We start from the raw sequence: 57671 nt of genomic DNA, 5'->3' as shown, positions 1-57671 counted from the left end.
GACTTAGCTGAAACGGTGGTTTCCGCTTGTCTGAAAAGTAGATGATCGGCCTGGCAGCCTGAATTCCTGCAAAAGTGCAGGTTTTTTCTGGGGAAATGGCTTATTTTTGGGAAAAGCCTGCGATAATGCAGGAATTTTCGACCGTTAAGGGGCCGAGCTGGGGTTTGGGCGGAAAAAGCCTGCAGATTTGCAGGAATTTATCGAGGCAGGAGCGTCAAGGCGCAAAAAAATGTATTTTTGCAGGTTTTTTGCGTGGGAGGTTAGTCGGCGGGGTGTTAGCGGGAGAGTTTTCTGTGTTTTGAGAGACGTAAAGGCGTATGCAGTATGTAGTTGACTTAGTAGCTGAAACGGTGGATTCCGCTGTCTGAAAAGTAGATAATTGGCCTGCAGCTTGAATTCCTGCAAAAGTGCAGGTTTTTTCAGTGAAAATGGCTTGTTTTTAGGAAAAGCCTGCGATAATGCAGGAATTTTCGACCGTTAAGGGGCTGATCCTAGGGTTTGGGCGGAAATGCCTGCAGATTTGCAGGCATTTATCGAGGCAGGTGCGTCAAGGCGCAAAAAGATGTATTTTTGCAGTTTTTTTGCGTGGGAGGTTAGTCGGCGGGGTGTTAGCGGGAGAGTTTTCCGTGTTTTGAGAAGACGTAAAGGCGTATGCAGTATGTAGCTGACTTAGCTGAAACGGTGGTTTCCGCTTGTCTGAAAAGTAGATAATCGGCCTGGCAGCTTGAATTCCTGCAAAAGTGCAGGTTTTTTCTGTGAAAATGGCTTGTTTTTGGGAAAAGCCTGCGATAATGCAGGAATTTTCGACCGTTAAGGGGCTGAGCTGGGGTTTGGACGGAAAAAGCCTGCAGATTTGCAGGAATTTATCGAGGCGGGTGCATTGAGGCGCAAAAAGATGTATTTTTGCAGTTTTTTTGCGTGGGAGGTTGGTCGGTGGGGCGTTAGCGGGGCGGGGAAGTAAGTAGGGACGACGCCATATCCACGTAACGACAAAGACGCCCTCCTCCGACAACTTCATTAAGCTGCCGAAGAGTGGGCGTGCTGTGTCGAAGAGGGCGGACTGAACCGGAGGCGGCGTGCTAAGCCCTAAGGGCGCGCCGAGCCGGGGAATGGCGCGCTACGCCGAAGAGGGCGTGCTAAGCTTCCCGGCCCTGCACCCAGACGCGCTGCAGCTCGAGCTCGGGGCTGACCAGGAGCAGGTCAGCCTGCTTGCCCGGCGCGATCGAGCCGAGCCGGTCGTCCTGGCGCAGCAGCCGCGCCGGGTTGCCGCTCGCGTAGCGGCTCGCTTCCGGGACGCTGACTCCGACCTCGCGCACCATGTAGCGCAGCGCGTCGATCATCGTCAGCGTGCTGCCGGCGAGGCTGCCGCCTTCCGTCAGCCGGGCCACGCCCGCCTGCACGGTCACGGCTTGCCCGCCGAGCTCGTACTGGCCGTCGCCGAGCCCGGCGGCGGACATCGCGTCCGTGATCAGCAGCAGGCCGTGCGGCTGCTTGACCATCGTCAGCAGGCGAATCGCTGCCGGATGCACATGATGCCCATCGGCGATCACTTCGCCGCTGATGCGCGCGTCGGTGAGTACCGCACCGACGGTGCCGGGTTCGCGATGATGGAGTCCCGTCATCGCGTTGAAGGTGTGGACCGCATGCGAGAGCCCCTCGCGAACGGCCGACTGGACGTCGGCATAGCTCGCGTCGGTGTGTCCGCATGCGGCCACGATGCCGTGATCGCGCAGCCACGCGATCATCACGAGCGCCCCCTCGCGTTCGGGGGCGAGGGTCAACTGCCGCACGAGCCCCGGGTAGCGCTCGTGCCAGTCTTCGAGCCACTCGCGCTGCGGCAGCGCGATGTGGCTCGGGTTTTGCGCGCCCGGCCATTTGGGCGAGATGAACGGCCCTTCCAGATGCACGCCGAGCAGTTGGGCGTAAGGCATCGGAGCGCTCATGTAGCTGCTGACTTCGCTCAGCACGCGTTCGATGGCCGCATGCGGCGCCGTCATCGTCGTAGCTAGCATGGAAGTCGTGCCGTGGGCCGCGTGAAAACGGGTGATCGTATCCAGCGTCTGGGGATCCGAATCCATAAAATCCGCACCATAGCCGCCGTGCACGTGAACGTCGATAAATCCGGGAAGCAGCCAGCTTCCCGCCGCATCGATCCGCTCCCCGCCGGGAGCCGGCGCTGCCGCAGAACTGCCGTTATGTTCATGGACGGCAGCGATGAGTCCGTCGATTACACAAACGGTGCCGCGCTCGATTACGCCTTCTTCAGTCACGATGTTCGCATTCGTAATGACCAGTTCGCTCATTGCATATACCTCCCGGCTTCCGCATCGAGCAGGACGACCAGGTGCGGATGCGTCTGCAGCAGAGTGGCCGGTATTTCCGTCGTAATCGGACCGGTCAGGGCACGGCGGACGATGTCCGCTTTATCCGCGCCGCGCACGATGAGCAGCACGGTTTTGGCTTTCAAAATGGTGCCGACCCCCATCGTCAACGCGTGGGTAGGCACTTCTTCCAAAGAATGAAAAAAGCGGGCGTTCGCTTCGCGCGTCTCGGGCTTCAGCTCAACCAGGTGCGTGCCGCTGATCAGCGAATGATCCGGCTCGTTAAAGCCGATATGGCCGTTGTGGCCAAGCCCGAGAATTTGCAGATCGATCTGCTTCGCTTTCTCCAGCTCTTCGTTATACCGGACGCATTCCGCCTCCGGATCCGGCGCATTGCCGTTCGGGATGTGGGCTTGCTCCGGAGGAAGGTCGATATGATCGTACAAATGCCGATTCATGTAAGTGCGGTAGCTTTCCGGGTGGTCCGCCGGCAGCCCGACATATTCGTCGAGATTAAAAGCGGTCACGCCTTTAAAGCTGACCCGTCCTTTTTGATAAGCTTTGACCAGTTCTTCATAGATGCCGACAGGGGTCCCGCCGGTCGCCAGACCGAGGGCGGCTCTGGGCTGCATTTGTACGAGACTGGCGATGATGCCGGCTCCGGCTTCATTCAGCTCCTGCTGGTTTTGAAAAATATGAATGTTCATGACCCGATGCCTCGTTTCCTAAAAAATTTTATGATTTTGACTTCATTTTGATTGAAAAATTCATTTTGTATTCAAATAATTTTCAATTCAATCATAACTGAATTGCGAATGATCGGCAATATGCATTTTTCCAATTATGCTCATTGACTTGTTTGGATATCTTTGACATCCTTATTGAAGAGGATAGCCTGTACTTATGAAGATTTTTTGCCGATCGCAGGAGAGGGAGTTGGAACGATGAATAAAGAGAAACAACCCGAAGCTATGCTGTTTGACCTTGACGGAACGCTGTTTCAAACGGAAACGCTGCTGCTTCCGGCTTATCACGCCACTTTTGACGAACTGAGAAAGCAAGGGCTTCATGAAGGCGAAACGCCGCCGGAGGAGCTGATCCTTGGAGCGCTCGGCATGCTGCTGGAGCATATTTGGCAGCGCGTCATGCCGGAAGCGTCCGCAGAAGCGCGGCGGCAAGCCGACGAACTGCTGCTTCATTACCAGATGGAGGGCCTGAAGCGGGGGGAAGGGCTCTTGTATGAAGGCGTCGCCGAAACGCTGCAGCAGCTTCGCGACCGCGGCATTCGCTTGTTCGTTGCCAGCAACGGACTGGAAGGGTATGTAAAAGGCGTCGTGCAAGCCAAAGGCATCGGGGATTTGTTCGAAGGCCTTTACAGCGCGGGGCAGTACAAGACGAAGTCGAAAGTCGATTTGGTCAAGCTGCTGCTGCAGACGCATGGCGTCAAGTCGGCCTGGATGGTAGGCGACCGTTCCTCGGATGTGGAAGCGGGACTGGGCAACGGGCTGACCGTAGCGGCGTGCGATTATGCCGGATTCCGCGAAAAAGGCGAGCTGGACGGGGCGCATATCCGGATTCAAAGCTTTGCGGAGCTGCTGAACTATTTGTAGAGCGGGGATAAACCGCGAAATAAAATTTACGACCGCACGAATTAGGCACGGCGGCATACACTATTATCATATTGAGAATAAGGTGCTGATAGGGAATGCCTTCTTTTTTAGGAGTGCTGAACATTAACCGGAACGAAGGAACCTTGATTAACGGGGACACCGCTATTGTTTCTCCGACGACCGCGAGCAAATCGTTTGCCGGCGGCGGGGGCGGGATAACCGGGGATTTCGTCATATCCAATACCACTTTTAGCGCAACGATTACCTTTGATCCCCATGTCGCGGAAGCCGGCGTGAACAGGGTAGGGACAGCAGGCTAAGCCAGCATGAAGACCGATTCGAACCGCGGAGGTTCGGGTCGGCAATGTTTTTATCCGAAAAGGTCATCCCCAGGAATGAATTTCCATTTCGAGGGATTGGCCTGTTTTTGCGTGGAAACCTGTTAATTTTGTAGTAGTGATGTTAAATAATTTTCATAGTCTGGACACAGGACGGGTATTAAAATTTAACTTGTAGGCAGGTTAATAAGACAAATATTTTTCGAGGGCTTTCGACTGTATGCGACCGTGATGTAGAGTGAGGCCGAGCCTACCGGAATGCGGTTTCGCGTTTCGCGCTTTTTGGAACCAGAATGTTTGCGACAAGAACAAGGGAGGCTACCAGGTACATGAAACGTAAATTGAAAAGCTTGACGGCATTGACTGTAAGCGCAATCATCACAGGAGGCTTGCTGGCGGGCTGCGGCGGTACGAATGCAGGCGATAAAGGAGGAGCGGCGGCAAGCCCTTCCGACACGAACGCGAAACCGTTCGCAGGCAAAAGAATTACGGCCTATATGGGAAACACCGGCACGACGGATATCATCAAAGCGCAGCTGCCCGAGTTTGAAGCGAAGACCGGCATGAAGGTCGAAATCCAGAGCTTTGCCAATGAACAGCTCAGCCAAAAGCTGACCGTTCAAATGACGGCCGGAAGCGCGGAGCCGGATGTGGCGATGGTTCGCCCCGCCGAGGAAGTGAAGCTGTTCAACCGCAACGGTTGGATGAAGCCGCTCGATGAATACGTGAAGAAGGACCCGAGCTATCAGTTCGAAGATTTCACGAAAGCGGCTCTGGACGCCACGACGGCGGACGGCAAATTGGTAGCGCTGCCGATGGTTACCGAACAGCAGGTTTTGTATTACCGCAAAGATCTGCTGCAAAAAGCCGGTCTGTCGGTGCCCAAAACGCTCGACGAGCTGGAAGCGGCGGTCAAAAAGCTGCACGACCCGAATAACGGCGTGTACGGTTTCGTAGCAAGGGGACAGAAGGGGCCGTTAGTAACGCAGCTTTCGTCGTTCCTGTATTCCGAAGGCGCCGATTTCCAAAGCGGAGACAAGGCGACGGTCAATACGCCCGAAGCGCTCAAAGGCATTACCCGCTATGTCAACCTGCTCAAAAACTACGGTCCTCCGGGAGTGCTCAACATGGGTTGGCCGCAGGCGCAGGGCGTTTTCTCTCAAGGAAAAGCGGCGTTCTTTACGGATACCAGCTCGATTTTGCCGAGCGTCATCGATAAGGAAAAATCGACGATCGTCGATCAAATCGGATTCGCCCAGTTCCCGGCGGGAGCGGCAGGCTCCAAACCGTACAATAATACGGCGTGGGCGATGATGATGAATGCGTCGACCGCGAACAAAGATGCGGCATGGGCTTTCATGCAATGGGCGACGAGCAAGGACATTATGCTCAAAGCGCAGCAAAAAGGGGTACCGGGCGCGCGCGATTCCATCTGGAACGATCCGAACGGCAATACCGGATTCCCGAAAGAATTCATTAGCGTCATCCAGGATTCGCTTAAAGTAGCCGTCGGTCACGACCGTCCTACGATCATCAATGTCGGTCAGGCGCGGGATATTATCGGAGATATCGTGGTCAAAGGCTTGATGAACGAGGATATCAAAGCTTCCGCCGATAAAGCGAACAAAGATTTTCAGGATCTGATCGACAAAGAAAAGACGAAGTAGACAGATAAACCGTTAAGGAGAGAGTGGAGAGTATGCGTACAGGTTGGCTGGATAAAAATATCAAATGGGCATTCACTTTGCCTGCGGTATTGTTCGTGCTGATCATGATGGCGTTTCCGATTTTTTACACGTTTCGGATCAGCTTCTACGACTGGAGTATGTCGGCCGCCAATCCTTCTACGTGGGTGGGCTTGGACAATTATAAGCATTTGTTGTCGGAGCAGAGGTTTTGGAGCGCTGTCGGGTCGACCTTTTATTTCACAGGCTTGTCGCTGGCGGTTGAAACTGTGCTGGGCACGGCCATCGCGCTCGTCTTGTACAAAGAGTTCAGAGGCAAAAATTTGGCGAAAACGTTGTTCCTGCTGCCGATGGTAGCGACTCCCGTAGCAATGGGACTCGTATGGCTGCTCATTTACGAGCCGTCCATCGGCGGCGCCAACGCCGTCCTGCGGCTTTTTGGCTTACCTGCCGTGGACTGGCTGGGCAGCGCGAGGCAGGTTATTCCGTCCTTGTCGATCATCGACATTTGGCAGTGGACGCCGATGATCAGCTTGATCGTCATGGCGGGACTGTCGACGCTGCCGCACGAGCCTTACGAAGCAGCGGATGTCGACGGCGCTTCGTCCCTGCAGAAGCTGCTTTTCATTACTTTGCCCTTGCTGCGCCCAACCATCATGGTGGCTGTCATGCTCAGGCTGATCGATGTGCTCAAGACGTTCGACATTATTTATGCAACGACGCAGGGGGGGCCCGGGAACGCCTCGGAAACGCTGAACATTTATTCGTACGTCCAGGGCTTCCAGTACTTCAAGCTCGGCATGGCGTCCTCGCTGCTCGTCATATTTTTCTCGATCGTCCTCGGCCTGACCTTGATTTTCATCTGGATGCGCAAACGATTGGGGGTGCAGTAAGCGGTGGAGCAAACAAAGCCGAAACTTGGCGTTACGATAGCGGCATGGCTGATCGTGTTGGTGTTTTTGACGCCGTTTATTTGGATGATTCTGGCGTCGTTCAAGACGCAGGCGCAAATGATGTCGCCCGCGCAAACGTTCATTTTCAAGCCGACCGTGAAAAATTACTCGGCCGTGTTCGAGCAGTACAATTTTATCAAATATATCGTCAACAGCCTGATCGTCGCTGTCGGCTCGACGCTCGGCTCGCTGCTGCTGGGCCTTCCGGCGGCATACGCGATAGCGCGCTACCGGCTGCAGGGACTCGGGCTGCTGCTGCTGGTGGCGAGAATTATTCCGGCCATCACCTTTTTGATTCCGTGGTTCATTTTGTTCACGCAGGTGAAGTTGATCGATACGTATTTGGCGCTTATTTTGAGCCACATGCTCGTCGGCATGCCGTTTATCGCCTGGATCATGATTTCTTTCTTCGAGGCGCTTCCGATTGAGATCGAAGAGGCGGCGATGATCGACGGCTGCAGCAAAGTCAAAGTGTTTCTGAACATCGTGCTTCCGGTTTCCGGAGCGGGCATTATTACTTCTTCCTTGATGTCGATCATTTTCTCATGGAACAATTTTATGTTTTCGCTTATTCTTGCCGGAGAAAAGACGAAGACGCTGCCTGTCGCCGTATTCAACTTTATTTCCTATTCCGATGTGAACTGGGGAGGGCTGATGGCCGCAGCTTGCATCATCACGCTTCCGGTGCTCATCATCGCGCTGGTCGCCCAACGCTATATCGTCAGCGGTTTGGCCGCGGGCGCGGTTAAAGGATAAGACGGCAAACGATATCGGTATACTTCCGGGCTCCGCAAGCGGTATGATGGACCATATACAACATTGTGCAGCAGAGGAGATCCGGAGTTATGGCGATCATTCGTAAAGTTAATACGTTCGGCAAAGTGCTTTTGCTTGTGTGCTTGCTGCTCGCGCCCATTATTATTTTGTACGCCTACTCGCACCAGGTGAGCGTGAATGTAGTCAGGGAAAATATCGAGAACGAGAACCGCAACCGGCTCTCTTTCTTTATTTCCCAGATGGAATCGGCCGTCGAGCAGTTGACCAAGTTCTCGGTCGTCGTCAGCAGAGATTCGGGCGTCAAGGAATTTCTCGCCAACCGGCAAACGATGCAGCCGCTCGAACGGCTCCAGAAGCAAACCCGGATTCTGGAAATGCTGAATCTGCAAATTTTGACAAGCGGCTGGAATAACCAGATCGTGCTGCATTTGCGGGATACGAAGGAAGTCATTTCTACGGATTATTCCGTCGCATACGATGAGAATTACTTGCAAAACGCCCAACTTCGCAAATGGTCGCATCACGATGCGGTCCTTATGGGGACGAATCAGTCCTATTTTTCGGTAATCCGCAATGCCGACATTCCGGATCTGCTCATCGAAGTGCGTTTTACAGACGACAATATAAAAAATATGCTCAAGCAGCTGAAGCAGGGCGGAGCCGGAGAACCGTTTTTGTACAGCCGGGGCAGCGAGCCGATCATCAATTACAGCGCAGACCACAACGTCGTAAGCGGACTGGTCGCTTATTTGAACGGACAATCCCTTCCTAACGCCGGGCACGAAACCGTAACGCTCGATAAGAAAAAGTTTATCGTCAACTATGTCCGCTCGGACAGTTTGGACTGGTATTTGGTCGATTACGTGCCGCTCGAACATATTTTAACGCCCATTACAACGAGCCGGAACTTGTTCTACGTATCGATCGCCCTGCTGCTGGGCCTGAGCATTCTGGCGACTTTGCTGCTGTACCGCAACGTGCAGAGGCCGATCCAACTGCTGCTGCGCGGCGTGAAGCGGATCAAAAGCGGCCAATATTCCACCCGGCTGCAGCAGCAGCCGAACAATGAATTCGATTTTTTGTTCGCCAGTTTCAACGAAATGGCCGAGCAGATTCAGGAATTGATCGAAACCGTGTATGCGGAGAAGCTGCGGTCCCGGGAAGCTACGCTCAAGCAGCTGCAATCCCAGATCAATCCCCATTTTTTGTATAATTGTTTGTTTTACATCAAGAACATGGCGAATTTGGGGCAAAAAGAAGCCGTCGTTGCGATGGCGCTGAGCCTGGGCGAATATTACCGCTATACGATCAGGCTGGAGAACAATATGACGACCATTCGGGAAGAAATCCAGCTTGTGACCAATTATTTGACGATTCAAAATTTGCGCATTCAGCGCTTCGATTACGCAATCGACATTCCGGAAGCGATGCTTGAGCTGGAAATTCCGCGGCTGCTCATTCAGCCCGTCGTGGAAAATGCGGTTATCCACGGCATTGAAAACAGCCTGGAATACGGGCTTATCGAGATTAGCGGAGACTGCTCGGACGGCAAATACCGCATCGTCGTGGACGATAACGGAGGGGGCTTGTCGCAGCAGGCGATAGATGCGCTGCACAGAAAGCTGTCGCTGCAAATGGACGACGAGATGGGATGCGGCATATGGAACGTTCATCAGCGGCTGGTCCATCTGTACAAAGGCAAGTCCGGCCTGCGCTTGTCCCGGTCGCCGCGCGGCGGACTGCGGGTCGAGCTGATCTGGGAGGACAACGATAAGCAGTAGCGGCAGGAGGCGGTAAGCATGTTTCATTTGTTGGTTGTGGACGACGAGGCGAGCGTGGTGGACAGCTTGGCGGATACGCTGCCTTGGCAGGAGATCGGCATAACGGCCGTGTTCAAGGCGTATTCCGGCTATGAGGCGTTGGAAATTTTGAAAACGAATTCCGTCGATATTTTGATCTCCGACATTCGGATGCCGGGTATGAGCGGCCTGGAGCTGCTTGAACAGGTTCAGCGCAGCTGGAGAAAAACGAAATGCATCCTGCTTTCGGGCTACGCCGAATTTCATTACGCCCAGCAGGCGATACAGCACAAAACGGTCGATTATTTGCTCAAACCGATCAGCGATGAAGATATTTTGAGCAAAGTACAGGGCGTCGTCAGCCTGCTCCGTACCGAGAGGGAGGAGAACCTGACTTACCAGCGCGCCGCGAAAGCTTTTCGCGAGCACCTGCCCCGGATCCGGGGGGAATTGCTGGGCGACTTGCTGCAAGGAAGACGGTTTTCTCCGGAACGTTTGCAAGAAGAGCTGGAGATGCTGGACATTCCCGTAAGCCCGGAGGACCCCTTCGCTTTTATGCTGGTGCGCCTTGAAGATAATTTTGCCGAGATGGACGCGTTCAGCTTGTCGCTCATTGAATATGCGGTCGGCAATATGGCGGAGGAAATTTTCGAAGGCGCGTTTCAAATATGGCAGTGCAAAGATGTGCACGGCTACCTCGTGTTTCTCGTCAACTGCGCCCGCGGGAAGGCCGGAGAGCCGGCAAGCGCGGAATGCGGCCTGGAGGATGCGGCCGCGCAGTTTCAATTGCTGGCGTCGCAGCTGCAAATCAGCATCAAGCACTACTTGAAAGGCGTTACGTCCGTTCTGGTGAGCGGCTGGGGGACATTTCCCGGCGACATTCATGCCAGGTATCAGGGCATGCTGTCGGCTTTGCGCAAACAGCTGGGCGGAAGCAGCGGGCTGTTTATTACGGTGACCGAAGAAACATGGCCTTCATCGGTTCATTCGCTGCAAACGCTGCATGAGCCCCCGCTGCTCGTTCATTTGCTCGAATCGGGCGACTGGAGGCAGATCCGGGAAAAGCTGGACAACGTGTTCGGTGAGCTGAACGCCAAAAACGCCGATTCGCCCGAATATTTGACTGAAGTTTTTTTCGGCGTGTATGCGGCTTTCAGTTCTTTCGCCCACAAGAGCGGCCGCAAGCTGGAAGAGATGATCGGAAGCGCGCTTTCCGATATTTCCGGTCTCGGGCCTAGCCGTTCGATGGCCGCCCTGCGGAAATGGGCGTACCAGGCTCTTGAGCTGCTGCAAAGCTTTATGGACAACGAGACGAAAAGCAGCCGCGAAACGGTAGTCAAAAAAATTCAGAGCTTCGTGCAGAAGCATCTGGTCGAGGACGTGTCGCTGCAGGCGATCGCAGACACGATGTTCATGCATCCGGTGCACGTATCGCGGATTTACAAGCTGGAAACCGGCGAAAATCTCAGCGACTACGTGTTTCGCCTGAAGATGGAGAAAGCCGCCGTCATGCTGACGAACAGCTCGCTCAAAAACTACGAGATCGCCCTGCAGCTCGGCTACCAGAATCCGAACTATTTTATAAAAGTGTTTAAAAAATATTACTCGCTTACGCCGCAGGAATTTCGCTTGAAGCTTGCGGAAAGCAAGTAGAATCGTTCAAGTCGATGAGGGAGGTTTTGGCTGAAATGGAACAAAAATATAAAATATTGGTAACTGCTACGAACTATTCGGTTTTGTGCGCGGAAGCGAAACAGCTGCTGCTGGACAACGGGTGCGAAGTGATCGAGAACCGGCTGGGCCGGCCGCATACGTTCGAGGAACTGAAGCCGCTTGTCGGGGACATCGACGGCGTGGTGGCGGGTGTCGATACGTGGAATGAAGATGTGTTTCGGATCGCGCCGAAGCTGAAGGTCATTTCCCGCTTTGGCGTAGGCGTCGACAATATCGATCTGGCGAAGGCGCGGGAGTACGGCGTTCAAGTAACCAACGTGCCCGGGGGCAACGCCAACGCGGTCGCCGAATTGACGGTCGGACTCATCCTCGCTCTAATCCGCAATGTGCCGGCGCTTCATCAATCGGCAAGACAAGGCTATTGGGACCGCTTTGTAGGCAGTGAAATTGCCGGAAAAACGGTCGGTCTGCTCGGATTCGGCAACATCGCCCAGATGGTCGCCCGCAAATTGCAAGGTTTTGACGTTCGTCTTATCGCTTATGATAAATATCCGAATACAGCGAAGGCGGAGGAGCTGCACGTAACTTTTGCCGGCTGCGAGGAAGTGCTCCGACAAAGCGACGTCGTCAGCATGCACATGCCGAGCCTGAAAGAGACGTTCAAGATGATGAGCCGCGACCAATTCGCCATGATGAAGCGCAGCGCGGTCTTCGTCAATACGGCGAGAGGAGCTTTGGTCGACGAAGAAGCGCTTCACGAAGCGCTGCGCACATCCGTCATTGCCGGAGCGGCCATCGATGTTTATCAGCAGGAGCCGGCGGCCAAGGACAATCCGCTGTTTCAACTGGACAATATGATTACAACGCCGCACACGGCAGCCGAAACTTATGAAACGTATCGCAAAGTAAGTCTCGTTACGGCACAAGCAATCCTTGACGCATTGTCCGGTAAAACGCCGCAAAACCTCCTGGAAGCATGATCCCGGAGGTTATGGCAAGCCGGAATGCCGTCACGGCGCCGGCTTCCTTGTCGTTTTAGGCCTTGCTCTTCTTCTGCCGCAGCACCCACAACGCGTACTCCAGAGGGCGCACTAAGGATGCATGATAGGTGGAGGTTTGGCCGGTGCGGAGAAATATTTCGCGCGAAGGCTTCGGGTTGACTTCGATCAGCCAAATATTCCCTTTAGCATCGATGGCCATGTCCAGCCCCAACTCGCACAGTTTGCCGAATCTGTTCTCCAGGTAGGCGGCCAGCTTGTGAGCGAAGCCGTAAAGCTCGCTTTTGATCTCGGCGATTTTGCCGTCGGCCGCAAAACGCTGCACGAGCAAGCTGTCCAGCGTTACTGCGCTGCCGCCTCCGTGGAGATTGGACGTTATGCTGCGGTGGGGCCCTATGCGTCCGGCGCAGCCGGTTACTTCCCACTCGCCATTGCGGTTCTTTTGGATCAGGAGCCGGTAGTCATGCACGCGGCCGTTTTTCAGCGTCAGCGGAATGCCCTGCTGTACGACGTAATCCGGGCCTAAATTCATCGTCTGAAGCTTGATCAAAAGCTGTTTTTCCGGGGACCGGAACGGGGACAAAATGGCGCGCTGCTGATTGCGTCCCTGCATCAGATAAAGGTCTTTGGCGACCTGCTCGATCCGCAGTATGCCTCTCCCGCCCGTGCCGTTCTTCGGTTTGACGTAAATCTGCTTATGCTTTTTCAAAAAGCCCATAAGATCCTTGGGGCTGCTGAATCGAACGGTAGCGGGCAAATATTTGCGAATGGTTTCATCCTCGCTGAGCGTTTTATGCATTGACCATTTATTGACCAGCGGCCTGCTTAAATAAATGACATTCGCATGTTTTTTGCGAAATGCCTGCAGCATATTATAAAATTCCGCCCCTTGAGAACGGCATCTGTCGTATACGATCGGAGGAAACGAAGTTCTCCGGCGAACCCATTTCCCCTGGGCGTCATCATAAACCAACACGCGAACCTGGTTTCCGTTTTCCACGTCATCCGGCCTGAACACTTCGATTTGCAGCCCCAGCTTCTTTCCTTCCCGGCTCAGCTTTCGGAAATAAGCAAACTCCTCAAACCCGGTATTGTGATCATAAACAGCGAGTACGCCCAGTCGTTTCGGAGCCAAGGCGCTTCACCTTCTTCCTCCTCGATTCGTCAGGTACTGACTGTAGCGGATAATGCGCTCAAGCGATTTGCGGCGAATTTCCGGTTCATCGAATTTCATCGGTTTGGAGTTGGCTTCGAAAAACCAGATCCGGCCGGTCGTATCGATTCCGAGATCCATCGACATTTCCCCCAGCTGATTGCCGGAGGCTCTTTCTATTTGTCTGGAAAGCGTGACGGCGGCCCGCTTGGTCCGCTTGAGAATCTGATCCGCTTCTTTCGATCCGAAGGTTTGGGTAAGCAGTTTCCGCGGGTCGTCGATCGAGCCTCCGCGCGGCACGTGGGTCGTGATGCTCGCTTTGCCGGCTACGCGGGCGCCGATTCCGGTAACGCTCCACGAGCCTTTGGCGGTTTTCTGAATCAGCGTGCGCAGATCGAAAGCCCGCTGTTTATATCGGCTCAGAGGAATGCCCTGCTGCGCGATATATTCTTTGGAACCGCGAATCCGGTTCACCATTTGCCAGAGCTCGTCGATGGAGCTGTGCATCGAGTACTGCATTTCTTTGTTTTCCTGCCTGCTGAGCCGGTATTCGGTCTCCTTGTTTTTGCCGGTGATTCTATCCAGCCGCATAATTCCTCTGCCGGCTTTGCCTTTGGCCGGTTTCAAGTATACGACGGGATGTTGTTTCAGCAGTCGTTCCAGGTCGTCTGCGCCGGTCAACTGATGTGTTTCGGGAATGTAGGGCCGGCTTGCCTTCGATTTTTTCAACCATTCGAACAGAGTCAGCTTGTTGAAGAACGACGGATTGAACAAGGAGGTCTGGTTGCTGCGCATGCACGTTTGAATGATTTGCTGTACTTCCGGCTGCAGCTCCATTTTACGGTAAGGAATCCGGTTGTAAATAACGCGCGGAGAGGGGACGGGTCCTCTGCTCCATTTTTTTTTGGCGAAATCGTAGCGGTATCCTTTCATTTGGCCGCCCGAGAGTGTAAAGTCACCGGTCGTTACGACGTACACATCCATGCCGAGCTCACTGCCGGTGCGGATAATGTCCACAAAGTTGCCCAGATTCCCCCGAAATATGCGTCCGCTATCTTTCACTGTCAAAATGGCCAGCGTAGGCTTCTGGCCTCGCTCCTGAAGGATGTATCCCATTAAATATCCCTCCTTGAGCGAAACCGGCTCAGATACAGACAGTGATCGAAAATATAGGACAGCGACGCTTTATCTCCATCCTTTAACGAAGGGTGTTTGAAAATCGATCTGCCCGGCTTGGCGTTCGCTTCGAACATCCAAATTTTTTCGTTTTGATCGATGCCGATATCGAATCCGAGTTCGCCGAGCAGGTGATTGTAGTTTTTCTCGATAGCTTCGGCGAGCTTGACGGCCGTTTCCTTGGCGTTTGTGAGCACATGATCGGCGCGGTGTCCGTATATTTGCCGAAGCACTTGCTCGATCGTCATCAGTTGTCCGCCGTTGCGGATGTGCGTAGTGACGCTGCCTTTGCCCGCTTTCTTGGCGCCGATAGCCGCTACGACCCAATTGTTGCTGCCGTTCTTCGTCATATGAAAGCGGAAGTCGATCGGGCAGCCGTCGATTTCGATCAGGCGGATGCCCTGCTGCGCCACGTAATTCGTCAATCGTCCGCGGCCGGTGCCGAGCATCCGCATCAAGCCTTCGAATTTGGAGTAGCGGATCAGCACGTTTTTGCCGTTTTTTCTGTAGCGCACGAAATAGCCCCGGTTCGAGTTATACGTGACGCGGTAAATTCCGATGCCGAGACTGCCGCCGGTCGGCTTCAAATAAATGAATTTATGTTTATCCAACATTTCTTTAATTTGCTCGGGGGAAGGGTTGATGTGCGACTCCGGAACGAACTTGAAGGCGTCGTCGCCGTCCAGCATTTTGTATACATCCCATTTGTCAAAGAAGCTCCAGTTAAACAGCGGAATGCCCCTGCGCACGAAACGCTCTTTGAATCCCTGAATTCCCGCGGTTTTTTCGGCTTTGCGGCTGGATAAGCGATTGTAGATGACATCGGGAAGCGGGAACGTTTTGCGGGCCCAGCCTCCGCTGTCATTGGGAACGATGCCCGATACTGTCTCCTGAGTCCAGTTGACGTCGGACGGGCTGAACGCGAAATGAAACGATCTGTTGACGCCGGTATTGATGATTTGCTTGATAAACCCGGTCTTGGTGCCGAAAGGGGCGGATTTGCTGCCGGTAATATTCGTTAATATACCGATTACAGGGCCGAGCCGGATTTCGTTGTTGCTGCTGGCCGCCATGACGCTGCCTATTCTCGGAATGCGCAGGCTGCCCATCAAGGACAGCGGAATATATAAATGCTGACCGGGCTTCTTGATCAGGCGAACCGGCAGCACCGCCGATTTGCTGCCCGACTTTACGGTAATCGTCTTGACGCCGGTTAACCGCAAAGCTTTGACGAGTTCGCTTGATAAGTAGAGCGATCGGTCCGGTCTTCGTATGGCGTGGAGCGTGCACGTAGTCAAACTCATTAGGTTACCCTCCTAAACTAGTTGCAAAGCCCGGCACAGCCCGACTTCTTGTGCTTGTATGAAGCAATGCCGGACTGCTGATTTCTTTGGCTCGCGGATGCGTGTTCAGCAAATAGCGCGCATAGCGGATCGGATTGGCCAGGGACTTGAAACGGGCTTTCTCGTTTGCCAAAAGGGTGAAAATCGTCCGCCCTGGTTTGGAATTTACTTCCAGAATCCAAATGCGGCCTTGCGTATCGATGCCAAAATCGATGCCCAGCTCGGCAAGGCGGCCGTGAGCCGCTTCCAGAGCGGGCGGAATCAGGCGGGATAGTCTGGTTAGCATGCCGGTCAGTTCGGCGGCTTTCGCCTCCCCGAACTCGCGGGCGAGAAAAGAGTGGACGTCTTCGGCTGTCCCGCCGCCATGCAGGTTCGACGTCACGCTCCCCGGCTTGCCGACGCGCGCCGCCATCCCGACCGTTTCCCACAAGCCTTTGCCGTTTTTTTGCACGAACGAGCGAACGTCGTAGGCGGAGCCTTCCGCATTGCGCAGCGATAAATACTGCTGCATCAGATAAGGCCTTCCGCCGATCTGATTGTGCAGCCACGCTGCGCAATCCTCCCACCGCTCGAAGCGCCCATGAACCGGCGCGTTGCGGGCGTCGCGGCCATTAACCGAATAGGCGTCGCTGCCGCCCGGGCCAGGCGTTCTGCGTAGGTGCAGCGCGCCTTTTCCTTGACTGCCTCCTTGAGGTTTCAGGAACACCTCATCGCCCTCCAAAAGCCATTGCCGCAGCTTCTTTTCGCCGGCGAGCCTGAAGGTGCGGGGCAGGAAGGGCCGCAGCTCCGCGTGATGCTGCATCATGCGCTGAACTTCCCACTTGCTTCCCAGTCCATAGCCGAGAAAGCGGATGCCGGGCAGCCCGCGCAGCTTGCTCACATGCATCCGGTACTGACGATAGCTCTCCTTGCTGCCGAAAAAGCAGCGGTCATAAATCAGGAAGGACAGCGGAAACGAATCCGCGACCCATTCTTTGCTCTCGCAAACGTACTTATACCCTGCAGCGGTTCTCCGATGCCAGTCGATCCGGTTCGGCGAGAATACGAATACTTGAATGCCTTCATGCTTCCCGATCGCGGTCAACTTTTCATAAAGCGCTGCATTGGCAAAAGGAAGCGGGCGCATTTGCTCCGCTACCATAATCCCCAGCAGGGGATGTGCGGCTGTTTGCATGACTTCACCTCAGAACTTCGCCAAATAAAGGGCATACTGCACGACCTGTTTCACGGACGGTCTTATTTTGCGCTCTGCGGACAGCTGCGTGTTATCGTCCTTGGACGGCTTCGAGTTTACCTCCAGCAGCCATACTTTCCCGGTTTTATCGACGGCAAGATCAACCCCCAGCTCGCCAAAATGATTCGGAATCTGCGCCTCGATGCCTTTGGCGATATCCAGCGAAGCTTTGCGCAGCCGGCCGAAAGCGGAAGTTTTTGCCTGCGGGTTCAGGGAAGATTTGGCGAGCGCTCCTTTGACAGTGCTCAAAGTTCCGCCCCGCGCCAGATTGGAGACGAAATGCTGGTTGCCCGCGATGCGGCCGACAATGGAGGTAATGGACCATACCCCTTTCGGCCCTTTTTGCACAAGCGCGCGAAAATCGACCGGCCTGTTATCGGCGGTGATAAGTTCAAGCCCTTGCTGAATCTGGTAGCGCTGGGTTTTCAGCTTGCCCGACAGCGCCCGAAAAACGCTGGAGATCGAAGGGAAAGATTGCTTGCGAACCCCGTTCAAGTTTGTAAAATGGCACGTATACGCATCGCCGAGTTCCCGGCTGATCCGGATAATGCCTTTGCCGAGACTCCCGGTGATCGGCTTTAAAAACAGCACGGGATGACGGCCTGACATCGTCCTCAGCATTTGGTAATTTTTGAGCGAATGCGATTCGGGCAAATACGTGTGCAAGGAATTGTCTTTGTGCAGAGCCTGGAAAACTTCGGTTTTGTTCAAATATTTCTCATTAAAAATGTGCGCGCCGTAGCGGGACCTGGCATCGTTCATAAACTGCTGGACATTGGCCAGGTTTTCATATCTGCGAGAAGTCAGCCGATTATAAATGACATTCGGTATCGGAAACGTCTTTTTGCTCCACTTACCGTTGGCATACGAATAGCCGGCTACCGAACCGGTGCCTCCGTGCATCTCCTTGGGCGGGAAAAAGCATACCAGCGCGCCGAATTTTTCGCAGGCCTCGGTCATTTCCTTGCAAAAGGCGGTGATCGTTCCAAAGGGGCGGTCCGTCGAACCGGCGTGGACACGGCTGATCATAACGCCGATCAAAGGACCAATCGACAATGTGCCGCTGCCCTGTTTATAATGGAGACAGAGCTGAGCTCCGCTATGCAGCCCCAGCTTGGAAGCAAGAGCGGTGCCGACCCGCAAGCCGTTCGAAATCGCCGCCGAGACGACTTTCACCTCTTGTTTGGCAGAGCCGAATCGCAGCGTTATCGGCTGTTGGGTTGGAATTTTCCATCTTTTAACAATATTTTCACTTAGAACAACGGTCCGATCATCCAAGTAGATGCTGGTGCTTTGAATAGATATCCCGATTTTCGTCCTGGTCAACAGCGAACACTCCTTCCAGCATCAAAAATGGCATTGCTCAAGCAAAGTAAACTACTCCATCATATGAGGACATATACCCCTTGGTGCTTAGGGTTAAGCCCTGAAAGCGGCCGGGATGAGCCCAACTGGAGTACATTTTAAAGCGAGGAGGAATTATCAGATGAATGTGCATGACAAGGCTTACGAACTGGCCAAAGCGATCAGGGAATGCAGCGAGTATAAGGAAATGATAGAAATACGGGGCAAAATCGACGCCGATCCGTCCAGCAAAACGATGCTCGACAATTTCCGCAGCCGGCAAAACGAGTTTCAACAAAAAATGATGGCCGGTGAAATGCCGGACCAAGAGGAAATGGACCAAATGCAGAAGCTTTACGAGGTATTGGCGCTCAACCCGGCCATCGGCCGCCTGTTCGATGCGGAGCGCCGGTTGTCGGTCGTGCTGGAGGACGTGCAGCGGATCATTGCCGAGCCGTTGGAAGCGATGATGCGGTAGAACCGCTATCATCGTATTGATCGGCGAACGATTCTCCAAAGAAGCCGTCCATGCTGCGATAGCCAAAATCTAGCGCCGATCGGTATTGACGCGAGGCCGTGCTCCTTCATGAGGAGTACGGCCTTTTCGTTGGGGGATGGGTCCAAAAGCCACCTGCGGCCGTTGACGAAACGGCCTTGTAGCCGAAAAACCTGCGAAAGTGCAGGCTTTTTCGATAAGAACGGCCCGTTTCGGAGAAAAGCCTGCAATAGTGCAGGAATTCCCGGCCCAAACAGGCCCGAACCCGGGTTCAGGGGACAAAAAACTGCACTATTGCAGGAATAATTCGCGGACAAGCAAAAGGGGGAGCAAAAGGATGTGCTTTTGCAGTTTTTTTGCGGGAGAGCCGCTTGAAAGTACGCCTCCGGCTGCCTCGTAAGCTCCCACGCTTTCCTGACCGCTCCTCAGCAGACCCCAAACGTTGTGAAACGACGTTAGGAGTATGGAAGCAGCACCAGAGAACCGCCTCCATCACTACGAATCGAAGAACCGCCAAAGTCACTCCCCGATAAGTAGATAAGTCATGCGAAAGTACCCTGATGCCCACCCCGATCGCTCCCCCCGCCTACCTTCAGCACTACAAAACATCGCTAGCAGTGAGTTTACCCCGCAAAAGATGTTCCTCTGCAGCAGCTAGGAGGCGAGGCCGCGGCGGGCTTAACGATAAGCCGCCGAGTAAGCAAGCTGTCGGATTTGCTCTGCTACAGAGGCGCAGCAGCGGTTGCCTGCGGGCCAACTGGAGAGGGAGGCTTCTTTTTCGCTTGACACTCAACGAAGATTAATATATAGTAACTTACATAATATAAGTTGATTTCGAAATCACAAGGAGTGATTCTTTTGATGCCAGCTTTATTTTTGGCGCACGGTTCACCGATGCTTGCTATCGAGCAAACGCCTTATACCGATTTTCTCGTCGATCTAGGCAAAAAGTACAAGCCTAAAGCGATCGTTATTTTTACGGCTCACTGGGAAAAAGAAACAGTAACGATTTCCTCACACGATAACGTGTACGAAACGATTTACGACTTCGGCGGATTCCCCGACGAGCTGTACGAGCAAACGTATCCGGCCAAAGGATCGTCGGCCGTCGCCGCCCTGCTCGAAGAAAGATTGACCAAACAGGGCATCGCGGTGCGCAAGGATACGGTCAGAGGGCTGGATCACGGTTCCTGGACGCTTTTGCTGCGGATGTATCCGGAGGCCGATGTTCCGGTCGTGCAAGTTTCGGTCAACCCTTACCTTTCCCCGGAACATCAATTCCAAATCGGAGAAGCGCTGCGCGGTTTTGGCGAAGAGGATATACTGGTCATCGGCAGCGGCGTAACGGTTCACAATTTGCGGATCATTAAATGGGGGCAAAAAACGCCTGAGCCTTGGGCGGTGGAGTTCGACGATTGGTTGATTCGAACCATCGAGGCGGGCGATTTGAAATCTCTATTTCAATACGAAGCATTGGCGCCGCATGCGCGCACCGCTGTGCCGCGGGCGGAGCATTTTGTTCCATTGTTTATCGCGATGGGCAGTGGCAGCGGCCAGCCCCAAGTCATACATCGCAGCTACGATCTCGGAACGCTCAGCTACTTATGCATGCAGTTTTAACTAAAAACCGCTGTCAGGGTGAACAACCTTGGCGGCGGTTTTTTGGCTTCAGCAAACATTCAGTGGGCACTAAGGATTGCCTAAGATTTGTCATGCATAATTAGTCTCGTAAAACAAAAACACTACCTAGACAAAGGAATGAATGGCTATGAAAAATAAGGCACATGCATTTGCGGGTCTTTTGTTATGAGAAGAGCATCCAAATGGCTGAAATGGCAAATAGGCGCGGTTGTCGTGCTTCCCTGTTTCTTCCTGTTTCAGGAAGTGAAAGCAAGCCCCGAATTCAAATCCGCCCAGCAGCAAGCGGCGGCCGCATCCGCCCCGGCTTCAACGAAGACACCCTTGCTGTCGGACAACGGCAGCTCATTGAACGGCGGGGACAATCAACAATTCCGCCAGAAGGACAGACGGCGCGGCGGCGGCCGCTCGTTCGGCGGCAATTCAAACTTTGGCCGCAGCGGCGACAACAGCGGCACAGGATCCGGGTCAACCGGGTCGGCAGGATCCGAGTCCGGGCAAATTCAGCCGCACACAAGGACGCAGGCTTCTTGAGCGGCATCGCGCAAGGAAGGGGAGGAGCCGTATGCTCCAGCCTATCAATTTTCGCTCCATGAATACGGATATCCAGGTGCTGCTGGGGATCAATGCCGAAGACGACAGCCATGTACTTGCCGATTATGTAAAAGCCTGGTTCAACAGCTCGGAAAAGCGTTTCAGCCGTTTTTTGCCGAAGAGCGAGCTGTCCCGCATCAACGCGTTGGCCGGCAGCCGCTGCATGGCGTCGCCCCATATGATGGAAGTGCTGCAGCTTGCGGAGCATTACCGGGAACAGACCGAGGGCATTTTCAGCATATTCGTCAAAGATGCCATTCACCAAGCCGGGTATGCGAACTCTTTTGAAACGATGGGGTCGAGTACGCGTTGTCTTGAACCCGGAGTCCCTGGCAGTACTACGCAGCCGGCAATCGATTTGAATGCGGTCATGCAGTCGGTCCAAATCGGACCCGGCCGGCGCATCGATCTGGGCGGAATCGTCAAAGGTTGGTCCGTCAAGCAGTTGGTAGCCTGGCTTCGCCAAGAGTGGAATGTAAAGAGAGGGCTGATTAACGCAGGCGGCGATTTGGAAGTATGGGGGCAAGCTTCGGAGCGCGATCCGTGGGTCGTCGCCGTCGCCCATCCGTACGGAGGTACGCAGGAAGTGCTGCTGCAGCTGGACTCTGGAGCCGTCGCGACATCCAGCACCTTGCGCAGAAGCTGGTCGACGAACCGGGGGCGAATGCATCATTTGATCGATCCCCGCACAATGCTTCCCGGCACAAGCTCCGTTGTTCAATCTACGGTAGTGGGAAAAGATTTGGTGGAGTGCGAGATTTGGGCCAAGGTGCTGTGCATTGCGGGAGTGGAAGCCGGCCTTCCCCTGTTCCGGCGCAAAACGAACGGACTGGAAGCGCTGCTTTATACCAAAGAAGGGCAGCTTCATCATATGAAACCGGCCTCCCCTGGCGTACACGGGCGCTGGTTTCATTTACAAACGGATTTTATCCATCATGTACCCTAAGAAAGGGGAGGAAAACATTGATTCATTTCCTTGTTCAATTGCCGATCTGGACGTTGATCCGCGTATTCGGCCTATTGTCTTACTTTACTTTGTTCATCGGCATGGCGCTTGGAATCGCCTGCGGGTTTCCCAAATGGAAAGAGCGCAAAGCCCGGCTTCTGAAGTGGCATACCGCCGCTAATCAAACAGGCACCGTACTGGCGCTGCTCCACGGCCTGCTGTTGATCATCGATACGTATATGCCTTTTGATTGGCATGAAATTCTCATTCCGTTCGCCTCGGCCCATTCGACCGTTTTGAATGCATTGGGCACGCTGGCGATGTACGGGCTGCTGGTGGTCATGTTCACGACGGATTTGCGGAATAAGCTGAAAAGAAAAATATGGCTTGCATTTCATTTGCTGTCGTACCCGATTTTTGTTCTCGCGCTGATTCACGGCCTTTTCCTCGGCACCGACAGCTCGCAGCCGCTCGTTACAGTCATGTACTTCGCTACCGCCGCAGCGCTTGTCATTCTGACGATCGTGCGCATTGCTATTAAGCCCCGCAAGGGCCGCATTCAAGTCGTCTATGTGAAGAATATGTAAAAGACAGCCTTTCGTCCCGGGTGATACAATATGGATATTTCAAAATATGGATTAGCAGGGACGGTGCCGAAATTGCGGCTGCATGATGTTTGGGAAATAGGGCTGACTGCCCTCAAGTTGGGTTTGACTTCATTCGGCGGGCCCATTGCGCATTTGGGCTACTTCCGCGAAGAATACGTCCGCAAGCGCAAGTGGCTCGACGAGCAGGAATACGCCGATCTCGTTGCGCTGTGCCAGTTTCTCCCCGGTCCGGCAAGCAGCCAGGTCGGCATCGGCGTCGGCTGGCTGCGCGGCGGTCTCGCAGGCGCAGTCGCCGCCTGGATCGGCTTCACTTTGCCGTCGGCGCTGTTTATGGCGCTTTTTGCCTATGCATACGGCAAATTCAATCTTGAAGGAGCGGCGTGGATACACGGCCTCAAGCTTGCGGCCGTCGCGATCGTCGCCCAAGCCGTGTGGGGGATGGGCAAATCGCTCGCGCCGGACAAATGCCGGGCGACGATGGCCATCGGGGCGGCGGTCATAGCCCTGCTCTGGAGCTCGCCGTGGAGCCAGATCGCAATCATTGCGGCTGGCGGCGTGAGCGGGCTCCTTTTGTTTAAGTCAGGCCCCGCTGCCGAAACAGCAGCTGCGGTTAACCCGCGGCCAAACGCCAAAACGGCCGGGTTTCTGATTCTTTTTGCCGGCATATTCGTCCTCCTCCCGCTGGCCCGCATGCTCTACGCTTCGGACTGGCTCGCGCTTGCGGAAAGCATGTACCGCTCGGGCTCGCTCGTGTTCGGCGGCGGACACGTAGTGCTGCCTCTGCTTGAGCGGGAAGCGGTGCCGGCCGGATGGCTGGATCATGAGCGGTTCATCGCCGGATATGCGGCTGCGCAAGCGGTGCCGGGCCCGCTGTTTACTTTCGCGGCTTACATCGGCTTCGCCGCCAAAGGCTGGCTCGGTGCAGCCGTCGCAACCGCCGCGATTTTTCTCCCGGCATTTCTTCTTGTCACAGGGGCGCTGCCGTTCTGGAACCGGATTCGCGATTATGCCTCCGTCAAGCAGGCGCTGCTCGGCGTGAATGCGGCGGTCGTAGGCATTTTGCTCGCGGCCTTGTACGATCCGGTCTGGACCAGTGCCGTGCATTCGACCGGTGATTTTTGCATGACGGTTTTGCTGTTCGGAGCGCTCGTTTATTGGAAAACGCCTCCATGGATCGTCGTGCTTGCCGCGGCGGCGGGCGGTTTTTTGTTGGTCTGATTGGAGCTCGGTCCTCCCTGAAAGAAGGGGCATACCGGGGGAAGTTGCCAAGTTTTCCGAAACTCTCTATAGTAGAAAGGGAATCAGAAGGAAACGAGGCTTAAACGACACATGGCAAAAGCAAAAATTACCGAGCTTGATATCGTAAGGGCACTGGCGATTATCGCTGTCGTCTTGATCCATGTCACTTCAGACAGTACGGTGGATCCGGCTCTAATGGGAAGCAGCACCCAACTGTTGGGCTTATTTTTGAACAAAATCAGCTATTTTGCCGTTCCGGTTTTTATTTTCATCAGCGGCATCGTGCTGTTTTACATTTATATCGACAATTGGAGCGGAAAGCAGGCGGCTCTTTTTTATTGGAAAAGGGTGCGCCAGGTTCTTCTCCCGTATATTTTATGGTCGTTTTTTTATTACATATATAATCCGTGGCTGTTTACGCCCGGGCATCCGGTCAAGGTGGATTTGAAAGTATTTTTGGAGCAGCTGAAGTGGGCGGATTCGGGCTACCATCTTTACTTCATGATAATTATCGTGCAGTTTTACGTCCTGTTCCCGCTGCTCGTGTGGGCGGCCCGAAAGTTCCCATGGTTCCGAAAAACGCTGGCGTTGTGGGGGCTGCTGATCCAGGCCGGGGTGTATGTGTACAATCACTGGTTCGGAACGATCAGCCATAAGCCTGAGCTTTGTATCACCTATTTCGGCTTTTTCCTGGTAGGCGGTGCCATCGGGATTCATTACGGGGCGTTCAGGGCGTGGCTGGACCGGAATATCGGCTGGGTGCTTCCTCTTTCACTGCTTAGCGGCGTCGGTTACGCGATGCTGTTTGTCGCGGCACAAAAAGGAGCCGCCATCGAAAATACGTGGTTTGAAGCGTCCTGGGTGCTGTACAGCATAGGAATCGGCGTCAGCTTCATCTGGATCGCGCAGCGCATGCAAAAGGCGGCGGCTCGTCTGGCGGCCTTCCTGACTTCGCTCGGAGCCGTATCGTTCGGCGTCTACCTGATGCATCCCGCGCTTTTGTCGGCCTGGAAATACAAGGTTCACACGCCGGGATCCATCGTCCTGTACAATTTGTATAATTTGATTGTGTTCGTGCTTATTATCGCCATCCCCTGGGTGATCACTGTCCTATACCGCAAGGGAAGAAAAGTGCTGAACATAAAATGAATAAAAAGGGAGTGCACACTGCATCGGCAGAGGCACTCCTTTTTTTTACATGGATAGGTCCTGCTTGTAAAGATCTTGTATAGTTCCTTATGCTACGATCACATTTGTCGAAAGGATATGGATTTTATCGAAATAGGAGGAGCGAGGTGACTTTGGCTCCCTATTCGGACAGGTGGTGAACGGATATAAGAGCGGAATAGACTAAGAACGATCGTTTTACTGCATGCTGAGTACAACATTCATACCGGATTGCCGACGTAAGAAGCAAGATAACTCAAATGAGAGCAGAGGCGCTTGAGTTAGAAGTGGTTGACAAATTTGTTAAGTGGAAGGGAGGAAACCTGCTTAACAGAAAGAAATCTGCAAATATGGAATTTCTATATGCTTTCGTAAGCAGGTATGAACGGAAGATGAAATTAAAAAATCGAAGAATGTTATCTTTTCTAATGGCAATCGTTATGGTATTGACGATGATCCCTTTTCATCCGTTAGAAGCAAATGCAAAGGCAACACCAACACTTGATCTTGGTAATCCTGTTAGCGTAACCGAAACAACCTATCAGCTGCCAAGTGCTACAATTACAGACACAGGTGTCGTTGATACACACGGCGGATACTTTACTGTGGCGGTAAATAATGGCTCAATTGCTGTTGGGACTGTGCCAGGCAGTATTACCGAGATGACTAATGGTATAAAAATTATCAACGTTAGTACTGACATATCTACACCTACAAATAGAGTGTTCAATTTTTCAGGCGCTGCTACTTATGAAGACATTCAATTTGTGATTCGAAATATGACATTTACACAAGTGTCAGGGCAAACCCAAAGTGTCACAGTCAATGTAACGCCAGGGGCACCATTGCGCGATGGAAAAACATCTGTGCGCACCTACAACGGACGTTATTTTGTATATGTGGCAAGACAGAGTACCATGACTTTTTACGATGCTGTGAATATTGCAACGAACAATAACGGACATCTTGTAGAGCCAACAGCAAATAATCCTGGAGAAATGTTAGCGATTGCCAGTATGTTTAAAGAATTTAAGAGTTTCTGGCAAGGAAGCTGGTACTTTATAAGCTTTATAGGCGCTACTAAAACTACAGCACCTAATTGGAACACTTCCAGTTATAGCGAGACAAGGTATGTATCAAACGGTCAGCCAACAGGTCTTGACTCATCGAGTAATATTGTGCCTAATGGATCCTATGACCATATTACACTTGTGCTAAACAGCAGTAATACTACATTAGGTTATTTACCCGTACTTAATATACACGGTAGTAGCACATATAAAGATCCAGGAGTTATTGTCGAGTATAATTCCGGTGTCATTAGTGTCATCACTGCTACAAAAGATATGGTAATTTCGGCTCCGATAGCGCCGGTAGAAGTAAGCAAAACTGCAACAAGCATTACTTTGCAGGCAGTCACCGGTCAAGAATACAGTAAAGACGGCGGCGTGACCTGGCAAGATAGCCCGACGTTCAGCGGATTGACGCCGAATACCGACTATACGTTCGTAACCCGGGTGAAAGCGACAGCGACTCAGAATGCGTCCCCTATCAGTGCGGGAATAAAGATTCGTACAATGTCCAGTAACGCGGACTTGAAAAACTTGACGCTGTCGAGCGGCACGTTAAGCCCAGCGTTTGCAGCAGGCACGACAAACTATACGTCGTCGAGCGTAGCGTACAGCGTGTACGAAACAACAGTGACGGCGACAGTATATGATTCTGTTTATGCAACGGTGACGGCGAGCGTATACAACAGCGCAAACGTTTTGGTAAAAGGTCCGATTACGTTGACAAGCGGCGCAGCATCCGATTCGCTGCCGCTGAGCGTGGGCAGCAATACGATCAAGGTGGTTGTGACGGCGCAGGACGGCACGACGCAAACGTATACCGTGACGGTAATACGTAATGATAGTTCTGGTTCTGGTTCCGACTCAGGCTCCGGTTCCGGCAGTGGCACTGGCTCTGGCTCTGGCGGAACGACCGTAGATCCGACTCCGGCATCGGGTGTGAAAACAACCGTGAACGGTACGGACAGCAGCTTCGCTACAAGCACTACGGCAGACAACGTTACGACCGTTGCGATTGACAAAGATAAATTATCGGATTATCTCTCCAAAGGCAACGGACAGAAATTGAATGTAATTGTGCCAGGCGACGGCAACATCAAGGTTACAGGTTTGACTGCGGCAACCTTGAAGCAGTTGTCCGATACCGGCTCGACGCTGAACATCGAGAACCTGCTTGCCATTTATCCGATTCCAAGCAAACAACTGGATTTGAGTTCGGTCACAAAACAATGGAGCGGCGCCCCGCTTGGCGATATTGCCGTCGATATTAACATCAAGAGCTCGTCTGACGCATTGAAAGCTGCGGCAAAAGATCACGCGGCCAAAGGCGGCTACGACCTGCTTGTCAATCCGGTCGATCTGTCGCTCAGCTTCACGTACCAAGGCCAATCCGTCAAACCGGATCAACTGACGAGCTATGCGCCACGCTATATCGCATTGCCTGAAGGTATTGATCCGAACAAAATTACGACCGGTGTTGTTGTCAACCCGGATGGCACGGTATTCCATGTGCCGACAGTTGTAACAAAAATCAACAACCGTTACTTTGCACTGATCAACGACCTGCGCAGCCAGGGCAGCTACTCGGTCATCTGGAATCCGCAAAATTTCGATGATGTGAAGAATCACTGGGCTAAGGAGAGTATCAACAATATTGCAGCCAGACTGCAGCTTGAAGGTACAGGCAACAATACCTTCTCCCCGGACCGCAGTATCGAGCGTTCGGAATTTGCTACGATTGTGGCAAGCGGACTTGGCTTAATGCGCCAAGGAGTAGCTAACGCTCCGTATAGCGATGTTGCAAGGTCGAATTGGTACCACGATGCCGTAACGATTGCCAGCGAATTTGGCATTATTGAAGGTTTTGAAGACGGTGCGTTCCACGGCAGCGCGCTGATCACGAGAGAGCAAGGCATTGCCATGATCGCCCGCTCGCTTCATCTGGTCCAGCCGCAAAAAGCGCTGGGCGAATCGGAAATCAATCAGATTCTGGCTCCTTACGGCGACTCGGACAAAATCTCCGGATATGCCCGGGAGTCGGCAGCTCAACTGATCAAGGCCGGCATCCTGCAAGGAAGGGACAATCAGCTGCTGAAACCGAAAGCGGAGCTGACGCGCGCGGAAACTGCCGCTTTGCTCGAAAGACTGCTTAAAGTTACGAAACTGATCGACAAGTAATAAAGATTAAGAGGGGGCTGCAATTAACCCCCTCTTTTTTGATATTATAGAAAGTATAAGTTTTCCGGGGAGGATTTGAACCAGAAAGGAAGGCATGATCCATGAACGATACGATCTCTCTTTTGCAAAAGCACCGCTCTATCCGCAAATTTACGGATGCTCCGGTCACACCCGAGCAGCTAAGCGCGATTCTCGCCGCGGCCCAGGCCGCTTCGACTTCGAGCAACATGCAGGCTTACAGCGTCATCGGCGTTACGGACGCCGGGCTGAAGCGGCAGCTTGCCGAGCTGGCGGGCAACCAGGCTTATGTTAGCGAGTGCCCGCTGTTTCTCGTGTGGTGCGCGGATCTGCACCGCTTCGAGCAGGCGGTCCGCCGCCATACGGACGCGCCCGTCACCGGCAACGCGGAAAACTTCCTCGTTGCCACGGTCGATGCTGCATTGGCTGCGCAAAATGCAGCCATTGCCGCCGAGTCGCTCGGCCTCGGCGTCGTCTACATCGGCGGGCTGCGCAACCAGCCCGCCGAAGTGTCCCGGCTGCTGCAGCTGCCGCAGCTGGTGTACCCGGTTTTCGGCATGTGCATCGGCATGCCGGACCAAGAGCCGCTGCTGCGCCCGCGGCTCCCGCTCGAAGCCGTATACCACGAGAACCGGTATACGGAAGAGCGCTACCCCGCCGCCATCGACGCTTACGACGAGGCGATCCGCGCGTACATGGCGGAGCGCACCGGCGGCAAAACGGACACGGTATGGTCCAAGGAGATGGCCATCAAAGCGCTCCGCCCGCGCAAGCATATGAAAGCCTTCCTGAGCTCGCAGGGCTTCGAAATCGATTGATCCTCCGCTCCCGCATGAGATTGTTCTCATAAACGAGGAACTTGTCTCATACAATGGAACTATGCAGCCAGAAATAAGCGAGTTCTGCCGGAGCGAAAGGAGTGCAGCCACGTTGAGAGGGTTAAAAAATGTCATTTACATGAGCGCGGCGCTGGGGATGCTGTTTTATTCGATTCCCCGGTTGGAATTGACGGAAATCTTGTCATTGCAGGGCATTTTCAGCATCATATGGATTTGCATGGCGCTGCTGGTCGTAGCGGCGCATCTGCACCAGCTTCTCGGCGTTGACGAAGAGAAGCGCAGGGAACTGAATCGGATCAAGAAGATGAAGAGATGGCAGTTGGAGCAAGCGCTGCAGGGCCGGAGAAAAATTTTGCAAATCCGCAAGTGATCATCACGAGCGTAAAAGGGAAAATGCCCGCAGTGCTGGGGGTTTTCCTTTTTTTCTTTGTTTGGGCTGCCGCAGCGTGCCCAGGGCGAACTCGTCGCGTCGTTGGCGGCGATTTGCGCGCGGAAAGCCTGTACGTTTCAGACTGTGGAGAAACCCGCACGCCGGAGCCGGTTGCGAAGAAAACCTGCAAAAGTACAGTTTTTGCTCAATGGATGCGCTGCCAACGAAATATTCCTGCACAATAGCAGGCTTTTCGCCAAAATGAACCGTGTTTACGGAAGAAACCTGCATCTTCTTCCAGGCTGTTGAAAAACCTCCACGTTCGAGGAGATGACCATAATCTGCTCGCCTGTACAAAGAAAACCTGCAAAAATACATGAATTTGCGTCCTTGATCGCTGTCCACGAACAATTCCTGCAAAAGTGCAGGCTTTTCACCAAACACATAGGCTCATATTCACTTTCAGCGAAAATTCCTGCACTTTTGCAGGTTTTTCGCCAAAACAAGCTAATTTCGGAAGAAAAGCCTGCACTTTCGCAGGTTTTTTCCCTAGCAAGCTGATTTCTACCCAGTCGTGCGGCTCCACGACCTACACCGATAGAGGCACGTGCCCAGAAAAAGCGGTTGTCCCCCAAAAGCCATACTCGTTTCACTAGGAGTCTGTCCGACGGAGTTGCTTTTGTGCATATCGGGTGAATCATGGCTGCATATATTGCCGCTCACGCTATATAATTACTGTCATTTTGTATATACCTTCTACGTGGTTCATCGGACAGACTCCTAGCCCTCACAGAGTGTCGCGACTTGCTCGGGCAGCCTGATAATCGCAGGCTCTTCTCCTGCCAAGCCGCCTTGTCCCTCCACTTCAACTCCGCAACCTATGCTGGAGAGGCGAGGGGGTGGTTGGGGGAAATGTGGTAACGCGTCACTTTGCAAGCTTCCTGTGAGTTAATGAAGATGCGCCTCTCCAATGTACGTTTTCTCCACAGCATTCACTTTATACGAAAATAAATAATGTGCAGATTTTCCAACGGTTACGCTTATAAAGCCGGAAACTGCTGCAGCAGGTCCGGTTAATTTCATTCTGTAGGTGACGTCCACGGCGTCATGGGAGTTTTTCAGATTTCACGCCGTTTACGGGCGTATATTGAACGATTTCGCCACTTTGGCGGCCGGGCCAAGGCGTCAGTCTGCCCGATTCTTACCCACACTGAGGGCGATGCAGCGGAACAATGTCCGAGTGCGTCTTCCAATGCGAACATATGTGTGGTAAAATGAATTCACTCATTGTTCTCTATGTGTAGAACTACTATAATAATGATACAGATTGCTACAGTATTGAATAAATGAGGTGTAACAGATGGATACACATATTGCAGATACATTGACCAAGCATGAACAAATTTTAAGGCATATCGAAAGCCTCAATCTCGGCACCCGCATTTCCGTGCGGAAAATCGCCAAAAACATGGAGGTCAGCGAAGGCACGGCATACCGCGCCATCAAGGAAGCGGAGAACCAGGGGCTCGTGAGCACAAAAGAACGGATCGGCACGGTGCGCGTGGAGAAAAAGCTGCGGCAGAACATTGACAAGCTGACGTTCGCCGAGGTGGTCAATATGGTTGACGGCCAGGTGCTCGGCGGTTCCAGGGGGCTGCATAAGACGCTGCACAAATTCGTCATCGGCGCGATGGAGCAGGACGCCATGATGCGCTATATCGAGGCGGGCAGCCTGCTGATCGTCGGCAACCGCAACGGCGCGCACATATGCGCGCTGGAGCAGGGCGCGGGCGTGCTCATTACGGGCGGCTTCGACACGAGCGCGGAAGTTAAGGCGCTGGCCGACGAATTGGAGCTGCCGATTATTTCAAGCACCTACGATACGTTTACGGTCGCTTCGATGATCAACAGGGCGATCTATGACCGCCTGATCAAGAAAAAGATCATGCTCGTCGAGGATATGCTGGCTTCCGGCGCAGCGGTGTTCGCTTTGAAAGCGAACAGTATGCTCAAGGATTGGCAGCGCCTTTCCGAAGAAACCGGGCACAGCCGGTTTCCCGTCGTCGACGAGTGGAACCGGATTATCGGCGTCGTGACTTCCAAGGATATGGTTGGCGCAAGCCCGATACAGACCGTGGACAAGCTGATGACGCGCAGCCCGCTAACGGTTACACCGCATACGTCGGTCGCCTCCGCCGCCCATATGATGGTTTGGGAAGGCATCGAGCTGCTGCCCGTCGTGGATGCGAACCGCAAAATTTTGGGCGTTCTGAACCGCAGCGACGTGCTGAAAGCGATGCAGTACATTCAGAAGCAGCCGCAGAACGGCGAAACGTTCGAGGAATTGATTTGGTCGGGGCTGGAAGAGGTAAGGGATGAGGCAGGCTCGCTCCAATTTCACGGGATCATCACCCCGCAGATGACGAATCATCTCGGAACGGTTTCGGAAGGTGTGCTGACCACTTTGATGACGCAGGCCGCTTACCGGATCGTGCAGGAGCATAAAAAAGGCGATCTCGTTATGGACAACATGTCCACTTACTTTTTGAAGCCTGTGCAGATTGACAGCAAAATAGAAATACGGCCCACCATTATCGAGGTGAGCCGCAAATTCGGCAAAATCGATGTCGAGATTTACCATGCCGGCGCTCTCGTCTCCAAGGCGATGCTGACGGCGCAGGTGATCTAGGCGGGTGAACCGCGTAGAAGGTATATATGCAGTCATGATTCACCCGGTATGCACAAAAGTGACTCCTAGGCGTCTGGCGGGTGAACTCCGCCCGCCGGGTTCCCAGACGCCAAAGCAGCTCCACCGGGCAAAATCCTAGCGGTTCAGCCGGTCGAAATGCCCGTGGTTGCGAATGCCGGCAAACAGATTGAACAGGCCGAGCAGCAGGCAGACCGTGCCGAATATGCGGCGCAGCGACGAATCCTGGAAGAAGAATAGCTGCGTGACGGCAATGACAGCCAGCATGAGCCCCATCGAGATGTTCATGCGGGCCGCATACAAGCCTCTCTGGCGAGCGTCGGTAGCGCGCCGAGAGCGGATGCTGAAATAGACCGAACTGACGAGTGTGGCGACAATGAGCGCGAATGATACAGTTTGAATCCAAAGCATGAGCCGAAACCGTCCTTTATGCGGGTGATTTTTCCTTTTACTGTAGCGATTTTCGCCGGAAATTGCAATCCGGTTCCGCCGGCGAGATCCGAGACTCCGCCCGGACGGCCCGCATCATCTTTCATGTGCGTTTTTCTTCGGCCGTTATCCAGATGCTGAGCTCGGTTTGAATCAAGACGATGGATTTGACTTCAACCGCATACTTTTTATCGTGCAGCACGTAAATTTTTTGCGTAATGAGCTTTTCATAGAGTGGTCTGACATCGCGCACATAGGCGGTTTTTTGCCCGATTACAAGTTTGAGCTCGTTTTTTACGCCGCTTTCGATTTCCTGCTGAATATCTTCGCTGATCGGCTCGTCCTGGCTTTTTTGCACCAGATAGACGTGCACGGCGTTGATGAGCGCCTGCTTGTTGCGGGTTTTGATCAGGTCTTCGATATCGCCCTTCAATTCCGTGTTCTCTTCCATGTATTTGCGCATCTGCACATAGAGCTGGCTGTACGTATGCTGATGGATGCTCATGTACACGGCGCTGCCGATAATAGCTCCGGCCACCAGCAGTCCGAAGCTCGCCAGCAGGCGCTGATAACGGGCAAACGGAGGAACCCTCAAGACTGGTTGCCTCCTTTGCAGATCATCTGGACCAGGGAAGTGCCCATCTGCGCGCCGACAAAGGCGACTACGATCAGGACAATCTGCTTGATGGCGGGGTTCAGGTGCCCTTCGGCCACATGGCTTTCAATATAGCGAATCGGGTCGATTGTGCCTCCGACGGCTGCGACCATCGCCCAGATTTTAATGTTTTCCGAAATGGTCATCATTTTTTCGGTGGGGGACTGCATCGTCAGCACGGCGGCAATTCCGCTCAGCATGCTGCCGCCGAACACGACCCCGAATGAAATGCAAAAATATACGATTATATTGGCCCAAAAGCTGTACATGCATTATCGCTTCCCTTCCGGCTTGACAAGCTCCTTTGTACCAATGTATGGGAAGGCATGGCCATAATATGATAAAATGGATATAAAATATTGCGCGGGACATTGCCCGCGAAACCGGATTGCAGCGGTTGGGAGGGAAGAGAGTGGGTACATTCGTACATCTGCATGTGCATAGTGAATACAGCTTGTTGGACGGCGCTGCGCGTATGGAAGACCTTGTCAAGCAGGCGGCGGCTCTTGGCATGACCTCTCTGGCCTTAACGGACCACGGCGTCATGTACGGCGCCATCGCTTTTTACAAGGCATGCAGGCAGCATGGGATCAAGCCGATTATCGGCTGCGAGGCTTATTTTACGGCCGGTTCGATCCGGGATAAGGGCACGAGGCAGGAACAACCGATCTATCATTTGATTCTGCTGGCCAAGAACATGAAAGGCTATCAAAATTTGATGAAGCTCTGCTCGATCGGCCATTTGCAGGGCTTTCACTATAAACCGCGGATCGATTTGGAACACCTTGCGCGGCATTCGGAGGGGCTCGTTTGTTTAAGCTCGTGCCTCGGCAGTGAAGTATCCCAGCATTTGCTGCACGACCGCAAGGAGGAGGCCCGCCAGGCGGCGGAAAGATACAGGCACATTTTTGGAGACGACTTCTTTTTGGAAATTCAGGATCACGGGATGGTCGAGCAAAAGAAAGTGATGCAGTCCATGATTGAGCTGAGCCGTGAAACCGGCATTCCGCTTATCGCCACGAACGATGTGCATTACGTGCGGGAGCCCGATCATGTCGTACAGGATATTTTGATCTGCATCGGGACGGGCAAGACGGTCGAAGATCCGGACCGCTTGCGCATGGGAACGAGCCAGATGTATCTGAAAAGCGGCGAGCAAATGGCGAGCCTGTTTGCGCACGTTCCCGAAGCGGTAGAGAACACGGCAAGGGTGGCTGAACGGTGCGAGCTTGAGTTGGAGTTCGGCCATTCGATTTTGCCCAAATTCCGCCCGATCCCGGAAGGCATGACGGCCGGCGATTATGTCAAGGAGCTTTGCCTGCAGGGTCTGGAGAAGCGCTACGGGGCCAAGCCGGACTGGCATGCGCCGGATTCCGCTTTGAACAGGCAGGCGAAGGAACGGCTGGTCTATGAACTTGGCGTCATCGAGAGTATGGGCTTCTCCGACTATTTTTTGATCGTTTGGGATTTCATCCGTTTTGCCCATGAGAAGGGCATCATGACCGGGCCCGGAAGGGGTTCCTCCGCAGGCAGCCTCGTCGCTTACGCGCTGGGGATTACGAATGTGGATCCGCTTCAGTACAAGCTGTTGTTCGAACGGTTCCTGAATCCGGAGCGGATCACGATGCCGGATATCGACATCGATTTCAGCGACGAGCGGCGCGACGAAGTCATCGATTATGTCGCCGCCAAATACGGGCATGAGCATGTGGCGCAAATTATTACGTTCGGCACGATGGCTGCGAAAGCGGCGGTCAGGGATGTCGGCAGGGTGCTGAACCTGCCTTACGGCGAGGTGGACCGCGCTGCCAAGATGATCCCGCACCAGCTCGGCATGACGCTCTCCGAGGCGCTTCAGACAAGCCCGGAGCTCAAGGCGCTGGCCGCCAAACAGCCGAAAACCGCCGAGCTTCTGGACATGGCGATGCGCGTCGAAGGTATGCCCAGACACGCGTCTACGCATGCGGCGGGCGTCGTCATCTCCAGAGAGCCGTTAACGGACTATGTCCCTCTGCAGGAGGGAACGGGCGGGACGGCTCTGACCCAGTATACGATGGAGCACCTGGAATCGATCGGTCTGTTGAAAATGGACTTCCTCGGCTTGCGCACTTTGTCGATCATTGAGCGGACGCTGAATTGGGTCGAGGAGCTGGAAGGTGTGCGCATCGATTTGACAAAGCTGGACATGGATCACGATGAGTTTACGTATGAAATGCTCGGCAAAGGAGAGACGACCGGAGTCTTTCAGATGGAATCCGCCGGCGTCAGACGCGTGCTGAAGGAATTGAAGCCTTCCGTATTTGAAGACATGATTTCCGTCGTGGCGCTGTACCGGCCGGGTCCGATGGAATTCATTCCCAAATATATTGACAGCAAGCACGGGCGGACGGAAGTCGAATATCCGCATCCGTCGCTGGAGCCGATTCTTAGCGATACTTACGGCATCATCGTTTACCAGGAGCAAATTATGCAAATCGCATCCTCGATGGCCGGCTTCAGTCTTGGCGAAGCGGACTTGCTGCGCAGAGCGGTTTCGAAGAAAAAACGCGAGGTGCTCGACGAGCAGCGGGCGCATTTCGTCGCCGGGAGCACGGAGCAGGGCTTTAGCTCCGAGGATGCGAACCGCGTGTACGACATGATCGTCCGCTTCGCCGATTACGGCTTTCCCCGCGCCCATGCGACGGCTTACGGGGTTCTGGCTTTCCAGACGGCGTATTTGCGGGCTCATTATCCGATGCATTTTATGGCCTCAATGCTGACGGCCGTCATGGGCAATCACCGCAAAGTCGCGGAATATGTCGATGCCTGCAGGCGGATGAAGCTGGCTGTGCTCCCCCCGGATGTGAACGGCAGCGGCACGGTGTTTACGCCGGACCGGCAGGGCGCGATCCGCTTCGGCCTCGCCGCCATCAAAAACGTCGGCACCCAGGCGATCGAGGCGATTCTCAGCGAACGGAAGCAGGCGCCGTTCGAGAGCCTGCTCGATTTTTGCCGCCGCGTCGACCTTCGCGTCTGCAACAAGCGGGTTATCGAATCGCTTATTCAAGGCGGCGCGTTCGACACGCTCGGCGGCCATCGCGCGCAGCTGCTGGCGGTTCTCGACGAAACGATCGTTTCCGCGACCAAATGGCGCAAGGAACGGGACGATCTGCAGCTGCACCTGTTCGGCTTCGTGGAGGAGCCGAACTGGGAGGTCGAGCTGCCGGATATCCCGCCGATGCCGCGAAGCAGGCAGCTGGAGTTCGAGCGCGAGCTGCTCGGCATGTACATTTCCGGCCATCCACTCGACGCGTATGCCGGAACGCTGGAGGAGCTTGAGGCGGACAAGCTGCACGAGCTGCATGAGCTGCCCGACAACAGCGAAGTTGTCGTAGCGGGCATGATTTTGACGAACAAGACGATCGTCACGAAGAAAGGCCAGCCGATGGCGTTTATGGAGCTGGAGGATCGCATCGATAAGGTCGAGGTCGTCTTGTTCCCCGAGACCTGGAAAACGGCGGCTCCGCTCGTCCAGAAAGGGCAGCTCGTCCTCGTCCGGGCGAAGCTGCAGCTGCAGGACGAGGACCCGCCCAAGCTGCTCGCGGAGCAGCTTGCCGCGCTGGACGACCCTGCGGCCGTCCAGCGGCTTCGCCGGCAGCCCGCACGCGCGGCTGCCGCAGGCAAGGCGGCCCCGGCCAGACCGGGCCGCCCGGCCGACCGCGCAGCGGCGCAGCCTGCGCGGGGGAACGCCGCCCCGCGGCAGGCCGGGGGCGGCAGCGCCGCTACCGCTGCACCGAAGGAGCAGCGGGTGTACGTCAAGATCGCGGCTGACTGCGAGCAGCCGGACAAGCTGCTGCAGTTGAAGACGCTGCTGAAGCTGCACACGGGCCCGCTCGCCGTAGCGCTGTTCTACGAACGCGGCGGTCGGCTTCTCGCACTGAGCGAGCAGTACCGGGTGAAGCCATCCCCGGAGCTGTTCCGCATGATCGAGACGATTATGGGCAAAGATTCCGTCAGAGTGAAATAATGGTCCCTTCCTCCGCATATAAATAGGAACCCGGCTTTTTCCAAGCTTCGAAGCTTTCGTGTATATTGTTGGGCGTTTTTGTGACAGCCCAGGCCAACATACGCGGAATCGGCTTCGAAGCTTCTGTTCAATTTGCGGGACCGGAGGGAGAATGTTATGACCGAACAATTTATGATACAGCTGCTGCAAAAGCGCGGCGTTGCGATAGAACAAATCGCCGAAATTGTGTTGAAGCTGCAAAAGCCTTATAACAGCCGGCTGACCCTGGAGGATTGCACTGAAAGCGTGCTGACCGTTCTGAACAAGCGGGAGGTGCAGTATACGCTGTTTACCGGCATTGCGCTCGACTCGCTGGCCGAGAAGAAGCTGCTGCCCGAGCCCTTGCAGTCGATTCTCGAAGCCGACGAGCCTTTATACGGCGTAGACGAAACGCTGGCTCTTGGCATCGTTCACGTATACGGGATGATCGGGCTTACGAGCTTCGGCTATTTGGATAAGGAAAAAATCGGGATTATCAAAAAGCTGAACGACAACAAGGCGGCGGTGCATGTTTTTCTCGACGATCTGATATGCGGACTGGCGGCCGCGGCATCGGCCAGAATAGCCCATCAAAACGAGAATGCGCCGAACTACGGCGCCAAACTCGATCTGGACTAGCGGCAAGGAGCCTGTCCGACGGAGTTGCTTTTGTGCATACCAAACTGAATAATGACTGCATTTACTGCCGCTCACGCTGCATAATTACTGTCATTTTGCATGCATTTACCTTCTACGCGGTACATCGGACAGACTCCAAGGGGAGCATTCCGGCACCTATTGGCAAAACTGCTTTGTTGCGGGAAAAAGAGTAATTATGATATCATTATTCCATTATGTATGCCTATGCTTAATAGAGGGAGCCAAATAGTCACCTTCTCGGAACCGAAAGCTGACTATTTTAGCATGTCTCATAGAGATTGTTTAAAAAGTCTGGCAGCCCGCTTTTTAAACTCGAGCATTTATAGGAGGTTTTTTTTGCATGTGGACGGTGATTTACATAGCTCCTACCGCGAAAATCGCAGACCGTATCAAGTTGAGATTGTCAGAGGAAGGCTTTCTCGTTCAGGTACGCGGCATCAGCCTGTCCAAAAATCAGTTCGAAATTCTCGTTCCCGAGGGAGAACTGGAGGAAGTGCAAGAAGTGCTGAACTCGATTTTACATAGATAGGAGTCTGTCCGAATAACTCAGGAGAAAGTAGATGCATGCAAAATAACGGATTTTATGCAGCGCGAGCGGTGTGTATGCAGTCATTATTCATTGATTATGCACAAAAGCAACTCCGTCGGACATACTCACAGGCGATGCTGCAAGTTGACGTGGCTTGTCAAGGATTTACGATAAAAGCCAAGTAGAGGTGGAACAGTGCTAAAGGATCTTTTTCAAAAACGAAAGTATGCGACGATTCCTTCCGAGAAAACAAAACGGGATATCCCCGAAGGTTTAATGAATAAATGTCCGCAGTGCGGTACGATTCAGACGAGCAAAGAGCTGGAAAAAAACTTGAAGGTATGTACGGCTTGCGGCTATCATTATCGGTTAAACGCGATGGAGCGCATCCAGATGACGCTCGACGAAGGCCGGATACTCGAATACGACAACGGCATGGTTTCCGAGGATCCTTTACAGTTTCCTGACTATATGGAAAAATTGGATAAAGCGAGAAACGCGACGAATTTGCAGGACGCCATCGTAACGGGCGAAGGGACGATCGGCGGCTTTCCCGTTGTCATTGCCGTGATGAGCTTTGATTTTATGGGCGGCTCGCTGGGGTCCGTCGTGGGCGAGAAAATTACCCGGGCAGTGGAAGCGGCGATGGAGAAGAAGTGGCCGCTCATTATTTATTCGACCTCCGGCGGAGCCCGTATGCAGGAAAGCATCCTCAGCTTGATGCAAATGGCCAAAACGAGCGCTGCGCTCGCCAAGCTGGGCGAAGAGGGCGGGCTGTACATCTCGGTTATTACCGACCCGACTTTTGGCGGCGTGTCCGCCAGCTTTGCCATGCTGGGCGACTTTATTATCGCAGAGCCCGCCACGTCGTTCGGGTTTACCGGACGACGAGTCATCGAGCAAACGATTAAGCAGAAGCTGCCCGACAACTTCCAGACATCGGAATTCAACCTGGAGCATGGGCAGCTCGATAAGGTCGTCAGCCGCAAAGATATGAGGCCTACGCTTATCAAACTGCTGGACATGCATGGAACGAAAGGGGAAGCAAGCGATGGCGAATGAGTTGCCGTTTGAAAAGCCGCTCTCGGAGCTTAAGAGCAAGATTGCGGAGCTTCGCCAGTTCGGCACCGAGAAACAAATCGATTTTACGGATGAAATCCGCCGTCTGGAAGAGCGGTACGTTCAATTGGAAGAAGAACTGTACGCGAATATGTCGTCCGCGGAAAAAATGCAGTTTGCCCGCCATCCGCAAAGACCGACGACGATTGATTATATTCAGGCTATATTTACGGATTTTATCGAGCTTCACGGGGACAGACTGTACGGCGACGATTTGGCGATCGTCGGCGGCCTGGCCAAGCTGAACGGCGTTCCGGTGACCGTCGTCGGCCACCAGAAAGGCAAGGATACCAAAGACAATATCGCCCGCAACTTCGGGTGCCCGCATCCGGAGGGCTTCCGCAAGGCGCTGCGTCTGATGCGCCAGGCGAACAAGTTCAAGCGTCCGATCGTTACGTTTATCGATACGAAAGGCGCTTTCCCCGGCAATGCGGCCGAAGAGCGCGGACAAGGCGAAGCGATTGCCAGAAATTTGCTGGAAATGGCCTCTTTCCGCGTGCCGATCGTTTGCGTCGTTATCGGAGAAGGCGGCAGCGGCGGCGCGCTTGCGCTTGGAGTGGGCAACAAAGTGTTGATGTTGGAAAATGCCATCTATTCGGTGATCAGTCCCGAAGGGGCAGCCTCCATCTTATATAAAGACGCTTCGAAATCGCTGCATGCAGCCGAAGCGATGAAAATTACCGCCGACCACATTATGGAACAAAACGTGATCGACGGCATCATCCCGGAGCCCAGGGGCGGTGCTCACAGGGACCCGGCAGCGCAAGCCGAATTTATCAAATCCGCTGTCTGGGAACATCTTCAGCCCATGCTAGGCATGTCGGAGCAGGAGCTTATCGAGGACCGTTACCGCAAATTTAGAGAAATCGGGCGGTTCACATTCACTCAGGAGGGAAACCATGCGTAAAACGAAAATTGTATGTACCATCGGACCGGCCAGCGAATCTTTGGAAAATTTGAAAAAGCTGATGGAAGCGGGCATGAACGTTGCCCGTCTTAACTTCTCCCACGGAGACTTTGAGGAGCACGGCGGCCGTATCCGCAACATTCGCAAGGCGTGCCAGGAAACAGGTAAAACGGTTGCGATTTTGCTCGACACGAAAGGCCCGGAAATTCGTACGGGCAAATTGAAGGAAGAGCCGATTGAGCTTGTTCAGGACAAGCACATCATTTTGACGACAGAGGAAATTTTGGGCGATGCGGACCGCATTTCCGTTACTTATGAAAACTTGCCCCGCGACGTAAAAGTAGGCTCCACGATCCTCATCGATGACGGACTGATCGGCCTGACGGTCGTTGATGTGCGCGGTACGGAAATCGAGTGCCGAATCGTCAACGGCGGAACGATTAAAAGCAAAAAAGGCGTGAACGTGCCCGGCGTGAAAATCAGCCTTCCCGGCATTACGGAAAAAGATGCCAACGACATCGTTTTCGGCATCGAGCAGGGCGTAGACTTTATTGCCGCTTCGTTCGTCCGCAAAGCCGGCGACGTGATGGAAATTCGCGAGCTGCTCGAAAGACACAATGCGACTCACATCCAAATCATCAGTAAAATCGAGAACCAGGAAGGCGTCGAGAATCTGGACGAAATTTTGGAAGTTTCCGACGGCCTGATGGTAGCCCGCGGCGATCTTGGCGTGGAAATTCCGGCTGAAGAAGTGCCTGTCGTTCAAAAGCAAATGATCAAAAAATGTAACATCGTAGGCAAGCCTGTCATCACGGCTACGATGATGCTCGATTCCATGCAGCGCAATCCCCGCCCGACACGCGCGGAAGCAAGCGACGTGGCGAACGCGGTGTTCGACGGAACGGATGCGGTCATGCTGTCCGGGGAAACGGCGGCGGGAAAATATCCGGTAGAATCCGTGCTGACGATGGCCCGCATTGCAGAGCGCGCGGAAGCGGCTCTTGAATATAAAGAAATTTTCCTTCGTCAAGCGCAAGCGCAGCAAACGACTGTGACGGAAGCGATCAGCCAGGCTGTCGCCAACTCGGCGCTGGAATTGGGCGCGAAAGCGATCCTGACTGCAACGGAAAGCGGCTATACGGCGAGAATGGTATCCAAATATCGCCCGAAAGCGCCGATTATTGCCGTAACGCCTAACGAGCAAGTGATCCGCCGTCTGTCCCTCATATGGGGAGTCATCCCGGTGCAAGGCGTAGAAGCGAAAACGACGGACGAGCTGTTCAACTTGGCTGTTGAAAGCAGCATCAAAACAGGAATCGTCAGCCTCGGCGATCTCGTTGTCATTACTGCAGGCGTGCCTGTAGGCCGCTCCGGAACGACAAACCTGATCAAAGTTCATCAAGTAGGCGAGATGATTGCCAAAGGTACCGGGATCGGAACGCAAATTGCGACAGGCCGTGTCGTAACCGCCCGCACTCCGGAAGAAGCGAATGCCAAAATGACGGACGGCGCCGTGCTCGTAACGGTTTCGACGGACAAAGAGTACATGCCTGCCGTGCAAAAAGCAGCCGCACTCATTACCGAAGTGGGAGGCATTACGTCCCATGCTGCGGTTGTCGCGCTCAGCCTTGGCATTCCGGTCATCGTCGGCGTCGAACGTGCGCTGGAAATTATGAAAGACGGAACAGAAGTTTCCATCTATCCGGAAGTTGGCGTTATCTACTCCGGACAAGCGAAAGTTTTGTAGTCAGATTCAGACAGCAAGAGGCTGTCCCGCAAGCGGCTTTAGCTGCTGAAGGGTCAGCCTTCTTTTGTAAACGCCAGGGAGGGAAGCAGTATGAGCAAAGACCGGTGGTACCGCCACGAGCAGCGGGTCCGCTATGCCGAAACGGATCAGATGGGTGTCGTCTATCATGCGAATTATTTGACCTGGTTCGAAATCGGTCGAACCGAATGGATCAGGGAAATCGGACTTTCCTACCGCAGCATCGAGGACAAAGGGCTGCTGCTGCCGCTAGTCGAGGCGGAAGTGAAGTTCAAACAGCCTGCCCGGTATGACGACCGGGTAGGTATCTACACGCGGCTCTCGAGCTACAGCGGCGTGCGCATGGAATTTGCCTACGAAATCCGCCGCTGGGACGAGGAGAGCCGGGAGGACGCCGGACAGCAGGATTCCGGGCTTGTGCCTGTCGGCGATTTGCTCGTTAGCGGGGCCACCCGCCACGTCTGGGTGAATCCTTCATGGAAGCCGGTGCGTATAGATAAGGAAGCGCCGGAAATATGGCGGCTGCTTGCGGGGAAAGCTTAATGCAAAGCGGTTAAATTTTCATTACGGTTAGGAGATGAGCGAATGTACCGTCTGCTTCTTGCTGTGTTCATCATCGTGCCGGCGCTGGAGATTTCCGTGATGATTGCTTTGGGCCGGTATATCGGCGGCTGGGCGACGTTCGCTCTGATTGTGCTCAGCGGCATAATCGGGGTGTATATTACAAGACGCGAAGGCCGCAAAGTATGGGATTACGCCCGCTACGAGCTGTCGAGAGGGCATTTGCCCGCACAGTCGCTGCTGGACGGGATTTGCCTGTTCATCGGCGGAGTTTTGCTGATTACGCCGGGATTTTTAACCGACATTGTCGGTTTCCTGCTCGTATTTCCATGGACTCGTCCCATGTTCAAGGTCGCTCTGCTGGCTCTCATTCAAAGGCAAATCGGCAGAGGCGGTTTCACATTTTTTTTCCGCAGATAAAAGAAACGGAAGAAAGGCCCGGCATTCGTTATTCGGAAGCCGAGCCTTTTTTTATGTATGAAGCGATATCGTGAAAAATTCGGGCGCGGTAAAAGGCGGATAAAACGACGAGCGATACCGGACCGACGATCAGGCCGACGAAGCCGAACAGTTTCAAGCCGACGAACATTGCGACCAATGTCGCCAAAGGATCCAGCCCGACGCTGGAAGCGAGCACTTTGGGCTCCATAATTTGCCTGGCTACCAGAATGACTCCGTAAAGCACGCTCAGTCCGATCCCCAGATAGATGTCCCCCTGCGCGAAAAACACGTACAAAATCCACGGAACCATGACGGCGCCGGTGCCCAAATACGGCATCAAATCGGCCAGGCCGGTCAACAGCCCGATCGTAATCGCATAGGGGACCTGCAGGATGAACAGGCCGATAATGACGACAAGTGCCGTCAGGGAAACGAGAATCAACTGCGCCCTTACGTAGCCGAACAGCGCTTTTTGCAAGTCGCTGCGGATGAGCTTGGACGTGGCGACGATCGAGTCGGAGACGATGCCGGAATATCGTCCGATCAGCAAATACCAGTCTTTGCTGATGAAAAAGGTGGCGAGCACAACTATGATCGTCAGCGTTGCAATGTTGGGCAGTGAGGTTAGAAAGTTTTTCAGCGTGTCGAACACATAGCCGATAACAAGCTTGCTGACGTTGGCGAGGGAACCTGCGGTCGAAGATAAATTGCTGTTGACGGTTTCCTGGTATTTCGGGTTGTTTTCAAAAAATCGGTTAACCTTTTCGATTAATTCCTGAAACGCCGTGGAATGAATAAACAAATTGAACTGTGCGGCGAGGCGGTTGACTTGATTTTGCAGCGTATCGGCCAGCGAGCCGAGCTCGACGATGATGTTCGCGACCAGCAGCGTAACCGCAGCGATCATCGCCCCCAAAAACAGCAGCATGGATATCGTTACGGCGAGCCAGCGAGGCAGTCTGAGTTTGAACTGGAAAAAGTTTACACAAGGATTCATCATCATGGCGATGATCCAGCCGTAGATAAACGGGTAAATTAACGGGGGAATATAATAAATCGCCAAACCGATCAGGAGAACGATCAGAGCTACCCAAATGCCCCTGAAAATTTGATGAACCAACCGCGGATTCAGGATATTCATGGTATTTTCTCCCCTTGCCTCTAATACTTGTATTGTAACACTGATCTTAAAAGAAAGCGAAAAAGCCGCAGCGCCGGGGGCAAGGCGAATGTTTAAAGAAACCTTTACAAAATCTTAATAATTGAAAAGCGCTTTCCCCGCATTGTCGGTCTATGCCGGGCATAGTACAATAAAATAAGGAATGTCGAAAATTAGGAATTTTTACGGAGGTTTTATGAGTATTGCAAGAGAGCCTGCGGTGAGGGAAATCAAAGAAGTCGGCGAAGTTTCGTCCATGTATTTGAACCGCGATTTGAGCTGGATCGAATTTAACCGGCGAGTTTTGGAAGAAGCTCAGGACCCCAGCACTCCGCTGCTGGAAAGAGCGAAGTTTCTAAGTATCGTATCCAGCAATCTGGATGAATTCATGAGCGTGCGTGTTGCCGGGCTCAAGGATCAGATGAAAGCCGGGTACAACAAAAAAGATTTCACGGGCTACACGCCCGCCGGGCTCATTAAGCGCATCATGAAACGGACCGCTAAAATGGTCAGCGAACAGTACAAAACGTACCGGGACGTTATCCGGCAATTAATTAAAGAGGGAATCGTTTTTACCGAGTACGAAGAATTGAACATCAGCCAGAAAAAAGCGATGGATGCGTATTATCACGATATCGTTTTTCCGGTATTGACTCCGATGGCGGTCGATCAGAGCCGTCCTTTCCCGCTTGTCCATAATCAGTCTCTTTATTTGGCTGTGGTACTGATCCGTGAGGGCGACGATCCGGACGATGAGCCGTATTTTGCCATCGTTCAGGTGCCCAGCAATTTGTCCCGCTACATCCCGGTACCTGCCAGAACGAACAGCAAGAAGCAGGAGTTCATTCTTCTCGAGGAATTGATCGAGCACCATATCCAGTCGCTGTTCAGCGGCTATACGCCGATTGCCGTGCACGGGTTTCGCCTGACGCGCAATGCCGATCTTACCTTGAACGAAGAGGGCGCCGAGGATTTGCTCGAAGAGATCGAGAAGGAGCTGCGCCGCAGAAGATGGGGCTCTCCGGTGCGTCTGGAAATTCAGGAAGGGATGCATCCCTATGCGCTTTCCCAGCTTCAGGACGAGTTCGAAATCACGGAGCACATTTTTGAAATCGACGGTCCGATCGACCTGACTTATTTGATGAAGCTGGCGGGCAGCTTGAACGGATTCGATAATCTCCGCTACCCGCGCATCGTTCCCAAATATCCGGTGGAATTCGAGGATACGAACGACTTTTTCACGCTGTTGAAGCAGCAGGACGTGCTTGTGCATCATCCCTACGAATCGTTCGATGCGGTGACCGATTTTGTCGTGCATGCCGCTTACGATCCGCATGTGCTTGCGATCAAAATGACGCTTTACCGGGTCAGCGGCAATTCGCCGATTATTCAGGCGCTTGCGATCGCCGCGGAGTCGGGCAAGCAGATCACCGTCGTCGTCGAGCTGAAAGCTCGTTTTGACGAGGAGCGCAACATTGCCTGGGCGAGAAAGCTCGAAAAATCGGGCTGCCACGTCGTTTACGGTCTTGTGGGCTTGAAGACGCATGCCAAAATCACGCTCGTCGTCAGACAGGAAGAGAACACGCTGCGCAGATACGTCCACGTAGGTACGGGCAATTACAACGACAGCACGGCCAGGCTGTATACGGACGTAGGGTTGTTCACCTCGCACAGCGTCATCGGCGAGGACGCATCGGCATTGTTCAATGAAATCACGGGGTATTCCGCGCCGCACGATTGGCAGGCTTTTGCCGTCGCTCCTACGGATTTGAAGGATAAGCTGTTTGAGCTGATCGAGCGGGAAGCCGGGCATGCCAGAGCCGGAAAGCCGGCGCACATTATCGCCAAAATGAACTCTTTGTCCAACCAGCAGATGGTGGATGCACTGTATGCCGCGTCGCAGGCCGGCGTGAAGATCGATCTGATCGTGCGCGGCGTCTGCTGCCTTCGCCCGGGAGTGCCGGGACTAAGTGAGAACATTACGGTGCGCAGCATTGTCGACCGGTACCTGGAGCATTCGCGCATGTACTATTTCGAAAACGGCGGACAAGTCGACGTTTACTTGTCGTCGGCGGATTGGATGACCCGCAATTTGACGCGGCGCATCGAGCTGATGTGTCCGGTATTCGACGAACAGCTGAAAAAAATGATGATCCAAATTTTACGGCTTAGTCTTAACGATAATGTCAAGGCAAGGGAGCTCATGACCAACGGCATGTACACCCGGGTAAAAAATGAACTGACTCCGTACCGGAGCCAGTTCGAGGCGATGAAAATTAAGTCGTGGAAAAAGCTTCAGCTTGAGCCTTGAGCGCAAGTCCCCACACTTTTTCAAAATCTTTGGCGAAAGCGGCGATCTCGCTAAGTTCGGCGGCGGGATTGTCCGCGCACAAAAGTTTTAGCGTAATCGTCTTGCCGATGATGGAGATGATGAGCTCCCGAACCGGCTGCGTTTCGCTGCGGTCAAGTGCGATGGCAAGCTGCAGCAGCGTTCCCAGCTTCGCAACAAGCAATTCGTCGGATTCATCCAAAATGTCTTTGTAAGCAAGGGCGAGCTGGTGGGTCCGGCTTTTTGTTTTATGGGAAGCGATCAGCGAGCAGAGCGCGATTTCCCGGTGGCTGAAGCCGTCGATGCGGGCCTGTGCGATCATATACTGCGTATGTTTGCCGTATTGATAATAATTGACGCTAGATCCGATCCGGTACAGCAGCGCGGCGGCATGAAGGTAGCGTCTGCTTTGTTTATCCAGCCCCTGCAAGGAAGCAAGCTCGTCGAATAAGCGAAGCGCGAGCTTGTCGACATGCTTGACGTGCTGGACGGCCGCACCCGGGTGAAGCATCAGCATGTTCTGGACGCTAGCTTCCAGAACATCGTCGACCAGCGCATTCCCGGGCCTGCACAGCTCGTAAAAGATGCCGTCCCGCAAGCCTGAGCCGCTGACGATGCAATGCGAAGCCGCGGCTTCACTAAAGATCGTATCCAAAATGATGAGGCCCGGAACGATAATGTCCACGCGGTCTTTGGAAAGTCCCTCCACCTTTTTGCGCTTTTCAAGCGGCAGGGAGGACAGGAATTCCAGGAAAAAATCGAGCTCCCCGGTTTTCAGCTCATAGTTGTGGGCAAGCTGCAAAGAATATTTGCTCCGCTTCTGGCTCATCTTGCCGAGTGTGCGGATCGTTCCGCCCAGCCCGATCATGGGCAAGCCCGGCGAGCTTTTGATCCATGGATGGGCGGCGAGAGCTTCCTTTACCATAAAGCGAATCCCGGCCTTTTCGCTTTCGGTGATGACGCCGTTCTTCATAAATTGGCGGGTCGTGTTCACCGAACCGAACGGGAAGGAGAAGCTTTGCTTGAGTTCCCGGCCGCGGAACAGCGTGACCTCGGTGCTGCCGCCTCCGATATCGATAATGAATCCGTCCTTGATATCGATCGTATTCACGACGCCGAGAAAGCCGTAACGGGCCTCGTCCTCTCCGCTCAGCACCTCGATATTGAAGCCGGTCCGGCCTTCGAGCACCCGGACAATTTCCGCGGAATTGGCCGCATTGCGGATCGCCGCCGTGGCGACGATTCTTAGCGTCCGCACGCCGTGCGCGAGACAGAGCGCTGCGTAGTGGGAGAGGATAGGAACGACGGAAAGAATGTCTTCGCTATGTAAAATGCCGTCGGCACCGATCCGCTGGCTTAGTCTTGCGGAATCTTTATACTCGCTGACGACGCGGTAGGCGCCGTATAAATTGCGTTCGTAAATAACCAACCGGATGGAGTTCGATCCGATATCGATGACGCCTATGTAGGAGATGCTGCTCATTTCTTGGCTCCTTCAACAAAAGTAGATCTTTCAGAACAAAGGTCGTACGAAGCTAACATGTTTCGCATGCCGTCCAAAACGGTGCTGCCGCCGTTACGCGGCTTGGATTGGTTTGGCTGGCCAAAGTACAGGCAGCCCGGAAACCCCACACGCCGGAGCCGGTCGTTACGATCTGCCCAGTTGCGCGAAAAACCTGCAAAAATACAGTTTTTGCTGGATGGAAACGCCGGCCACGGCAAATTCCTGCAATTGTGCAGGCTTTTGGCCGCGAACACGGGCTCGGGTTCATTTTCATCGAAAATTCCTGCACAATTGCAGGCTTTTCGCTAAAATGAACCATTTTTAAGGAGAAAACCTGCACTTTTGCAGGTTTTCTCCCTGCCAGGCCGCCTTGCCCCCACTTCTGCGTCGCAACCGGATGCAGGAGAAGTGTGGCCCACTCCACCGCCGCAATCGTAGCCAGAGATGTGGGTGGCCAAATTCAGCGCCACCGCAACCGTAGGCGGAGATGCGCGGCCGAATTCATCACCGCAATCGGAGCAGGAGAGGTAAGGCCAATTCAGTTCCGCAACCGTAGCCAGAGAGACGCGGGCAAATTCAGCACCGCAACCGTAGCTGGGGAGGAGTGGCTACTCAGCGCCGCAACCGGATGCAGGAGAAGTGTGGCCCACTCCACCGCCGCAATCGTAGCCAGAGATGCGCGGCTGCGTTCCCTCTGGTTCCTCTAACCCGGCACTTGATCCACATGCAGGTTTTCTGTGCATTTATAGAGATGCTTCTCTCCAATGTACGTTTTCTTAAAGCCTGGCGTGCAGGTCTTCTTGCATGTTTTCTTCGACAGGCCAAACGGATATGCCGCCTTGGGCGTGACAGACCGCCGAGCATGGCCGACGATTCGTCAGCTTCGGCCGACAGATTTTCAATCGTCTCATGCTGCCGCTTTGTTTTACATTGTATCAAGCTCAACTGTTCTCTACAAACTTTTTCCGCAAAGTTCCGTATAATTCGGGAGAATTAACAAAAACTTGTATCGTGCCGTAAGCGCTCGAATTTCGCCAAAAAGAATCTTTATGATAGTGATAACTTAGTTTTATGCCCTTTTTTGTTCACTTACAGGGTAAAATCCTTTATTATTAGGTTAGGAAAAAGTGAGTTTTTGCAAAAATCAAGTAGCTAAGGAGAGATTCCCATGACTGCAACCAAGGGTTTGGAAGGTATTGTAGCCACAACCTCGTCGATCAGCTCCATCGTGGACGGCGTTTTAACTTATCGCGGGATTGATATTGATGACCTCGCAGAAAATGCGACTTTTGAAGAAGTCATACATTTGCTTTGGTTCGGCAAACTGCCTACCGAGTCCGAGCTGGAAAAGCTGCAAAACGATCTGAACGCGCACAGCAGCGTACCGGAAGCGGTGATCGATCAGCTGAAGCTCTATCCGAAAGACGTCAATTCCATGGCTGCGCTACGTACGGCGGTTTCCAGTCTTGCGCTTTACGATGAAGAAGCGAACGATATGAGCACGGAGTCCAATGTGCGAAAAGCGATCAAGCTGCAAGCCCAAGTGCCTGCGATTATCGCCGCTTTTGCCCGCATCCGCCAAGGACTGGAGCCTCTTGCTTCCAAAGGTTATTCGTCGATTGCCGCTAATTTCTTATATCAAATGACAGGCAAAGAGCCGGATAAAGTCGCTATCGAAGCACTGGACAAGGCGCTTGTTCTGCATGCCGACCATGAGCTTAACGCGTCTACATTTGCGGCCCGCGTTACCGTTGCAACTTTGACCGATATTTACTCCGGCATCACTTCCGCGATCGGCACGCTGAAAGGCCCTCTTCACGGCGGCGCGAACGAAGCGGTTATGGCCATGCTCGAAGAAATCGGCACGGTTGAAAACGTAGAGCCTTACATTCACGGCAAATTGGAGCGCAAAGACAAAATTATGGGCTTTGGCCATCGCGTTTACAAAAACGGCGACCCTCGCGCGAAGCACTTGCAAAAAATGTCGTATGAGCTCGGGAAAATTACCGGCAACATGAAATGGTACGATATGTCCATTAAAGCGGAAGAGCTTGTAACCGGGCTGAAAGGCTTGAAGCCTAACGTCGATTTCTATTCCGCATCTGTGTATACGTCGCTGGAAATACCGCGCGACTTGTTCACTCCGATTTTTGCGATCAGCAGAACATCCGGATGGACGGCTCACATGCTGGAGCAGTACGAGAACAACCGCCTGATCCGTCCTCGCGCCGAGTACACGGGCCCAGTGAACCAAAAATATATTCCGATCAGCAATCGCTAATTTATGTTATCATGTTAAAGATGCGGGTTGTTCGGCATCCGTCCGGCTATTTGCCGGGGGGAGTGCCGCGACTCCCGCCGCTTTTGTGTGTCTGACCCCCGGCAGCCTGGACTGCCTAAGGGCAAAGGCATGTTTTACATTTTATTTTTCACAATTTTAAGGAGGACATACCATGCCACAATTCGAATCTTACGAACTGCCAACCGAAGGTCAAAAAATCACCATCGAGAATGGTGTTCTGCAAGTGCCTAACAATCCGATCATTCCTTTCATCGAAGGCGACGGCACGGGCCCTGACATCTGGTCGGCTTCCAAGCGCGTTCTTGACGCAGCCGTAGAGAAAGCCTACAAAGGCGAGAAAAAAATCGCCTGGTACGAAGTGTTTGCCGGAGAGAAAGCTTTTAACAAATACAACAACTGGCTGCCTAACGATACGCTGACTGCGATCCGCGAGTACATCGTTGCGATCAAAGGACCTCTGACGACTCCGGTTGGCGGCGGTATCCGTTCCCTGAACGTTGCGCTTCGCCAAGAGCTCGATCTGTACGTATGCTCCCGTCCGGTTCGCTACTTCGACGGCGTGCCTTCACCGGTTAAACGTCCTGAGCTTGTCGATATGGTTATTTTCCGTGAAAATACAGAAGATATTTATGCAGGCATCGAGTGGGAAGCCGGTACCGAAGCCGTGAAAAAAGTGCTTAAATTTTTGCAGGAAGAAATGGGCGTTAAGAAAATCCGTTTCCCTGAAACTTCCGGTATCGGCATCAAGCCTGTATCGTCCGAAGGTTCCGAGCGTTTGATCCGCGCCGCTATCGAGTATGCGATCAAGCACGGCCGCAAGACCCTTACGCTTGTGCACAAAGGCAACATCATGAAATTCACCGAAGGCGCGTTCAAAAACTGGGGATACGAGCTGGCTGAGCGCGAATTCGGCGACAAAACATTCACTTGGGCGCAATATGACCGCATCAAAGCCGAGCAAGGCACGGAAGCGGCTAACAAAGCGCAAAAAGACGCTGAAGCAGCCGGCAAAGTCATCGTAAAAGATGCAATCGCCGACATCGCTCTGCAGCAAGTACTGACTCGTCCTACCGATTTTGACGTTATCGCTACGCTGAACCTGAACGGCGACTACCTGTCCGACGCGCTTGCTGCGCAAGTTGGCGGTATCGGTATCGCTCCTGGGGCCAACATCAACTATTTGACCGGACATGCCATTTTCGAAGCTACTCACGGTACGGCTCCTAAATACGCAGGCCTTGACGTTGTAAATCCGGGTTCCGTTATTTTGTCCGGCGTTATGATGCTTGAGCACCTTGGCTGGCTGGAAGCGGCTGAACTGATCTACAAAGGCATGGAAACGTCCATCAACAACAAAACCGTTACTTACGACTTTGCCCGTCTGATGGAAGGCGCGAAAGAAATCAAATGTTCCGAATTCGCCAACGAAATTATTAAAAACATGGGCTAATTCCCGCCCCGGACGCCGGATTTATTTTTAAAAAATTGAAGGAGGAATTCCTCAAATGGCAATCCGTCGTAATAAAATTACCGTTGTAGGAGCCGGATTCACAGGTGCGACAACTGCGCTTATGCTTGCGCAAAAAGAGCTGGGCGACATCGTTCTGCTGGACATCCCGCAGCTTGAGAATCCGACTAAAGGCAAGGCGCTCGACATGCTCGAAGCAGGTCCTGTTCAAGGCTTTGACGCTCAAATTACAGGTACTTCCAGCTATGAAGATGCGGCAAACTCCGATATCGTCATTATTACGGCAGGTATTGCCCGCAAACCGGGTATGAGCCGCGACGACCTGGTGAACACCAACGCGGGTATCGTAAAATCCGTTTGTGAGAACGTCAAGCAAGTAGCTCCCGATTCAATCGTCATTATTCTCAGCAACCCTGTGGATGCGATGACGTATGTAGCTTATCAAGCGCTTGGCTTCCCTAAACACCGCGTTATCGGTCAATCCGGCGTTCTGGATACGGCTCGTTACCTTACGTTCATCTCCCAGGAGCTGAACGTTTCGGTTGAGGACGTTCAAGGTGTCGTTATCGGCGGACACGGCGACGACATGGTTCCGCTCGTGCGCTACACTTACGCCGGCGGCGTTCCTATCGAGAAGCTGATTCCTGCCGATCGAATTGAAGCTATCGTTCAACGTACGCGCACAGGCGGCGGCGAAATCGTAAACCTGCTCGGCAACGGCAGTGCTTACTATGCTCCCGCGGCATCGCTCGTACAAATGACGGAAGCGATTTTGAAAGACAAAAAACGCATCATTCCGACAATCGCGCTGCTTGAAGGCGAGTATGGCTACGACAGCCTGTTCATGGGCGTTCTGACTGTACTTGGCGCAAACGGCATCGAAAAAGTGCTTGAGATCGAATTGACTGCCGACGAAAAAGCGGCCCTTGATAAAACGGCGAACTCCGTCCGCAACGTTATTAAAGTTGTAACGGGCTAATCGTCATATCACGAAGAACCGGTTTCCTATGCAAATAGGGGGCCGGTTCTTTTTTTGTCGGATTGCACAACAATTTGTTGCTTTTGTAAATTTACTGCAAATGGCTATTTTTGGGCGGAATCCTGTGCTACGATACACATAGGCCAGCTTGGCTATTTATTCCATGGATGGAGGGAATTCATTATTTATGAAAAGCTTGAATGGAACAAAGAGCTTGAAAGGTCTTACTATTACCGCGGCACTGGTCGCATCTTTGTCCGGAGCGATCCCGCAAGCGTTTGCAGAGGGACCGTCGGACCCGGCGCCAACGATTAACCCGTCGACACCTAACGGGAAAAAGGTGCTGTTCGACAACACGCACGCTCAGACGGCAGGAGCGGCGGACTGGGTTATCGACGGCGGCTTTTCGGATTTTGGCAATGCGCTGGGCAATGCCGGCTACTATGTAAAAGAACTGCGCAAATCCAGCCCGATTACACTTTCGGACTTATCGGCTTATGATGTTTTCGTCATTCCTGAAGCGAATATTCCGTACAAAACTTCCGAACAAACCGCTATGCTGCAATATGTGCAAGGCGGCGGCAGTATTTTCTTCATCAGCGATCATTACAATGCCGACCGGAATAAAAACCGCTGGGACGCTTCGGAAGTGTTCAACGGCTACCGCCGCGGAGCCTGGACGAATCCGGCTCTTGGCATGAGCGCGGGAGAAGCCGCTTCCTCGGCGATGCAGGGTGTTGCCAGTTCCGACTGGCTGGCGGCGAATTTTGGCATCCGGTTCCGCTACAACGCGCTCGGCGACATTACAGCGAACAATATCGTCGCTCCTTCCCAGGCATTCGGCATTACGAGCGGCGTTTCCACGGTCGCTATGCACGCGGGATCTACGTTGGCGATTACAGATCCGACAAAAGCAAAAGGCATCGTCTACTTGCCTGCGACGACTACCAAATGGGCAAACGCAGTGGATCAAGGCGTTTATAACAACGGCGGGGTGGCCGAAGGCCCTTATGTCGCGGTTTCCAAAGTAAGCGCAGGCAAAGCCGGCTTCATCGGGGATTCCTCCCCTGTGGAAGACGCCACGCCGAAATACTTGAAAGAAGAAACCGGCGGCACGAAAACGACTTATGCAGGCTTCTCGGAGCAAAACGATTCCACGCTGCTGGTAAATATGGTAAACTGGCTGGCGACAAAAGAAAGCTACACAAGCCTCACGCAAGTGCCCGGGCTTACGCTGGATACGGCAACGGCGCTTTATTCCTGGGAGCAGCCGGCCAACACGACGGAACCGCAAGCCGAACCGTGGGCAGCGCCTGCAGCCGGATACAAATGGTATGATCCGACGACTTTTAAAGCAGGCTCTTACGGAGTATCGACGACTTCGTCCAACGATCCGTACGCGTTCGTTCACCAGGCAACGCTGCCGAACAGCGCATCTTTCCCTGTCAAAATCGTCGTTAACGGGTTGACAGCCAACTCCACGACAAGCGGCTACTCGCTCGGTGTTTATACGAGCTCCGGCACCCAAGTGGCTAAAGTGCAAAATGACAGCGGCACATGGCCTTCCTCTTACGGTTATAGCGCTGCTTTCTCGTTGACTGCCGACGCCAACGGGCATGCGGAAAAAATCGTCAACGTGCAAATCAATCCGAGCGTGACGGGTGCGGCCAACATGCGCCTGCGTCTGAACAGTACAGCTAAGTATACGGAAGCTGTAACAATTGCGAATGTTGCTGTAGAACCGCTGCCATAAAAGGTATACCCGCAACGACAATCCCTTCGAACTGTGCAATAGCCGGTTCGGGGGGATTTTTTGTTCGCGGGTAGGCGGAACAAACGTCTGATCGGCCGCCGGTGTTGTGCGCGATCGACGACTTGCCCCTCTCCCGGAGGGGCGATTGCAGAACCGCACGGGGGAGCGGCTGTGAAGCCGCTTGGCAGGCCAAGCTGGGCCGGGCCGGGCCGGTCGGGGCAAGCCTGATCAGGCTGTTGTAAAGCCCCCACGTCAGAGCCTATAGCCGCAATCTGCCTGGCGGTCGCACCGTGCCTAGCTCCCAGCGCACGGTGTTTCGCTGCATGATAGCGGCCGGTCGCACCGTGTGCAGCTCCCAGCGCACGGTGTTTCGCTGCATGAATGCGGTCGGTCGACCACATGCGAAAAAAACCTGCAAAAATACATGAATTTGCGCCCTTGATACGCTGGACGCGAGAATTCCTGCAATTGTGCAGGCTTTTCGCCGCGTACAGAGGCTCGGGTTCATTTTCAACGAAAATTCCTGCACTTTTGCAGGCTTTTCGCCAAAATGAACTATGACCGTAGGAAAAGCCTGTACTTTCGCAGGTTTTCCCACCGGCCCCCGGTAGCAGCAGCGGATTATCATGATAATCATTGGAACACTTTTCCGCCAAATGTCTTATTCACCGGGGGTGGGAGAGCCAGGGATTATGTACGTAATGCCCCGCTATTTTTATACTAGGGGTTACAGGCAAGCTTGAAGGGAGGATTATGGAGCTCGAAAATGAAAGCGCTTTTTTTTGAAGCGCGAGAAGTCATTTTGTAGCAAAACAGACAAGGAGGTTAAACAATTTACATGAACAAGAAACGCATGCGAGCCACCGGTTTGGCCAGATTTTTGGCGATAATGATGTTTATCGCGTCGGTTGTACCGTTCGGGGGCAGCGAAAATGTCAAGGCTGCAGCCACATTCCCTACCGGTTGGGGGAATAAAGATATCAATGCTGCATCTGCATCCTGGCCGTCTGAGGCCGGAACAAGCACGTACGGCGCAAGCAACGGATTGGGCGTATTTACGCTAACGAGTCCGGCATCCAACAATGGAATTGTCGGCTCATCTTCCAATGGGGAGCAATTTCAGTATGCCTATATGCAAACGCCCGTAAGCGGTGAATTCAGCATAGTGGCAAGGGTAAAAGCTTTCAGCGCGAGCAGCACATCCGCTTCCGCGGGCATCGTCATCCGCAAGGCGACAGAAGCGACAACAAAGCCGGGCTATATGGGGGCACTGCTGTATTCCAGCAAAACAGCGCCGTATTACGATTTTTACGCATATTACAGATCGGCGGACGATGCAGGCACCAGCAACGGGTCAGGCATTCTTTCCAACTATGCGGGAGCAATCAATACGACGAGAACGGCCAATGGACTGGATGCGATTGACAGCGCCACAGGCATTTCCGCTCCGCAATTTATTAAAATGCGCCGTTCCGTATCAGGCGGCAATTCTGCGATTTATGTAGACTACGGCTCATTGTCGCAAGACGGTCAAACGATTTATTGGACCCAAACCAAAGGGCAGACGATAACCGGTATGACCGATGCATACATAGGCTTGGGCGTCGGAAAAGCGGCGACGGCGGCATTTGATTACATTACTCCGAATACGACGGCAGGGGCGTCAATATTCGCCCCTTCTACTGCGGTCGCTTCATTGACCGCGGTTCTGCCGATGCCTGCTCTGGATGCGCCGAGTCTGACCGCTTCCGCCGGCAGCGCAAAGGTGGATTTGGCCTGGAACACGGTTACCGGGGCTGCCTATTATAACGTAAAACGAAGCGTTGTTTCAGGCTCGTCTTACTCCGTAATTGCATCCGTGTATGGAACCGGTTATAACGATACCGGCGTCGTCAGCAACACTTCCTACTATTACGTTGTGACCGCCGCGGGCGATTACGGAGAGAGCGGAAGCTCGAACGAGGTGCAGGCCGCTCTTCAATCCTCGGTACAGGTACCCGCAGCACCGGCGGGATTGACGGCAGCCGCGGGCGATGCCAGGGTTGATCTTGCCTGGAATGCGGCCGGCGGGGCTGTTTCCTACAATGTGAAGCGGAGCGGGACCAAAGGTGGCCCTTACAGCACTGTCGCCAATGTGACCGGCACCACGTTTGCCGACACCGGATTGGCCAATGATACCCGTTATCATTACGTGGTAACGGCGCTCAATCAGGCTGGCGAAAGCGCTATCTCTGCAGAAGCGGCAGCGAAACCGATCGCCTACTTGATCGATGACAATTTTGAAAGCAGTCCTTTGCAAGAGAAGCCTGACGGATATTCGAACTTTACCGCAGAGTCTGCCGGCAACAACATCACGGTAATCAGCAACGATCAGTTGACGAATAAGTTCGGCAATGTTTCAGGCACCATAACGGGGAACTCGACCCGTGTCCTGTGGGTTAACGACAACAGCACAAGCAGGGGTGGATTTGTGAAAATTTTTGCTCCGGTCAAAGAGGGGGTTACGGCTCAGCTCGATTTTATGGAACCGGTGTTCATGGGGGATTCCTATCCATTGGAACTGGTCGACAGCTCGGGCAAAACGGCATTGACGCTGAAATTGGGCGATTACTCCTCGATGTATGTCAAAGGTACATGGATGAAATTGAAATTCGTTGCCGACGCAGGCACCAACTCGGCGGAATTGTACATCAATGACGTTTTTCAAGGCAATATGACCTTTGCCAGTCCTGTGACCGATATCGCCAAAATTCAGGCGCGTACGCCCGGCACCTCCAAGGGAAGCTTGTATATCGACAATGTTAAGGTGTAC

Annotated in this window: 46 protein-coding genes and 1 pseudogene (1 of these 47 cut by a window edge); 34 read left to right on the top strand and 13 right to left on the bottom strand. The window is 53.5% G+C overall.

Going from position 1 to position 57671, the window contains the following annotated elements:
* Positions 1-1136: 1136 nt before the first annotated feature.
* Entirely contained in the window at positions 1137-2303 is a 1167-nt protein-coding gene (gene nagA / locus AC0LWT_RS03180; protein ID WP_474679750.1) for an N-acetylglucosamine-6-phosphate deacetylase, read from the bottom strand.
* Entirely contained in the window at positions 2300-3028 is a 729-nt protein-coding gene (gene nagB, locus AC0LWT_RS03175) for a glucosamine-6-phosphate deaminase (protein WP_474679749.1), read from the bottom strand. The genes nagA and nagB overlap by 4 nt, the downstream gene beginning before the upstream one ends.
* Before the next feature lie 237 nt (positions 3029-3265).
* Here nagB and AC0LWT_RS03170 point away from each other — a divergent pair, with 237 nt between their 5' ends.
* The 8 genes from AC0LWT_RS03170 (at position 3266) to AC0LWT_RS03135 (ending at position 12137) form a co-directional block, all read left to right on the top strand.
* Positions 3266-3931: an HAD family hydrolase gene (locus AC0LWT_RS03170; RefSeq protein ID WP_474679748.1), complete on the top strand. Its 666-nt coding sequence runs from the start codon at positions 3266-3268 to the stop codon at positions 3929-3931.
* A gap of 95 nt (positions 3932-4026) precedes the next feature.
* The gene (locus AC0LWT_RS03165) at positions 4027-4251 is read left to right on the top strand and encodes a spore germination protein (RefSeq protein WP_474679747.1); all 225 of its coding nucleotides are present in this window, start codon (positions 4027-4029) and stop codon (positions 4249-4251) included.
* Positions 4252-4598: 347 nt separating this feature from the next.
* Positions 4599-5936 (top strand): ABC transporter substrate-binding protein, encoded by a 1338-nt coding sequence (locus tag AC0LWT_RS03160; protein WP_474679746.1) that lies wholly within the window; start codon positions 4599-4601, stop codon positions 5934-5936.
* Positions 5937-5968: 32 nt separating this feature from the next.
* Positions 5969-6847, top strand: a complete 879-nt coding sequence (locus tag AC0LWT_RS03155) for a carbohydrate ABC transporter permease (RefSeq protein ID WP_474679745.1) — start codon at positions 5969-5971, stop codon at positions 6845-6847.
* A gap of 3 nt (positions 6848-6850) precedes the next feature.
* Complete coding sequence (locus AC0LWT_RS03150; protein ID WP_474679744.1) at positions 6851-7663, top strand: carbohydrate ABC transporter permease; 813 nt, start codon at positions 6851-6853, stop codon at positions 7661-7663.
* 89 nt (positions 7664-7752) lie between these two features.
* Entirely contained in the window at positions 7753-9465 is a 1713-nt protein-coding gene (locus AC0LWT_RS03145; protein ID WP_474679743.1) for a sensor histidine kinase, read from the top strand.
* A gap of 18 nt (positions 9466-9483) precedes the next feature.
* Positions 9484-11136, top strand: coding sequence for a response regulator (locus tag AC0LWT_RS03140; RefSeq protein ID WP_474679742.1), 1653 nt, complete (start codon positions 9484-9486; stop codon positions 11134-11136).
* Positions 11137-11171: 35 nt separating this feature from the next.
* Positions 11172-12137: a phosphoglycerate dehydrogenase gene (locus AC0LWT_RS03135; RefSeq protein WP_474679741.1), complete on the top strand. Its 966-nt coding sequence runs from the start codon at positions 11172-11174 to the stop codon at positions 12135-12137.
* A gap of 55 nt (positions 12138-12192) precedes the next feature.
* Here the strand turns inward: AC0LWT_RS03135 and AC0LWT_RS03130 are convergent, their stop codons facing one another.
* The 5 genes from AC0LWT_RS03130 to AC0LWT_RS03110 are packed head-to-tail and all read right to left on the bottom strand — an operon-like array spanning position 12193 to position 18387.
* Positions 12193-13290 (bottom strand): YheC/YheD family endospore coat-associated protein, encoded by a 1098-nt coding sequence (locus AC0LWT_RS03130; RefSeq protein ID WP_474679740.1) that lies wholly within the window; start codon positions 13288-13290, stop codon positions 12193-12195.
* 6 nt (positions 13291-13296) lie between these two features.
* A complete protein-coding gene (locus AC0LWT_RS03125) occupies positions 13297-14424 on the bottom strand; it encodes a YheC/YheD family endospore coat-associated protein (protein WP_474679739.1) in 1128 nt (375 codons plus the stop codon).
* Positions 14424-15788, bottom strand: a complete 1365-nt coding sequence (locus AC0LWT_RS03120) for a YheC/YheD family endospore coat-associated protein (RefSeq protein ID WP_474679738.1) — start codon at positions 15786-15788, stop codon at positions 14424-14426. Before AC0LWT_RS03120 ends, AC0LWT_RS03125 begins: the two co-directional genes overlap by 1 nt.
* Positions 15789-15792: 4 nt before the next feature.
* On the bottom strand, positions 15793-17001 hold the full coding sequence (locus tag AC0LWT_RS03115) for a YheC/YheD family endospore coat-associated protein (protein WP_474679737.1): 1209 nt from the start codon (positions 16999-17001) through the stop codon (positions 15793-15795).
* A 9-nt stretch (positions 17002-17010) separates the two neighbouring features.
* A complete protein-coding gene (locus AC0LWT_RS03110) occupies positions 17011-18387 on the bottom strand; it encodes a YheC/YheD family endospore coat-associated protein (protein ID WP_474679736.1) in 1377 nt (458 codons plus the stop codon).
* Positions 18388-18547: 160 nt separating this feature from the next.
* On the opposite strand from AC0LWT_RS03110, the gene AC0LWT_RS03105 reads away from it, so the two are divergent.
* From AC0LWT_RS03105 to AC0LWT_RS03060, 10 genes are all read left to right on the top strand, one after another.
* Positions 18548-18883: a YlbF/YmcA family competence regulator gene (locus AC0LWT_RS03105; RefSeq protein ID WP_474679735.1), complete on the top strand. Its 336-nt coding sequence runs from the start codon at positions 18548-18550 to the stop codon at positions 18881-18883.
* Positions 18884-19759: 876 nt separating this feature from the next.
* Complete coding sequence (locus tag AC0LWT_RS03100; protein ID WP_474679734.1) at positions 19760-20521, top strand: DODA-type extradiol aromatic ring-opening family dioxygenase; 762 nt, start codon at positions 19760-19762, stop codon at positions 20519-20521.
* Between the two features lie 186 nt (positions 20522-20707).
* A complete protein-coding gene (locus tag AC0LWT_RS03095) occupies positions 20708-21073 on the top strand; it encodes a hypothetical protein (RefSeq protein ID WP_474679733.1) in 366 nt (121 codons plus the stop codon).
* 31 nt (positions 21074-21104) lie between these two features.
* Positions 21105-22079 carry an FAD:protein FMN transferase gene (locus tag AC0LWT_RS03090; RefSeq protein ID WP_474679732.1) on the top strand — a complete coding sequence of 325 codons (975 nt, stop codon included), beginning with the start codon at positions 21105-21107 and terminating at the stop codon, positions 22077-22079.
* 17 nt (positions 22080-22096) lie between these two features.
* A complete protein-coding gene (locus tag AC0LWT_RS03085; protein WP_474679731.1) occupies positions 22097-22666 on the top strand; it encodes a ferric reductase-like transmembrane domain-containing protein in 570 nt (189 codons plus the stop codon).
* A 30-nt stretch (positions 22667-22696) separates the two neighbouring features.
* Positions 22697-23905 (top strand): chromate transporter, encoded by a 1209-nt coding sequence (locus AC0LWT_RS03080; protein ID WP_474679730.1) that lies wholly within the window; start codon positions 22697-22699, stop codon positions 23903-23905.
* Between the two features lie 111 nt (positions 23906-24016).
* Entirely contained in the window at positions 24017-25075 is a 1059-nt protein-coding gene (locus tag AC0LWT_RS03075; protein WP_474679729.1) for an acyltransferase, read from the top strand.
* Positions 25076-26439: 1364 nt separating this feature from the next.
* Positions 26440-28341, top strand: coding sequence for an S-layer homology domain-containing protein (locus tag AC0LWT_RS03070; RefSeq protein WP_474679728.1), 1902 nt, complete (start codon positions 26440-26442; stop codon positions 28339-28341).
* Positions 28342-28442: 101 nt separating this feature from the next.
* Positions 28443-29177, top strand: coding sequence for an oxygen-insensitive NADPH nitroreductase (gene nfsA, locus AC0LWT_RS03065; protein WP_474679727.1), 735 nt, complete (start codon positions 28443-28445; stop codon positions 29175-29177).
* A 112-nt stretch (positions 29178-29289) separates the two neighbouring features.
* Entirely contained in the window at positions 29290-29568 is a 279-nt protein-coding gene (locus AC0LWT_RS03060; protein ID WP_474679726.1) for a hypothetical protein, read from the top strand.
* Positions 29569-29571: 3 nt separating this feature from the next.
* Here the strand turns inward: AC0LWT_RS03060 and AC0LWT_RS03055 are convergent, their stop codons facing one another.
* A complete protein-coding gene (locus AC0LWT_RS03055) occupies positions 29572-29973 on the bottom strand; it encodes a hypothetical protein (RefSeq protein WP_474679725.1) in 402 nt (133 codons plus the stop codon).
* A 955-nt stretch (positions 29974-30928) separates the two neighbouring features.
* Between AC0LWT_RS03055 and AC0LWT_RS03050 the strand changes: the two genes are divergently transcribed.
* Entirely contained in the window at positions 30929-32257 is a 1329-nt protein-coding gene (locus AC0LWT_RS03050) for a DRTGG domain-containing protein (protein ID WP_474679724.1), read from the top strand.
* Between the two features lie 135 nt (positions 32258-32392).
* Here the strand turns inward: AC0LWT_RS03050 and AC0LWT_RS03045 are convergent, their stop codons facing one another.
* From AC0LWT_RS03045 to AC0LWT_RS03035, 3 genes are all read right to left on the bottom strand, one after another.
* Complete coding sequence (locus AC0LWT_RS03045; protein WP_474679723.1) at positions 32393-32686, bottom strand: YtpI family protein; 294 nt, start codon at positions 32684-32686, stop codon at positions 32393-32395.
* Between the two features lie 121 nt (positions 32687-32807).
* Complete coding sequence (locus AC0LWT_RS03040) at positions 32808-33299, bottom strand: sporulation membrane protein YtrI (RefSeq protein ID WP_474679722.1); 492 nt, start codon at positions 33297-33299, stop codon at positions 32808-32810.
* Positions 33296-33628: a YtrH family sporulation protein gene (locus AC0LWT_RS03035; RefSeq protein ID WP_474679721.1), complete on the bottom strand. Its 333-nt coding sequence runs from the start codon at positions 33626-33628 to the stop codon at positions 33296-33298. The genes AC0LWT_RS03040 and AC0LWT_RS03035 overlap by 4 nt, the downstream gene beginning before the upstream one ends.
* Positions 33629-33771: 143 nt before the next feature.
* Between AC0LWT_RS03035 and AC0LWT_RS03030 the strand changes: the two genes are divergently transcribed.
* The 8 genes from AC0LWT_RS03030 to AC0LWT_RS02995 all read left to right on the top strand — a co-directional run bounded on the left by AC0LWT_RS03030 (position 33772) and on the right by AC0LWT_RS02995 (position 43344).
* Entirely contained in the window at positions 33772-37365 is a 3594-nt protein-coding gene (locus AC0LWT_RS03030) for a DNA polymerase III subunit alpha (RefSeq protein WP_474679720.1), read from the top strand.
* 156 nt (positions 37366-37521) lie between these two features.
* The gene (locus AC0LWT_RS03025) at positions 37522-38022 is read left to right on the top strand and encodes a phosphatidylglycerophosphatase A family protein (protein WP_474679719.1); all 501 of its coding nucleotides are present in this window, start codon (positions 37522-37524) and stop codon (positions 38020-38022) included.
* A 361-nt stretch (positions 38023-38383) separates the two neighbouring features.
* Positions 38384-38572 (top strand): glutamate decarboxylase, encoded by a 189-nt coding sequence (locus tag AC0LWT_RS03020; protein WP_474679718.1) that lies wholly within the window; start codon positions 38384-38386, stop codon positions 38570-38572.
* A gap of 195 nt (positions 38573-38767) precedes the next feature.
* Complete coding sequence (gene accD / locus AC0LWT_RS03015) at positions 38768-39634, top strand: acetyl-CoA carboxylase, carboxyltransferase subunit beta (protein ID WP_474679717.1); 867 nt, start codon at positions 38768-38770, stop codon at positions 39632-39634.
* Entirely contained in the window at positions 39624-40598 is a 975-nt protein-coding gene (locus tag AC0LWT_RS03010) for an acetyl-CoA carboxylase carboxyltransferase subunit alpha (protein ID WP_474679716.1), read from the top strand. Before accD ends, AC0LWT_RS03010 begins: the two co-directional genes overlap by 11 nt.
* Positions 40591-42345 carry a pyruvate kinase gene (gene pyk / locus AC0LWT_RS03005; protein ID WP_474679715.1) on the top strand — a complete coding sequence of 585 codons (1755 nt, stop codon included), beginning with the start codon at positions 40591-40593 and terminating at the stop codon, positions 42343-42345. Before AC0LWT_RS03010 ends, pyk begins: the two co-directional genes overlap by 8 nt.
* 90 nt (positions 42346-42435) lie before the next feature.
* A complete protein-coding gene (locus tag AC0LWT_RS03000) occupies positions 42436-42906 on the top strand; it encodes an acyl-CoA thioesterase (protein ID WP_474679714.1) in 471 nt (156 codons plus the stop codon).
* 42 nt (positions 42907-42948) lie between these two features.
* Positions 42949-43344 carry an FxsA family protein gene (locus AC0LWT_RS02995; protein ID WP_474679713.1) on the top strand — a complete coding sequence of 132 codons (396 nt, stop codon included), beginning with the start codon at positions 42949-42951 and terminating at the stop codon, positions 43342-43344.
* A 28-nt stretch (positions 43345-43372) separates the two neighbouring features.
* On the opposite strand, the gene ytvI is transcribed toward AC0LWT_RS02995, so the two are convergent.
* A complete protein-coding gene (gene ytvI / locus AC0LWT_RS02990; RefSeq protein ID WP_474679712.1) occupies positions 43373-44506 on the bottom strand; it encodes a sporulation integral membrane protein YtvI in 1134 nt (377 codons plus the stop codon).
* 214 nt (positions 44507-44720) lie between these two features.
* On the opposite strand from ytvI, the gene AC0LWT_RS02985 reads away from it, so the two are divergent.
* Positions 44721-46835 (top strand): RNA degradosome polyphosphate kinase, encoded by a 2115-nt coding sequence (locus tag AC0LWT_RS02985; RefSeq protein WP_474679711.1) that lies wholly within the window; start codon positions 44721-44723, stop codon positions 46833-46835.
* On the opposite strand, the gene AC0LWT_RS02980 is transcribed toward AC0LWT_RS02985, so the two are convergent.
* Positions 46801-48336, bottom strand: coding sequence for a Ppx/GppA phosphatase family protein (locus AC0LWT_RS02980; RefSeq protein ID WP_474679710.1), 1536 nt, complete (start codon positions 48334-48336; stop codon positions 46801-46803). The genes AC0LWT_RS02985 and AC0LWT_RS02980 overlap by 35 nt on opposite strands.
* A 3-nt stretch (positions 48337-48339) precedes the next feature.
* Here AC0LWT_RS02980 and AC0LWT_RS02975 point away from each other — a divergent pair, with 3 nt between their 5' ends.
* The 6 genes and pseudogenes from AC0LWT_RS02975 to AC0LWT_RS02950 all read left to right on the top strand — a co-directional run.
* Positions 48340-48666, top strand: coding sequence for a hypothetical protein (locus AC0LWT_RS02975; RefSeq protein WP_474679709.1), 327 nt, complete (start codon positions 48340-48342; stop codon positions 48664-48666).
* 859 nt (positions 48667-49525) lie between these two features.
* Positions 49526-50638 (top strand): citrate synthase, encoded by a 1113-nt coding sequence (gene citZ, locus AC0LWT_RS02970; protein ID WP_474679708.1) that lies wholly within the window; start codon positions 49526-49528, stop codon positions 50636-50638.
* A 172-nt stretch (positions 50639-50810) separates the two neighbouring features.
* A complete protein-coding gene (icd, locus tag AC0LWT_RS02965) occupies positions 50811-52109 on the top strand; it encodes an NADP-dependent isocitrate dehydrogenase (protein ID WP_474679707.1) in 1299 nt (432 codons plus the stop codon).
* A 55-nt stretch (positions 52110-52164) separates the two neighbouring features.
* Positions 52165-53106: a malate dehydrogenase gene (mdh, locus tag AC0LWT_RS02960; protein ID WP_474679706.1), complete on the top strand. Its 942-nt coding sequence runs from the start codon at positions 52165-52167 to the stop codon at positions 53104-53106.
* A 187-nt stretch (positions 53107-53293) separates the two neighbouring features.
* Positions 53294-54859: a DNA-binding protein gene (locus tag AC0LWT_RS02955; RefSeq protein ID WP_474679705.1), complete on the top strand. Its 1566-nt coding sequence runs from the start codon at positions 53294-53296 to the stop codon at positions 54857-54859.
* Positions 54860-55697: 838 nt separating this feature from the next.
* A pseudogene (locus tag AC0LWT_RS02950) lies at positions 55698-57671 on the top strand (pectinesterase family protein) (its annotated part continues 2256 nt past the right edge of the window); the annotation flags it as partial.

Source organism: Paenibacillus sp. sgz302164 (assembly GCF_056120505.1).
The sequence above is the reverse complement of the archived record's forward strand: the minus strand, read 5'-3'. Positions and strand labels throughout refer to the sequence as shown.

Excerpts from the sequence above, each read along its gene's own strand:
- AC0LWT_RS03075 (WP_474679729.1), top strand. The coding sequence starts at position 24,017 with ATGGCAAAAGCAAAAATTACCGAGCTTGATATCGTAAGGGCACTGGCG.
- AC0LWT_RS02980 (WP_474679710.1), bottom strand. The coding sequence starts at position 48,336 with ATGAGCAGCATCTCCTACATAGGCGTCATCGATATCGGATCGAACTCC.
- icd (WP_474679707.1), top strand. The coding sequence starts at position 50,811 with ATGCCACAATTCGAATCTTACGAACTGCCAACCGAAGGTCAAAAAATC.
- AC0LWT_RS03095 (WP_474679733.1), top strand. The coding sequence starts at position 20,708 with ATGAGAAGAGCATCCAAATGGCTGAAATGGCAAATAGGCGCGGTTGTC.
- mdh (WP_474679706.1), top strand. The coding sequence starts at position 52,165 with ATGGCAATCCGTCGTAATAAAATTACCGTTGTAGGAGCCGGATTCACA.
- AC0LWT_RS03120 (WP_474679738.1), bottom strand. The coding sequence starts at position 15,788 with ATGAGTTTGACTACGTGCACGCTCCACGCCATACGAAGACCGGACCGA.
- AC0LWT_RS02985 (WP_474679711.1), top strand. The coding sequence starts at position 44,721 with ATGAGTATTGCAAGAGAGCCTGCGGTGAGGGAAATCAAAGAAGTCGGC.
- nagA (WP_474679750.1), bottom strand. The coding sequence starts at position 2,303 with ATGAGCGAACTGGTCATTACGAATGCGAACATCGTGACTGAAGAAGGC.
- AC0LWT_RS03155 (WP_474679745.1), top strand. The coding sequence starts at position 5,969 with ATGCGTACAGGTTGGCTGGATAAAAATATCAAATGGGCATTCACTTTG.
- AC0LWT_RS03165 (WP_474679747.1), top strand. The coding sequence starts at position 4,027 with ATGCCTTCTTTTTTAGGAGTGCTGAACATTAACCGGAACGAAGGAACC.
- citZ (WP_474679708.1), top strand. The coding sequence starts at position 49,526 with ATGACTGCAACCAAGGGTTTGGAAGGTATTGTAGCCACAACCTCGTCG.
- AC0LWT_RS03090 (WP_474679732.1), top strand. The coding sequence starts at position 21,105 with ATGCTCCAGCCTATCAATTTTCGCTCCATGAATACGGATATCCAGGTG.
- AC0LWT_RS03025 (WP_474679719.1), top strand. The coding sequence starts at position 37,522 with ATGACCGAACAATTTATGATACAGCTGCTGCAAAAGCGCGGCGTTGCG.
- AC0LWT_RS02955 (WP_474679705.1), top strand. The coding sequence starts at position 53,294 with ATGAAAAGCTTGAATGGAACAAAGAGCTTGAAAGGTCTTACTATTACC.
- AC0LWT_RS02995 (WP_474679713.1), top strand. The coding sequence starts at position 42,949 with ATGTACCGTCTGCTTCTTGCTGTGTTCATCATCGTGCCGGCGCTGGAG.
- AC0LWT_RS03010 (WP_474679716.1), top strand. The coding sequence starts at position 39,624 with ATGGCGAATGAGTTGCCGTTTGAAAAGCCGCTCTCGGAGCTTAAGAGC.
- AC0LWT_RS03070 (WP_474679728.1), top strand. The coding sequence starts at position 26,440 with ATGGTAATTTCGGCTCCGATAGCGCCGGTAGAAGTAAGCAAAACTGCA.
- AC0LWT_RS03050 (WP_474679724.1), top strand. The coding sequence starts at position 30,929 with ATGGATACACATATTGCAGATACATTGACCAAGCATGAACAAATTTTA.
- AC0LWT_RS03045 (WP_474679723.1), bottom strand. The coding sequence starts at position 32,686 with ATGCTTTGGATTCAAACTGTATCATTCGCGCTCATTGTCGCCACACTC.
- AC0LWT_RS03125 (WP_474679739.1), bottom strand. The coding sequence starts at position 14,424 with ATGGGATACATCCTTCAGGAGCGAGGCCAGAAGCCTACGCTGGCCATT.
- AC0LWT_RS03115 (WP_474679737.1), bottom strand. The coding sequence starts at position 17,001 with ATGCAAACAGCCGCACATCCCCTGCTGGGGATTATGGTAGCGGAGCAA.
- AC0LWT_RS03105 (WP_474679735.1), top strand. The coding sequence starts at position 18,548 with ATGAATGTGCATGACAAGGCTTACGAACTGGCCAAAGCGATCAGGGAA.
- AC0LWT_RS03135 (WP_474679741.1), top strand. The coding sequence starts at position 11,172 with ATGGAACAAAAATATAAAATATTGGTAACTGCTACGAACTATTCGGTT.
- AC0LWT_RS03035 (WP_474679721.1), bottom strand. The coding sequence starts at position 33,628 with ATGTACAGCTTTTGGGCCAATATAATCGTATATTTTTGCATTTCATTC.
- AC0LWT_RS03160 (WP_474679746.1), top strand. The coding sequence starts at position 4,599 with ATGAAACGTAAATTGAAAAGCTTGACGGCATTGACTGTAAGCGCAATC.
- pyk (WP_474679715.1), top strand. The coding sequence starts at position 40,591 with ATGCGTAAAACGAAAATTGTATGTACCATCGGACCGGCCAGCGAATCT.
- nagB (WP_474679749.1), bottom strand. The coding sequence starts at position 3,028 with ATGAACATTCATATTTTTCAAAACCAGCAGGAGCTGAATGAAGCCGGA.
- AC0LWT_RS03140 (WP_474679742.1), top strand. The coding sequence starts at position 9,484 with ATGTTTCATTTGTTGGTTGTGGACGACGAGGCGAGCGTGGTGGACAGC.
- AC0LWT_RS03170 (WP_474679748.1), top strand. The coding sequence starts at position 3,266 with ATGAATAAAGAGAAACAACCCGAAGCTATGCTGTTTGACCTTGACGGA.
- nfsA (WP_474679727.1), top strand. The coding sequence starts at position 28,443 with ATGAACGATACGATCTCTCTTTTGCAAAAGCACCGCTCTATCCGCAAA.
- AC0LWT_RS03000 (WP_474679714.1), top strand. The coding sequence starts at position 42,436 with ATGAGCAAAGACCGGTGGTACCGCCACGAGCAGCGGGTCCGCTATGCC.
- AC0LWT_RS03020 (WP_474679718.1), top strand. The coding sequence starts at position 38,384 with ATGTGGACGGTGATTTACATAGCTCCTACCGCGAAAATCGCAGACCGT.
- ytvI (WP_474679712.1), bottom strand. The coding sequence starts at position 44,506 with ATGAATATCCTGAATCCGCGGTTGGTTCATCAAATTTTCAGGGGCATT.
- AC0LWT_RS03145 (WP_474679743.1), top strand. The coding sequence starts at position 7,753 with ATGGCGATCATTCGTAAAGTTAATACGTTCGGCAAAGTGCTTTTGCTT.
- AC0LWT_RS03080 (WP_474679730.1), top strand. The coding sequence starts at position 22,697 with ATGGATATTTCAAAATATGGATTAGCAGGGACGGTGCCGAAATTGCGG.